General features: G+C 67.0%; 49 protein-coding genes, 1 pseudogene and 1 riboswitch (1 of these 51 only partly in view). Of the genes and pseudogenes, 27 read left to right on the top strand and 23 right to left on the bottom strand.

All coding sequences use genetic code 11. From position 1 onward, the window contains the following. The 4 genes from yidC to QUV35_RS12085 form a co-directional block, all read left to right on the top strand. Positions 1-896 carry the 3' portion of a membrane protein insertase YidC gene (gene yidC, locus QUV35_RS12100; protein ID WP_300874163.1) on the top strand. Its footprint begins 817 nt before the window's first position, so only the last 896 of its 1713 coding nucleotides appear in the window; its start codon lies off the left edge, out of view; it ends in the stop codon at positions 894-896. A 114-nt stretch (positions 897-1010) separates the two neighbouring features. Further along, positions 1011-2405 carry a tRNA uridine-5-carboxymethylaminomethyl(34) synthesis GTPase MnmE gene (gene mnmE, locus QUV35_RS12095; protein WP_300874161.1) on the top strand — a complete coding sequence of 465 codons (1395 nt, stop codon included), beginning with the start codon at positions 1011-1013 and terminating at the stop codon, positions 2403-2405. A 106-nt stretch (positions 2406-2511) separates the two neighbouring features. Continuing rightward, positions 2512-3003: a Crp/Fnr family transcriptional regulator gene (locus QUV35_RS12090; protein ID WP_300874158.1), complete on the top strand. Its 492-nt coding sequence runs from the start codon at positions 2512-2514 to the stop codon at positions 3001-3003. Between the two features lie 98 nt (positions 3004-3101). Next, on the top strand, positions 3102-3761 hold the full coding sequence (locus QUV35_RS12085; protein ID WP_300874156.1) for a hypothetical protein: 660 nt from the start codon (positions 3102-3104) through the stop codon (positions 3759-3761). A gap of 24 nt (positions 3762-3785) precedes the next feature. Here the strand turns inward: QUV35_RS12085 and QUV35_RS12080 are convergent, their stop codons facing one another. The 3 genes from QUV35_RS12080 to QUV35_RS12070 all read right to left on the bottom strand — a co-directional run bounded on the left by QUV35_RS12080 (position 3786) and on the right by QUV35_RS12070 (position 7499). Then, complete coding sequence (locus QUV35_RS12080; protein WP_300874153.1) at positions 3786-4331, bottom strand: adenine phosphoribosyltransferase; 546 nt, start codon at positions 4329-4331, stop codon at positions 3786-3788. Between the two features lie 92 nt (positions 4332-4423). After that, entirely contained in the window at positions 4424-5386 is a 963-nt protein-coding gene (locus QUV35_RS12075) for an MBL fold metallo-hydrolase (RefSeq protein WP_300874150.1), read from the bottom strand. A 127-nt stretch (positions 5387-5513) separates the two neighbouring features. Continuing rightward, complete coding sequence (locus QUV35_RS12070; RefSeq protein ID WP_300874148.1) at positions 5514-7499, bottom strand: monovalent cation:proton antiporter family protein; 1986 nt, start codon at positions 7497-7499, stop codon at positions 5514-5516. 74 nt (positions 7500-7573) lie between these two features. Between QUV35_RS12070 and QUV35_RS12065 the strand changes: the two genes are divergently transcribed. From QUV35_RS12065 to QUV35_RS12050, 4 genes are read left to right on the top strand one after another with little or no spacing between them, the layout of a single operon-like run. Further along, positions 7574-8572 (top strand): KpsF/GutQ family sugar-phosphate isomerase, encoded by a 999-nt coding sequence (locus tag QUV35_RS12065; RefSeq protein ID WP_300874145.1) that lies wholly within the window; start codon positions 7574-7576, stop codon positions 8570-8572. Next, a complete protein-coding gene (locus QUV35_RS12060; protein WP_300874143.1) occupies positions 8573-9136 on the top strand; it encodes an HAD family hydrolase in 564 nt (187 codons plus the stop codon). Further along, complete coding sequence (gene lptC / locus QUV35_RS12055; protein WP_300874140.1) at positions 9133-9804, top strand: LPS export ABC transporter periplasmic protein LptC; 672 nt, start codon at positions 9133-9135, stop codon at positions 9802-9804. The genes QUV35_RS12060 and lptC overlap by 4 nt, the downstream gene beginning before the upstream one ends. Positions 9805-9816: 12 nt before the next feature. Beyond that, a complete protein-coding gene (locus QUV35_RS12050) occupies positions 9817-10629 on the top strand; it encodes an SDR family oxidoreductase (protein WP_300874137.1) in 813 nt (270 codons plus the stop codon). A gap of 109 nt (positions 10630-10738) precedes the next feature. Here the strand turns inward: QUV35_RS12050 and QUV35_RS12045 are convergent, their stop codons facing one another. Beyond that, positions 10739-11176, bottom strand: coding sequence for an RNA-binding protein (locus QUV35_RS12045; protein WP_300874134.1), 438 nt, complete (start codon positions 11174-11176; stop codon positions 10739-10741). Positions 11177-11399: 223 nt separating this feature from the next. Then, positions 11400-12218: a formate/nitrite transporter family protein gene (locus QUV35_RS12040; RefSeq protein WP_300874131.1), complete on the bottom strand. Its 819-nt coding sequence runs from the start codon at positions 12216-12218 to the stop codon at positions 11400-11402. 51 nt (positions 12219-12269) lie between these two features. Further along, a riboswitch (SAM riboswitch) is annotated at positions 12270-12345 on the top strand. Positions 12346-12411: 66 nt separating this feature from the next. Here QUV35_RS12040 and QUV35_RS12035 point away from each other — a divergent pair. Both QUV35_RS12035 and metW read left to right on the top strand, forming a co-directional pair. Then, positions 12412-13815: a homoserine O-acetyltransferase gene (locus QUV35_RS12035; RefSeq protein WP_300874129.1), complete on the top strand. Its 1404-nt coding sequence runs from the start codon at positions 12412-12414 to the stop codon at positions 13813-13815. Further along, positions 13812-14393 carry a methionine biosynthesis protein MetW gene (gene metW, locus QUV35_RS12030; protein ID WP_300874126.1) on the top strand — a complete coding sequence of 194 codons (582 nt, stop codon included), beginning with the start codon at positions 13812-13814 and terminating at the stop codon, positions 14391-14393. Before QUV35_RS12035 ends, metW begins: the two co-directional genes overlap by 4 nt. Positions 14394-14423: 30 nt before the next feature. Here metW and QUV35_RS12025 read toward each other — a convergent pair whose 3' ends face one another. Then, the gene (locus tag QUV35_RS12025) at positions 14424-15110 is read right to left on the bottom strand and encodes a transglutaminase family protein (protein ID WP_300874124.1); all 687 of its coding nucleotides are present in this window, start codon (positions 15108-15110) and stop codon (positions 14424-14426) included. Between the two features lie 252 nt (positions 15111-15362). Here QUV35_RS12025 and QUV35_RS12020 point away from each other — a divergent pair, with 252 nt between their 5' ends. The 7 genes from QUV35_RS12020 to QUV35_RS11990 all read left to right on the top strand — a co-directional run bounded on the left by QUV35_RS12020 (position 15363) and on the right by QUV35_RS11990 (position 25127). After that, on the top strand, positions 15363-16937 hold the full coding sequence (locus QUV35_RS12020; protein WP_300874121.1) for a methyl-accepting chemotaxis protein: 1575 nt from the start codon (positions 15363-15365) through the stop codon (positions 16935-16937). A 134-nt stretch (positions 16938-17071) separates the two neighbouring features. Then, complete coding sequence (locus QUV35_RS12015; RefSeq protein ID WP_300874119.1) at positions 17072-17599, top strand: chemotaxis protein CheW; 528 nt, start codon at positions 17072-17074, stop codon at positions 17597-17599. A gap of 48 nt (positions 17600-17647) precedes the next feature. After that, positions 17648-19432, top strand: a complete 1785-nt coding sequence (locus QUV35_RS12010) for a methyl-accepting chemotaxis protein (RefSeq protein ID WP_300874116.1) — start codon at positions 17648-17650, stop codon at positions 19430-19432. A 69-nt stretch (positions 19433-19501) separates the two neighbouring features. After that, a complete protein-coding gene (locus tag QUV35_RS12005) occupies positions 19502-20941 on the top strand; it encodes a methyl-accepting chemotaxis protein (protein ID WP_300874114.1) in 1440 nt (479 codons plus the stop codon). A gap of 58 nt (positions 20942-20999) precedes the next feature. Next, complete coding sequence (locus tag QUV35_RS12000; protein ID WP_300874111.1) at positions 21000-22571, top strand: methyl-accepting chemotaxis protein; 1572 nt, start codon at positions 21000-21002, stop codon at positions 22569-22571. A gap of 115 nt (positions 22572-22686) precedes the next feature. Further along, entirely contained in the window at positions 22687-24189 is a 1503-nt protein-coding gene (locus QUV35_RS11995) for a M20/M25/M40 family metallo-hydrolase (RefSeq protein ID WP_300874109.1), read from the top strand. Positions 24190-24263: 74 nt separating this feature from the next. Next, positions 24264-25127 carry an alpha/beta hydrolase gene (locus tag QUV35_RS11990; RefSeq protein WP_300874106.1) on the top strand — a complete coding sequence of 288 codons (864 nt, stop codon included), beginning with the start codon at positions 24264-24266 and terminating at the stop codon, positions 25125-25127. 4 nt (positions 25128-25131) lie between these two features. Here QUV35_RS11990 and QUV35_RS11985 read toward each other — a convergent pair whose 3' ends face one another. From QUV35_RS11985 to QUV35_RS11970, 4 genes are read right to left on the bottom strand one after another with little or no spacing between them, the layout of a single operon-like run. After that, entirely contained in the window at positions 25132-25629 is a 498-nt protein-coding gene (locus QUV35_RS11985; RefSeq protein WP_300874105.1) for a YidB family protein, read from the bottom strand. Between the two features lie 24 nt (positions 25630-25653). Then, a complete protein-coding gene (locus QUV35_RS11980) occupies positions 25654-26829 on the bottom strand; it encodes an MFS transporter (RefSeq protein ID WP_300874102.1) in 1176 nt (391 codons plus the stop codon). Beyond that, positions 26826-27569, bottom strand: coding sequence for a 16S rRNA (uracil(1498)-N(3))-methyltransferase (locus QUV35_RS11975; RefSeq protein WP_300874099.1), 744 nt, complete (start codon positions 27567-27569; stop codon positions 26826-26828). The genes QUV35_RS11980 and QUV35_RS11975 overlap by 4 nt, the downstream gene beginning before the upstream one ends. Then, entirely contained in the window at positions 27569-28660 is a 1092-nt protein-coding gene (locus QUV35_RS11970) for a phosphotransferase (RefSeq protein ID WP_300874097.1), read from the bottom strand. Before QUV35_RS11970 ends, QUV35_RS11975 begins: the two co-directional genes overlap by 1 nt. An 86-nt stretch (positions 28661-28746) precedes the next feature. On the opposite strand from QUV35_RS11970, the gene QUV35_RS11965 reads away from it, so the two are divergent. The 3 genes from QUV35_RS11965 to rsmA are packed head-to-tail and all read left to right on the top strand — an operon-like array spanning position 28747 to position 33431. Beyond that, the gene (locus QUV35_RS11965; protein ID WP_300874094.1) at positions 28747-31269 is read left to right on the top strand and encodes an LPS-assembly protein LptD; all 2523 of its coding nucleotides are present in this window, start codon (positions 28747-28749) and stop codon (positions 31267-31269) included. Then, complete coding sequence (locus QUV35_RS11960; protein ID WP_300874092.1) at positions 31262-32638, top strand: peptidylprolyl isomerase; 1377 nt, start codon at positions 31262-31264, stop codon at positions 32636-32638. The genes QUV35_RS11965 and QUV35_RS11960 overlap by 8 nt, the downstream gene beginning before the upstream one ends. Before the next feature lie 28 nt (positions 32639-32666). Next, positions 32667-33431, top strand: coding sequence for a 16S rRNA (adenine(1518)-N(6)/adenine(1519)-N(6))-dimethyltransferase RsmA (gene rsmA, locus QUV35_RS11955; protein WP_300874089.1), 765 nt, complete (start codon positions 32667-32669; stop codon positions 33429-33431). A 210-nt stretch (positions 33432-33641) separates the two neighbouring features. Here rsmA and QUV35_RS11950 read toward each other — a convergent pair. From QUV35_RS11950 to QUV35_RS11920, 7 genes and pseudogenes are all read right to left on the bottom strand, one after another. Continuing rightward, positions 33642-34037: pseudogene (locus tag QUV35_RS11950) on the bottom strand (barstar family protein); the annotation flags it as partial. A gap of 54 nt (positions 34038-34091) precedes the next feature. Then, entirely contained in the window at positions 34092-34466 is a 375-nt protein-coding gene (locus QUV35_RS11945; protein ID WP_300874087.1) for a ribonuclease domain-containing protein, read from the bottom strand. A gap of 281 nt (positions 34467-34747) precedes the next feature. Further along, a complete protein-coding gene (locus QUV35_RS11940) occupies positions 34748-37075 on the bottom strand; it encodes an NADP-dependent malic enzyme (RefSeq protein ID WP_300874085.1) in 2328 nt (775 codons plus the stop codon). Between the two features lie 142 nt (positions 37076-37217). Further along, positions 37218-38168 (bottom strand): 1-phosphofructokinase family hexose kinase, encoded by a 951-nt coding sequence (locus tag QUV35_RS11935; protein ID WP_300874082.1) that lies wholly within the window; start codon positions 38166-38168, stop codon positions 37218-37220. 29 nt (positions 38169-38197) lie between these two features. Then, the gene (locus QUV35_RS11930) at positions 38198-38773 is read right to left on the bottom strand and encodes an MOSC domain-containing protein (RefSeq protein WP_300874079.1); all 576 of its coding nucleotides are present in this window, start codon (positions 38771-38773) and stop codon (positions 38198-38200) included. A 4-nt stretch (positions 38774-38777) separates the two neighbouring features. Further along, positions 38778-40175 carry an aminopeptidase P N-terminal domain-containing protein gene (locus QUV35_RS11925; RefSeq protein WP_300874075.1) on the bottom strand — a complete coding sequence of 466 codons (1398 nt, stop codon included), beginning with the start codon at positions 40173-40175 and terminating at the stop codon, positions 38778-38780. Positions 40176-40221: 46 nt separating this feature from the next. Then, positions 40222-40977 (bottom strand): nucleotidyltransferase family protein, encoded by a 756-nt coding sequence (locus QUV35_RS11920; protein WP_300874073.1) that lies wholly within the window; start codon positions 40975-40977, stop codon positions 40222-40224. Between the two features lie 173 nt (positions 40978-41150). Between QUV35_RS11920 and tkt the strand changes: the two genes are divergently transcribed. From tkt to QUV35_RS11905, 3 genes are all read left to right on the top strand, one after another. Then, on the top strand, positions 41151-43226 hold the full coding sequence (gene tkt, locus QUV35_RS11915) for a transketolase (protein ID WP_300874070.1): 2076 nt from the start codon (positions 41151-41153) through the stop codon (positions 43224-43226). A gap of 96 nt (positions 43227-43322) precedes the next feature. Next, a complete protein-coding gene (gap, locus tag QUV35_RS11910) occupies positions 43323-44321 on the top strand; it encodes a type I glyceraldehyde-3-phosphate dehydrogenase (RefSeq protein ID WP_300874068.1) in 999 nt (332 codons plus the stop codon). A gap of 344 nt (positions 44322-44665) precedes the next feature. Beyond that, positions 44666-46549 carry a S8 family serine peptidase gene (locus QUV35_RS11905; protein WP_300874066.1) on the top strand — a complete coding sequence of 628 codons (1884 nt, stop codon included), beginning with the start codon at positions 44666-44668 and terminating at the stop codon, positions 46547-46549. Positions 46550-46566: 17 nt separating this feature from the next. Here the strand turns inward: QUV35_RS11905 and QUV35_RS11900 are convergent, their stop codons facing one another. Genes QUV35_RS11900 through QUV35_RS11890 form a run of 3 tightly spaced genes read right to left on the bottom strand, consistent with a single transcriptional unit; the run spans position 46567 to position 48639 of the window. Continuing rightward, positions 46567-47346 carry an SPOR domain-containing protein gene (locus QUV35_RS11900; protein ID WP_300874063.1) on the bottom strand — a complete coding sequence of 260 codons (780 nt, stop codon included), beginning with the start codon at positions 47344-47346 and terminating at the stop codon, positions 46567-46569. Further along, positions 47340-48143 carry a biotin--[acetyl-CoA-carboxylase] ligase gene (locus tag QUV35_RS11895; RefSeq protein ID WP_300874060.1) on the bottom strand — a complete coding sequence of 268 codons (804 nt, stop codon included), beginning with the start codon at positions 48141-48143 and terminating at the stop codon, positions 47340-47342. Before QUV35_RS11895 ends, QUV35_RS11900 begins: the two co-directional genes overlap by 7 nt. 7 nt (positions 48144-48150) lie before the next feature. Further along, a complete protein-coding gene (locus QUV35_RS11890) occupies positions 48151-48639 on the bottom strand; it encodes an SET domain-containing protein-lysine N-methyltransferase (RefSeq protein WP_300874058.1) in 489 nt (162 codons plus the stop codon). 148 nt (positions 48640-48787) lie between these two features. Between QUV35_RS11890 and QUV35_RS11885 the strand changes: the two genes are divergently transcribed. Continuing rightward, the gene (locus QUV35_RS11885) at positions 48788-51823 is read left to right on the top strand and encodes a DNA topoisomerase III (protein ID WP_300874055.1); all 3036 of its coding nucleotides are present in this window, start codon (positions 48788-48790) and stop codon (positions 51821-51823) included. 14 nt (positions 51824-51837) lie between these two features. Further along, on the top strand, positions 51838-52485 hold the full coding sequence (locus QUV35_RS11880) for a glutathione S-transferase family protein (RefSeq protein WP_300874053.1): 648 nt from the start codon (positions 51838-51840) through the stop codon (positions 52483-52485). Between the two features lie 21 nt (positions 52486-52506). Here the strand turns inward: QUV35_RS11880 and QUV35_RS11875 are convergent, their stop codons facing one another. From QUV35_RS11875 to QUV35_RS11865, 3 genes are all read right to left on the bottom strand, one after another. Next, positions 52507-53949: a sensor histidine kinase gene (locus QUV35_RS11875; RefSeq protein ID WP_300874200.1), complete on the bottom strand. Its 1443-nt coding sequence runs from the start codon at positions 53947-53949 to the stop codon at positions 52507-52509. 52 nt (positions 53950-54001) lie between these two features. Next, positions 54002-54676: a response regulator transcription factor gene (locus QUV35_RS11870; RefSeq protein ID WP_300874049.1), complete on the bottom strand. Its 675-nt coding sequence runs from the start codon at positions 54674-54676 to the stop codon at positions 54002-54004. A gap of 115 nt (positions 54677-54791) precedes the next feature. Further along, positions 54792-55319: a MarR family transcriptional regulator gene (locus QUV35_RS11865; RefSeq protein ID WP_300874046.1), complete on the bottom strand. Its 528-nt coding sequence runs from the start codon at positions 55317-55319 to the stop codon at positions 54792-54794. Between the two features lie 136 nt (positions 55320-55455). On the opposite strand from QUV35_RS11865, the gene recA reads away from it, so the two are divergent. Beyond that, positions 55456-56568, top strand: coding sequence for a recombinase RecA (recA, locus tag QUV35_RS11860; RefSeq protein ID WP_300874043.1), 1113 nt, complete (start codon positions 55456-55458; stop codon positions 56566-56568). 5 nt (positions 56569-56573) lie between these two features. After that, positions 56574-57032, top strand: a complete 459-nt coding sequence (recX, locus tag QUV35_RS11855) for a recombination regulator RecX (RefSeq protein ID WP_300874041.1) — start codon at positions 56574-56576, stop codon at positions 57030-57032. Positions 57033-57129: the final 97 nt, after the last annotated feature.

The raw sequence follows: 57129 nt of genomic DNA, 5'->3' as shown, positions 1-57129 counted from the left end.
ACGGTTATGTGGCCATGGTGCAGCACTATTTCGCTTCGGCCTGGCTGCTGGGCGAGGGGGTGGCACGCGACAACTTTGCCCGCAAGATCGACAACAACCTGTTTGCGGTGGGCAGCATCACGAACCTGACGGCCATCGAGCCCGGACAGACGCAGAGCGTGCAGGCCCGCCTGTTTGTCGGCCCGCAGGAAGAAAAGGTCCTGGAGACCATCGCTCCGGGCCTCGAACTGGTCAAGGACTACGGCTGGTTGACCATCCTGGCCAAGCCGCTGTACTGGTTGCTCGAGAAGATCCATGGCTTCGTGGCCAACTGGGGCTGGTCCATCGTGCTGCTGGTGGTGCTGATCAAGGCCGCGTTCTACTGGCTCAACGCCAGCGCCTACCGCAGCATGGCCAAGATGAAGAAGATCAACCCGCGCATCATGGAAATGCGCGAGCGCCTCAAGGGCAACCCGCAGCAGATGCAGCAGGAAATGATGAAGATGTACCGGGAAGAAAAGGTCAACCCGCTGGGCGGCTGCTTCCCCATCCTGATCCAGATCCCGGTGTTCATTGCGCTCTACTGGGTGTTGCTCTCCAGCGTGGAAATGCGCAATGCGCCCTGGCTGGCCTGGATCACCGACCTGTCCTCGCCCGATCCTTACTTCATCCTGCCGCTGGTGATGGCCGTGACCACCATGATCCAGACCGCGCTCAACCCGCTGCCGCCGGATCCCCTGCAGGCCAAGCTGATGTGGCTCATGCCGCTGATGTTCTCGGTGATGTTCTTCTTCTTCCCGTCCGGCCTGGTGCTGTACTGGATCACGAACAACGTGCTGACCATCCTCCAGCAGGCGTTCATCAACAAGAAGATGGGTGTGCCGCTGAAGTTCAGCATGCCCGACTTCAAGAAATGACCCCAAGGCAAAGGTGACCCCCCTGCGCCGCTGATGCGGGGCACTTTGTTCCTCGCCGGGCCTGCGTTGCAGGCCCTCGTTGTTTCCGGGCCTGGCCCTTTATGCTCGACCCCCATGCTCGCTGCCTCGCGTGATCCCGTCGTTGCCATTGCCACCGCGCCCGGTCGGGGCGGGGTCGGCATTGTTCGCGTTTCGGGCAGGGGGTTGACGCCATTCGTGCAGGCCTTGCTGGGGCGCCTGTTGACGCCGCGCGAAGCGACCTACCTGCCCTTTGCCGACGCAGCAGGTCAGCCCATCGACCACGGTCTGGCCTTGTGGTTTCCGGGCCCGAATTCGTACACCGGTGAAGACGTGCTGGAGCTGCAGGGTCATGGCGGTCCTGTGGTGTTGCAGTTGCTGGTGGCGCGCTGCCTCGAGGCTGCGCGCGATGTCCTGCCTGCCTTGCGCGTGGCTCGCGCAGGCGAATTCACCGAGCGCGCCTTCCTCAACGACAAGCTCGACCTGGCGCAAGCGGAGGCGGTGGCCGACCTGATCGATGCGAGCACCGAAGCCGCGGCGCGCAGCGCCTCGCGCTCGCTCGCCGGCGTGTTCTCGGGACGCATCCATGCACTGCGCGATGCCCTGGTCAACCTGCGCATGCTGGTTGAAGCGACGCTGGATTTCCCCGAGGAGGACATCGACTTTCTGCAGAAGGCCGACGCTGCGGGGCAGATGCGCCGACTGCGCGAGGCCTTGCTGGCGGTGCTGGCGCAGGCCACCCAGGGCGCGTTGTTGCGCGATGGCCTGCAGGTGGTGATTGCGGGCCAGCCCAACGCGGGCAAGAGCTCACTGCTCAACGCGCTCGCCGGCGCCGAACTGGCCATCGTCACACCGGTGGCTGGCACCACGCGCGACGTGGTGCAGCAGACCATCCAGATCGAGGGCGTGCCGCTGCACGTGGTCGACACGGCCGGCCTGCGCGACAGCCCCGATGTGGACGAGGTGGAGAAGATCGGTATCGAGCGGGCCTGGGGACGCATCCGGCAAGCCGATGTGGTGCTGTTCCTGCACGACCTGACCCGCTGTGACGCCGCCGCCTACCAACAGGCGGACGAGGTGATTGCCACCAGCCTGGCGCTGGCGGTCGGCGCGGGTGTGCCGGTGCTGCATGTGTGGAACAAGCTCGACCAGTGCCCCGCGGCAGGCATCGACCTGCAAGGCGGCCTGGCCATATCGGCCCGACAGGGTGAAGGGCTGGAGGCCTTGCGCCAGCGCTTGCTGGCCATCGCGGGCTGGCAGCAGCCTGGCGATGGCCTCTTCATGGCACGCACCCGACACCTGCAGGCGCTGCACCGCGTCGACGCTCATCTGGCGCAGGCCGATGCCTTGCTGGCCTGTCGCGCCGATCACCTCGACCTGCTGGCCGAGGAGCTGCGGCTGGCTCAGCGCGCGCTGGGCGAGATCACCGGTGAGTTCACGGCCGACGATCTGCTCGGCGAAATCTTTTCGCGTTTCTGCATCGGAAAGTAGGCCGCGCACGCCGCCCGGAACGCAGCGAATGCCGCTCGGCGGTGCAGTTGTAAACACTGGTAAGTACAGCTTGCGCGGGCATGCGGGACGCGGGTATCTTGACGTGATGCATGTCACACCACCGACATCCCTGCGCTTCGACATCAAAGGCCTGGCCGAGTCCATGCGGCACAGCAGCGCGCTCGACGCGGTGCCCCTGAACCTGACCGAAATCCAGTGGCCGATGCTGGCCAACTACCTGCAGCCGGTGGTGCTGCAGCAGGGTCAGGTGCTGATCGAGCAGGGTGTGAAGGACCGCACGGTTTATTTTGTCGAGAGCGGCACGCTCACCGTGCACTACGAAGACGACAAGGAGCGCGTTCGCATCGCAGTGGTGGGCTCGGGTTCGCTGCTCGGCGAAGGCGCGTTTTTCAGCCACCTGCCCCGCAGCGCCACGGTGCACGCCGGCAGCGACTGCCGGCTCTGGTGCATGACCCCGCTGCGTTTTCGCGAGCTCTCCAGCCGACACCCTGAAGTCGCGCTGGAAGTCACGGTGGCCATGTCGGCGGTGCTGGCCCGGCGCATGTACAACAAACCCAAGCGGGTGGCTGTCACTTGATCGCCCCGAGGACGGTGCTGGCCCATGGCTGCGAGCAGCACCGCTTTCACCTCTCTGTTCCGAACACTTCAGCGCAAGGCCTTGTGCACACTTTGACCATGTCCTTCATGAGCTGGCTGCAAGCCAAAAAAACCAACGGGTCGGGAAAAGGGCGTCTGGCCCGCGCGCGCAAGTCCTTCGGGCAGACCACCTTGCCGCTGATCTCGCCGCGCAAGGGTCGGCGCATCCTGCGGCGCGAGCAGTTGTTCGCTGTGGTGCGCGAGTCGCTCATTCGCGGCGGCGTGCTCTCCACCAGCTACGAATTCAAGGTGCTCACCCTCGATGCCAATGGCGATTCGTTTCTGGTCTTGATCGATCTGGCGCTGCCTGCCGAGAGCATGCCCGACGAGTACCTGCTGGAAATCGAAAACTGGATCCAGCAAAGCGCCAAGGCCCGCCACGGCATGCTGGTGCGCTCGGTGTACTGGCGCCGCCGCGCGGTGCACGATCAGGTGGGCGTGGCCCTGCGCTCCTCGGTGTCGGTGCAGACCCGGCGCGACGCCGAGGTGTTCAGTGCCACGGCCATTCCCAAGCCCAACATCCGTTCGTCACACGCGCCCATGCAGGCGCTCGGTGAAGACGAGGTGGCGGCGTTCCGGCAGGCACTGCAAGCCGCAGCCAAGCCGGCCTATCCCTCCCCGGAAGACGCGAAACTTCCGGTGCCCGAATCGCACAGCGACTTCGCTGCCCTCAGCGAGACCCAGCACGGCAAGCTTTGACGCCCCGGGCCTGTTCGCTTGCGTTCAGTGGCCAGAGAAGTCCACCAGCGTGAAGAGCTTGAGGCCGGATTCGCGCAGCTTCTGCGATCCGCCCAGCTCGGGCAGATCGACGATGGCCGCACCCTCCATGACCTCGGCACCCAGTTTCTCCAGCAGTCGCCTCCCGGCCATCATCGTGCCGCCGGTGGCAATCAGGTCGTCGATCAGCACCACCTTGTCGCCGGCCTTGACCGCGTCGGTGTGCAGCTCCACCGTGGCGCTGCCGTATTCCAGCTCGTAGGTTTCTTCCACCGTGGTGAAGGGCAGCTTGCCCTTCTTGCGGATCGGCACGAAGCCCACGCCGAGTTCGTAGGCGAGCACCGAGCCGATGATGAAGCCGCGGGCATCCAGACCGGCCACCACGCCGGGTTTGAGCGCCGGGTCCATGTAGCGGTGCACGAAGGCATCGATCAGCACGCGAAACACATGGGGGTCTTGCAGCAACGGTGTGATGTCGCGGAACTGCACCCCGGGTGCGGGCCAGTCGGGCACCGTGCGGATGTGGGCTTTGAGAAAGGCGGAGGTGTCCATGGTCGTCGGGTCTTGGGAGAGTGCCCCATTATCGACCGGTCAAAAAAAAAGCCCCGGCGCGAAGGCCGGGGCAGGAGACCATGGCGACCCTGTCAGGCCATGGGTTTGAACTGGTAGCCGTTGCCCGAGGCCTCGATGGTGCCCAGCGCGGGGAACGGGAAATGGAAACCGCCCATGGCCATCTTGTCCTTCACCAGCGTGTCGTAGATGCGGCGACGCGTCTGGCGGGCCATCTCGGCGTCCATGTCGAATGCGACGGCCCAGTCGGGGCTGCGCGCAAACAGCGAAGGCACGTTGGTCACGTCGGCCGTGTACATGAATGACTGTCCTTCAGAACGCACCGTGAACACCGACATGCCCGGCGTGTGGCCGAATGCAGCCGACGACTGGATACCGGGCGCGAGCTCTGCGCCTGGCTCGAAACGCACCAGGCGATCGGCCGGGACCGCACCGAACACGCGGCGCGCATTCTGGAATCCGCCCTGGGCTGCGGGTGGCGCGGCTGCCATCTTGGCGTCGTCCATCCAGAAGGCCATTTCGGTGGTCGGCACATGGATCTTTGCCTTGGGGAACATCAGCGAGCCGTCTTTCTTGATCAGGCCGTTGATGTGGTCCCCGTGGAAGTGGCTGATGATGACGTGGTCGATGTCTTCGGGCTTGTGACCTGCGGCGGCCATGTTGGCCACCAGGCGGCCGGTGGTCGGGGGACCGTTGTCGGCGAAGCCGGTGTCGATCAGGAACCGCGTGTTGCCGCTCACGATCAGGTAGGGCGTGAACGGAATGTCCACGTAATCGGTGGGGAGGTTTTGCGAGGCGAGCATGGCCTTGACCTGCTCCAGCGGCGCATTGCGAACGAACTCTTCACCCAGCGGACGGCGCAGGGCACCATCGTTGATCGCGATCACTTCCATCGCGCCCAGTTTCATCTTGCGAAAGCCTGGCGCAGGCAGGACCGGTGCGCCGAAGTTGGGGGTGTTTTGCGAGAACACCGACGATAAGGTCAGCGCAGAAGCACCGGCGACGCCAGCACCAAGAAACAAACGACGGTCCATCATGGGATTGGTCTCCGGGAAGGTTGAAGAGACCGTGAGGATACATACTGATTGGTCACAAACAAAACCCGGAGGTTGGAATGTCCACTGACAATTCGGGAAATTCCCCGGGCCGTCGCTTTGCCCGGCTTCAGCCGGACAGCAGTTTGTCTTCCGCCAGTGCCAGTGCCGGCGCCTTGCCGCTGAGCACCAGCGTGTCGCCACCCTGCAGGACCATGTCGTCGGACAGCGCGGCCGGCATGCCGCTGGCGTGGCGCAGGCTCACCACCCGAACGCCCACCGCATGCAGTGCCAGGCTCTCCAGCGTCCTGCCCACGTTGCGTCCGGCCGCCGGCAGCGTCACGGTGTTCAGGCGCTCGTGCTCGATCTCGTCCGCACTGCTGTCGTCGGCGCCGTGAAAGTAGCCGCGCAGCAGGTTGTAGCGCGCATCGCGCTGTTCCTGCACCACGCGGATCACGCGGCGCATGGGCACGCCCACCAGTGCGAGGGCATGGCTGGCGAGCATCAGGCTGGCCTCGATGGCCTCGGGCACCACTTCGGTGGCGCCCGCCGACCGCAGTTTCTCCAGGTCCACGTCATCCACCGTGCGCACCACCACCGGGACGTTCGCCGCCTGTTCATGGGTGTGGCGCAACACCTTGAGTGCGCTGGGGGTGTCCAGGTAGGTCACCACCACCGCGCTGGCGCGGTGCAGGCCGGCTGCCATGAGCGCCTGCAGGCGGGCGGCATCGCCAAACACCACCGAATGGCCCGCAGCCGCGGCCTGGCGAACCCGGTCGGGGTCCAGGTCGAGCGCCATGTAGGGAATGCCCTCGCCTTCAAGCAGCCTGGCCAGGTTCTGGCCGCATCGACCATAGCCGCAAATGATCACGTGCTTGTCGGCGTTGATGGCCTTGCGTGCGATGCTCGTCATCTGCACCGACTGCATCAGCCAGTCGCTGCCGACCAGGCGCGTGACGATGGTGTTGGCATACATGATCACGAACGGCGTGGCCAGCATCGACAGCACCATCGACGCCAGGATGGGGTTGAACAGCGCTGGCGGAATCAGGTTGTTGTTGCCGGCGAGCGTGAGCAACACCAGACCGAATTCGCCGGCCTGCGCGAGGTAGAGGCCGGTTCGCAGCGCCACGCCCATGGGCGCACCCAGGGCGCGCGTCAGGCCGGTGATGAGCGCCAGCTTGAAGCCGACCGACATCGTGAGGAGCAGCAGCACGAGTTGCCAGCGGTCGAACACCAGACGCCAGTCCAGCATCATGCCGATGGTGATGAAGAACAGACCCAGCAAGACGTCGTGGAACGGACGGATGTCCGTCTCCACCTGGTGCTTGAACTCGGTCTCCGAGATCAACATGCCGGCCACGAAAGCGCCCAGAGCCAGCGACAGGCCGGCGTGTTCGGTCAGCCAGGCCAGCCCCAGCGTGATCAACAGCAGGTTGAGCATGAACAACTCGTCGCTCTTGCGCCTTGCAACCAGGGTCAGCCACCAGCGCATCACCTTTTGCCCGCCGGTGAGCAGCAGGCCGAGCAGCAGCACGGCCTTGAGCGTGGCCCAGCCCAGCGCCGGCAGCAGGTCTTCGGGCGCAGCAGCCAGCGCGGGAATGAGCACCAGCAAGGGCACCACGGCCAGATCCTGGAACAGCAGGATGCCCAGCACGCGCTTGCCGTGCTCGGACTCCAGCTCCAGCCGCTCGGCCACCAGCTTGATCACGATGGCCGTGCTGCTCATGGCCATCACACCGCCCAGCGCCAGCGCGGTCTGCCAGCTGATGTCCCACCAGGTCGGCAGCAACAGCGTGAGCACCATCGACGCTGCGGTGGTGATCACCACCGTGAGCACCACCTGCGACAGGCCCAGGCCGAACACCAGTCGCTTCATCGAGCGCAGCTTGGGCAGGCTGAATTCGAGCCCGATCACGAACATGAGGAACACCACGCCGAACTCCGCCAGGTAGCGGATGCCGCTGGAATCCTGCGCCAGCGCCAGCGCGTGGGGTCCGATCAACACCCCCACCACCAGGTAGCCCAGCATCGGTGGCAGGCGCACCAGGCGGCAGGCCACCACGCCCAGCACGGAGGCCAGAAGGTACAGCAGCGCGATGTCGAGCGAGGTCATGCAGGGATGTTAACGGGCGGTGGTCTCTTCCCCGAAGGCGCTGCGGCCAGCGGGTCGACGGCGATAATCGATGCATGTCGCTGAACCCCCACTTTGATGCCGCCCGCGCCCTGGCGATGGCCCGCGAAACGCTGAGCATCGAGGCGCAGGCCGTCACCGCGATGGCGCTTCGCTTGAACGAGACGTTTGCCGCGGCGGTGACCAGCATGTTGTCGTGCCGCGGTCGCGTCGTCGTCATGGGCATGGGCAAGAGTGGCCACATCGGCCGCAAGATCGCGGCCACGCTGGCTTCCACCGGCACCCCGGCCATGTTCGTGCACCCGGCCGAAGCCAGCCACGGCGACCTGGGGATGATCACGGCAGACGATGTCGTGCTCGGCATCAGCAACAGCGGAGAGAGCGAAGAGCTCACCGCCATTCTTCCGCTGATCAAACGCATGGGCGTGCCCCTGATTGCGCTCACCGGGCGACCCGGCTCCACGCTGGGGCGCCATGCGATGGCGGTGCTGGACAGCTCGGTGGACAAGGAGGCCTGCCCCCACAACCTGGCGCCGACCGCCAGCACCACCGCACAACTGGCCATGGGCGACGCGCTGGCCGTGGCGCTGCTCGATGCGCGTGGCTTCAAGGCCGATGACTTTGCCCGCTCGCACCCCGGTGGCGCGCTCGGACGCAAGCTGCTCACCCACGTGAGCGACGTGATGCGCAGCGGGACAGACGTTCCGCGCGTCGGCCCCCGGTCCAGCCTGATGGAGCTCATGGGCGTGATCAGCGCCAAAGGTCTGGGCATGAGCGCCGTGGTGGATGCCGACGGGCGCGTGCTCGGCATCTTCACCGATGGCGACCTGCGCCGTCTGATCGAGAAGACCGGCAGCAGCGCCGACCTGCGCGCCCTGCAGGCGGCCGACGTGATGCACCCCGACCCCCGCACCGTGCGCGCCGACGCGCTCGCGGTGGAAGCCGCCGGCGTCATGGAGGCCAGCCGCATCACCAGCGTGCTGGTGGTCGACGGGGACGGCCGCCTCATCGGCGCGCTCAACACCAACGACCTGATGCGGTCGAAAGTGATCTGAATGAACGCCCTGCCCGCCCTGCGCCCGGTGCTCGCCTTTCCTCCTGAACTGCTGCTGCGGGCGCAGGGCATCCGCGTGGTGTTCCTCGATGTCGATGGTGTGCTCACCGATGGCGGCCTCTACTTCGGTGAATCGGGTGAAACGCTCAAGCGCTTTCACACGCTGGACGGCCACGGCATCAAGCTGCTGCAACGCGCGGGCATCGGCGTCGCCGTGGTGACGGGCCGCGATTCCGCGGCCTTGCGCGCCCGCCTGGGGGCGCTGGGTGTGGTCCACGCGCGCTTCGGCACCGAAGACAAGCGCCCGGCGGCCGAAGAAATCCTGGCCGAGCTGGGTCTCGATTGGTCGTCGGCCGCCGCCATGGGCGACGACTGGCCCGACTTGCCCATGCTGCGCCGTGCCGCCCTGGCCTGCGCGCCCCCCACCGCCCACGCCGAGGTGCTGGCCGTGGCCCACCATGTCAGCACGCGACTGCCCGGCCAGGGTGCCGTGCGCGACCTGTGCGACCTCCTGCTCGTGGCCAGTGGTGCCTACGCCCGCGAACTGGAAGTGGCGGCGCGATGAGTCCCTCCGACCCGCTGGACTTTCTGGACACGGTCGACCTGACCGAACCCGCGGCGCGTCCACCCAAGCGCAAGCCCCAGCTGCTCGACCGCATCTCCATCTACCTGCCGGTCTTGCTGATGGGCGTGCTGGCCCTGGCCTCGTACTGGTTGCTGCGTGCCACTCCCGGGCCCGAAGCGCCGGAGCCCACGCGCCCTTTGAGCAGCGAACCCGACTATTTCATGCGCGGGTTTTCGGTCAAGGCCTTTGACGCCGACGGTTTGCTCAAATCCGAAGTGGTCGGCGACGAGGCCCGCCACCACCCCGACGACGACCGCATCGAAATCGACAACGCGCGCATCCGCAACATGGGTGATGAAGGCCGGCCCACGGTGGCCAGTGCGCGCCTGGTCACCACCAACGCCGACAACACCCAGTTCATCCTCGAGGGTGACGCCGTCGTGGTGCGCGAAGGAGGTGTCGGCGCCGCGGGCCAGGCGCTGCCCCGGCTGGAATTCCGGGGCGAGTACCTCAAGGTGTTTGTCGACCCCGAGCGGGTGGTTTCCGATCAACCGGTGACCCTGCTGCGGGGTGCCGACCGGCTGGTCGCAGACTCGATCGACTACCGCGGCGACACCGGCGTGGCCGATTTCAAGGGCCGCGTGAAGGTCCAGCTCCTTCCACGCTGACACCTGACGCCAATGAACCCGAATCCCGTCACCAACATGGCGCCACTGGCCTTCATCACGGGCGCCTCCAGCGGCATCGGTCAGGCGCTGGCACTGCGCTTTGCGCGCAGCGGCTACCGCCTGGCACTGGTGGCCCGGCGCACCGCCGAGATGCAGGCCTTCGCAGACGCCCAGGGTTGGGACGCCGGGCGCTGCCGGGTGTACGGCGCAGACGTCTCCGAGATCGACAGCATCGTGGCCACCGGCCGGGCCTGCCTTGAGGCCCAGGGCGTGCCGGACGTGGTGATTGCCAACGCCGGCGTGAGCATCGGCATGGACACCACCGAGCGCGAAGACCTGGATGTGATGGCCCGCACCTTTGCCCTCAACAACACGGGCGTGGCGGCCACCTTTCATCCTTTCGTGGCGGCCATGGCACAGCGCGGCAGCGGCGCACTGGTGGGCATTGCCAGCGTCGCGGCCATCCGGGGCTTGCCCGGCCACGGCGCCTATTGCGCCAGCAAGGCCGCGGTGGTGGCCTACTGCGAAAGCCTGCGGGGAGAACTGCGCGGCAGCGGCGTGTCGGTCGTCACGCTGTTGCCAGGGTATGTGGACACTCCCCTGACCCGCGAAAACCGCTACGCCATGCCGTTCCTGCTCAGTGCCGATGCCTTTGCCGAGCGGGCCTTCCTCGCCATCACCTCCGGCGCCAGCTACCGGGTGATTCCCTGGCAGATGGGCGTGGTTGCCAAGCTGCTGCGGATCTTGCCCAACCCCTGGTTTGACCGGCTCCTCGCGGGCAGGGCGCGCAAGCATCGGCAAAAGCCATCGAACGGTCCAGGCTGACCCGCCGAAGGCCAGCGCCCATGAAAAAAGCCCCGGGGCCAGGCCACAGGGCTTTTGTCTGTCGGGCGGGCCGCAAAGCTCGCCGGATCAAGGGGATCGGTCTGGCCGATCAGTAGCCGCCACGGCCGCCGCCGCCGCCACCACCTTCACGACGGCCACCGCCACCGCCGCCACCACCGTAGGGGCTGCGGAAGCCGCCGTCGCTGCCGCCGCCACCACCGCCACCGCCGTAGCCGCCACCACCGCTGCGACCACCACCGCCGCCGAAGCCGCCACCACCGCTGCGGGGAGGACGGGCTTCCATCGGACGGGCTTCGTTCACCACCAGGCTGCGACCGCCCAGGGACTGGCCGTTCATGCCTTCAACAGCGGCCTGCGCTTCGGCGTCGTTGCCCATTTCGACAAAGCCGAAACCCTTGGAACGACCGGTGTCGCGCTCCATCATGACCTTGGCGCTGTTGACAGAGCCATAGGCGCTGAATGCTTGTTGCAGGTCTTCGTCGCGGACGGTGTATGGCAGATTGCCAACGTACAGTTTGTTGCCCATGGTCGGGACTCCTAATAACACTGAGGAAAATAGCGATGGAGCCCCGTTAGCACACAAAAACCTGTAGCACGCGAAACCGACCGATCACTTGTCAGAACGAGCGCCTTGGGCGCTCGCCACGCGATTATGCTCGCAGCGCCGCGCAAACAGTAACTATTTTTCGGGACACCCCGGCCCGCTTTGACGTCGACGCGGCTTTACAACAGCGCACCTGCGATGGCGTTCAGGGTGGCGAACGCCGCCGGTAGATCACGTGATAGGCCAGGCCCACGAGCACACTGCCGCCCAGCAGGTTGCCGGCGATCACCGGCAGCAGGTTGCCCAGCAAACCCAGCCCGGTCACGGCCGGGGTGCCGGCCGCAGCGCCCGACGCCTGGACCAGCATGGCGAGGGGAAACAGGTACATGTTGGCGATGCTGTGCTCGAACCCTGCGGCCACGAAGGCGGTGACCGGGAAAACCACCGCCACGGCCTTGTCGACCACGCTGCGACCGGCCATCGCCATCCAGACCGCCAGGCACACCAGCACGTTGCACAGCACGCCCCGAAAGAACGCTTCGTGCCATGGCAAGGCCTGCTTGGCCAGGGCGATTCGCACCACCTGCTGCCCGATGGCACCTTCGTTCAGACCGGTATGCCCACTGGCATGCACCAGCAGCGCCAGACCGGCCGCGCCGACGAAATTGGCGGCGCAGACCAGCAGCCAGTTGCGCAGCAGCTCCCGGGTGGTGATCTGCCGGTCGGCCCAGGCCATGGCCAGCAGGTTGTTGCCGGTGAACAGCTCGGCGCCCGCCACCACCACCAGCAAAAGGCCCAGCGAGAACACCAGGCCGCCGAGCACCTGGCCGGCGGCGAAGCCCAGAGTCGGGTCGGACTTGACGATGACGAAAAACAGCGACCCCAGCCCGATGAAGGCCCCCGCCAGCACACCGAGCAGGCACAGCGGCAGCGTGGCCATGCGCGCCTTGGCCACGCCGACGGTCTCCAACCGCTGGGCAATTTCACGCGGTGCGTAGGCGTCAAGTCCGAACAGTTCCGACATGGTTGCTCGAGGTGGTGAGGGGCACGGGATCGTGCGCTTCAATTTATACTGCCAACCCTCAGCGCCGATTTGTTCCGAATTGCGGGCGCTTTAAAAATGCCGCTAAAGAAGAGACGTCTGGTCCAGCATCCCGGTCTCGCTCTTGGCGGTACCGGGATTTTTTTCGGGCGCGCAGCGCCCACAGGACACCAGATTGATCGTCACGCCCCAAACGTACCGATTCGCCGAACCGCTGCCATTGCGAAGCGGCGCCTGCCTGCCTGCCTACGAGCTGGTGGTGGAGACCTATGGCACCTTGAACGCCGATCGCTCCAACGCGGTGCTGATCTGCCATGCGCTCAATGCCTCCCACCATGTGGCCGGCTGGCACGCCGACGAACAGGGCCGGCCTGTGGCACGCAGCGAGGGCTGGTGGAACAACATGATCGGCCCCGGCAAGCCGGTGGACACCGACCGTTTCTTCGTGATCGGCGTGAACAACCTGGGCTCGTGTTTCGGCTCCACCGGCCCGACCCACAGGCATCCGCAGACGGGTGAGCCCTGGGGCGCGGACTTTCCCGTGGTCACGGTCGAGGACTGGGTGAACGCGCAGGCCCGTTTGCTGGACGTCATGGGCATCCAGACGCTGGCGGCCGTGATGGGCGGCAGCCTGGGCGGCATGCAGACCCTGAGCTGGACCCTGCAATACCCGGACCGGGTTCGACACGCGGTGGTGGTGGCCAGCGCACCCAACCTCACGGCCGAGAACATCGCCTTCAACGAAGTGGCGCGCCGCGCCATCGTGACCGATCCCGATTTCCACGGCGGCCACTACCTCAGGCACAACACCCTGCCCCGGCGCGGCCTGCGCATCGCCCGCATGATCGGCCACATCACGTATCTCAGCGACGACGTGATGAACGAAAAATTCGGCCGCAGCCTGAAGCCGGCCGAGCTGGAGCAGGCGGCGCTTGCAGAGGCCAGACCCGCCGCCGGGCCGCCCCAAGGCGGGTCAGCCCCCTCGGGGGGCAGCGGACCACGCGAAGCGGGGGAGCGTGGGGGCAACGGACCCGCCGCCGGGCCGCCCCCAGGCGGGTCAGCCCCCTCGGGGGGCAGCGGACCACGCGAAGCGGGGGAGCGTGGGGGCAACGGACCCGCCGCCGGGCCGCCCCCAGGCGGGTCAGCCCCCTCGGGGGGCAGCGGACCACGCGAAGCGGGGGGGTACAGATACACGACACAGGACGTCGAGTTCCAGATCGAGAGCTACCTGCGTTACCAGGGCGACAAGTTCAGTGAATACTTTGACGCCAACACCTATCTGCTGATCACGCGCGCGCTCGACTACTTCGACCCCGCGCGCGAGCACGGGGGCAGCCTGAGTGCGGCGCTGTCCAGGGCGCAGGCCCGCTTTCTGCTGGTGAGCTTCACCACCGACTGGCGCTTCTCGCCCAGGCGAAGCCGCGAAATCGTCGAGGCCCTGCTGGAAAACCGGCGCGACGTGAGCTACGCCGAGATCGATGCACCCCACGGGCACGACGCCTTCCTGCTCGACGACCCGCGCTACCTGAGCGCAGTGCGCGCCTACTTTGATCACACCATCGCGCGGGGGCTGACATGAGCGAGCAGGCCATCATGGAATCGATCGCACGCCTGGTGCCGCCCGGTTCGCGCGTGCTCGACCTGGGTTGCGGCGACGGTGCGATGCTGGCCCACCTGCAGAGCACGCGTGCCTGCAGCGGCTACGGCGTGGAGATCGACGATGCCAAGGTGCTGGCCTGCCTCAGGCGTGGTGTGAACGTCCTGCAGCTCAACCTCGAAGACGGCCTGAACACCTTTGGCGACAACGCCTTCGACGTGGTGCTGCAGATCGACACGCTGCAACACCTGCGCAATGCCGAGACCATGTTGCGCGAGACCGCGCGCGTGGGTCGCATCGGCGTGGTGGCCTTTCCCAACTTCGCCCACTGGCCCAACCGGCTGGCGGTGGTGCAGGGTCGCATGCCCGTGACCAAGCGGCTGCCCTTCCAGTGGTACGACACGCCCAACATCCGGGTCGGCACGCACGCCGACTTCGAGGTGCTGGCGCGGCGCAACGGTTTGACCATCGAGAAGAGCTTCGGCCTGCACGAAGGTGCAGAAGTGCACCGCTGGCCCAACCTGCTGGCCAGCACCGCCGTGTTCCGCTTCACCAGCTGACGCTTCCCCGCGCTGCGCCTGGCAGACGCTTCAGGGGGCGCCGGCCTCACGCGCCGCGTCGGCCGCAAAGTCGCCGGCGATCGGGTGGCCGGTGCCCATGGCGGGGTACACCTCGGCGAACGCGGCCCGGATCTGCGCCAGCGGCAGGTCGTCGAAGCTGCCGCGTTCGTTCACGTATTCCATGTGCTGGCGCCCGGCCCGGTCGAACGCGTGGTAGAGCGAATCGTGCACGCCGTCGAATGCCAGCGGCAGCAGGCCGAACTTGTCGCACAGCTCGATGTTGAACGCCGGCGTGGCCTTGCGCCAGGCGCCGTCGATCCAGAGTTCGGTGTAGCCGTGCCACACGAACACGTCGGTCTGCATGGTCTGGCGCAGTTTCTCGGTGGAGAGGTGGTTCTTCACATCGGCAAAACCCAGCCGCGCGGGAATCCCGGCAGCCCGCGCCACCGCGGCCAGCAGCACCGCCTTGGGCACGCACCAGCCGAAGCCTTGTGCCAGCACGGTGCTGGCGGTCATGCCGACGTCACCGAGATCGATGCGGTAGGGGTCGTAGCGCACCTGGTCGCGCACCGCCAGGTACAGCGAGACGGCCCGGTCCCGAACGCTGTCGCCTCCTGCATGGGCTTGAGCGAAGGCGACAACGGCGGGATGGGCACAGTCGATGGTGGGCGTGGCCGACAGGCAGGCTGCAGGCACCGGGCTTGGGCGTGGGTTCATGCCGTCAAGTTAACCGATGTGCCCGTTGATCGCTTGAGCCCCTGATGACACTCAAGTCGGGAAGGATTTTGCCGCCTGTGTGCGAATTCGCTCATTTCGGGTCTGCGCGTGAGTGTTTTGGCCTCAAGCCGATGGGGGGTGCACCGATAGGTTTCACACCAGACGGTGGCGCAGGTCCTGACGTGGACCCGCGGCGCTGGCTGCCGGGACAGTCGCACCCCGATGACCTTGCGGCACTCATGACGAACCACCATGTCCTTACAGAAGCCCATCCGGGTACGAACCCAGCTCACAGCCCTGTGCGTCCTCCTGATCACCCTGATGATGGCCATCGGCCTGTGGGGTGCTGCGCTGGCTCGCCAGCAATCCACGCTCATGCTCTCCATGTACCAGGACCGTGTGGTCCCGCTGGCGCAACTCAAGAGCGTGGCCGACCAGTACGCCGTCAACATCGTCGATGCGGCCCACAAGGCGGCTGACCGCTCGTTCTCACCAGAACAGACCCTGCAGGCGGTTGCCCAGGCGCGCGAGACCATCCGCGACGCCTGGTCGGCGTATCTCGCCACCGAGCTGGTGAGCCAGGAGCAGGCCTTGATTGCACGCCTGAAGCCCTTGATGCAGGCCGCCGACGCCTCCGTGGTCACCTTCGAATCCCTGGTGCGCTCCGGCGATGCTGCGCGTCTTCAGGACTACACCGCCCGCGAGATGTATCCGGTCTTCGATCCCATGCAGGAGGTGGTGGGCCAACTGATCCAGCTGCAGGTCGACGTGGCGAAAGAGAGCTATCTGCAGGCGCAGAAGGACATTCGCGAGGCTTTCATCGGCATGGCCGTGCTGGCCGGCCTGGCCATCGTTCTGGGCTCTGGCGTCGCGTTCTGGATCATTCGCCGGCTCGACCGGTCGTTGGGCGCCGAGCCGTACGAGGTGCGTGACGTGGCAGCCGCCATCGCAGAAGGCGACCTGGGCCGAACGCTTCAGGTGCGCCCGGGCGACGCCACCAGTCTCATGGCCGCCATGGACCACATGCGCCAACGCCTGCGGGTGATGGTGACCGAAGTGCGCGAGAACGCCGGCGGCGTGGCATCGGCCAGCGAACAGATCGCACTGGGCAACCAGGACCTGAGTTCCCGCACCGAAGAGCAGGCCAGCGCCCTTCAGCAGACGGCAGCCTCCATGGAGCAGGTGGGCGCGACCGTGACCCACAACGCGGAAAACGCCCGGCAAGCCAGCGAACTGGCCCACGAGGCCTCTGCGGTGGCGACCGCGGGCGGCGCGATGGTCGCGAAGGTGGTTGCCACCATGGACCAGATCAACGGCAGCAGCAAACGGATGAGCGACATCATTGGCGTCATCGACGGCCTCTCCTTCCAGACCAACATCCTGGCGCTCAATGCCGCGGTGGAAGCGGCCCGGGCCGGCGAACAGGGGCGTGGCTTTGCGGTGGTGGCGGCCGAAGTGCGCAACCTCGCGCAACGCAGTGCGGCGGCGGCCAAGGAGATCAAGGTCCTGATCGGTGCCAGCGAGGACCAGGTGGGCCAGGGCGTTGCGCTGGTGGACCAGGCGGGCAGCACGATGCAGAAGGTGGTTGAGTCCATTCACCGGGTTTCGGCCATCGTGCGCGAGATCAGCGACGCCAGTCGCGAACAGAGCTCCGGCGTTTCACAAGTGGGTGACGCGGTCAGCCAGATGGACCAGGTGACCCAGCAGAACGCCGCGCTGGTGGAAGAAAGCGCGGCAGCGGCGGCCTCGCTGACCCACCAGGCGAAGCGCCTGGTGCAGGCCGTCGCCGTGTTCCGCCTGGAGTCCGACCAGCTCCAGCGGGCCTGATGGCTCCTTCAACAGGAGTGCCAAAGCATTCACGGCCCGGTTTTGACCGGGCTTTGTCTTTTTATTTCAGGCTTTAGCCCGGGCCTGACTCGCCGATATTTAGCAGACCAACCCGAAAACCGAGGACCCTTCCCATGGACATGCGCAACGAAGCCCACCACATCGCCCGTCACGACGGTGCTCGCGCGGCGGCCGCACAAAAGGCCAGCGCCGAATTCCTGACCTTCCGCCTGGGCGGCGAGGAATACGGCATCGACATCCTGCGCGTGCAGGAGATCCGCTCGTACGAGGAGCCCACCCGCATCGCCAACGCACCCTCGTTCATCAAGGGCGTGGTCAACCTGCGCGGCGTCATCGTGCCGGTGGTCGATCTGCGCATCAAGCTCGGTTGCGACAAGGTGGAATACAACGGCTTCACGGTGGTGATCGTGCTCAACGTGCACGGCCGCGTGGTGGGCGCGGTGGTCGACTCGGTCTCCGACGTGCTCGAACTCGCCGGCGAGCTCATCAAGCCCGCGCCCGAGATGAACACCAACGTGGACACCAGCTTCATCACCGGCATCGCCAGCGTGGGTGAACGCATGCTGATCCTGATGGACATCGAAGCCCTCATGTCGAGCGCCGACATGGGCTTGATGGACGCCACCCAATCACTGCAATGAGCGAGCGGGCGCTCGCCCACCCGCCCCCCCCTTTTCTGGAGACACAACATGTTCGACAAACTCAAAATCGGCCGGCGCCTGGCACTGGGCTTTGCCAGTGTGCTCACGCTGCTGGTCGCCATCACGGCGGTGGGCTGGAGTGGTCTGGAAGCCGCCAAGCAATCGATGGCACGAGTGGGGGTGATGGAACAGCGCCTGGCGCTCACGGACGAGTGGCTGGCCAGCACGCGGCTCAACATCAACCGTGTCCTTGCCCTGGCGAAGTCGGGCGCCAATCCCGAGGTGGATGCTTACTTCAAGCCCCTGATCGCACAGACCACCCAGCGCATCAACGAGGTGCAGAAAACGCTGGACGCCGAACTCACCAGCGACCGAGGCAAGGCCTTGCTCACGGAGATCGCAGAGCGCAGGACCGAATACATTTCCGTGCGCAAAACCTACTTCGACACGCTCAAGGGCGGCGACTTCGACGTCGCAGCCCAGCAGTTGGACAACGCTCTTCTGCCGGCGGCCAACCGCTACACCGACACCATGGGCAAGCTGCAGGTGTACCAGCGCGAGCTGCTCGATGCCGCTTCGGCGGCCACCAACCAGACGATCTGGAACCAGGAAGTCCTGATCATCTCGCTGGCTGCGCTGGCGATGTTGTTGGCCAGTCTGCTGGCCTGGCGCATCACCGTGTCGGTGACCGCACCGCTGCGCGAAGCGGTCGGCATTGCCACCGCCGTGGCTGCGGGCGACCTGAATGGCGAGGTGCAGACCACCCGTCAGGATGAGCTGGGCGATCTGCTGCGCGGACTGGCTGCGATGAAATCCTCGCTGATCCAGACCGTGGGTCAGGTGCGCAGTGCCACCGACAGCATCAACACCGCGTCGTACGAAATTGCCTCGGGCAACCAGGACCTGAGCGCGCGCACGGAGCAGGCGGCGAGCAATCTGGAGGAGACGGCGGCGAGCATGGAGCAGCTCACCAGCACGGTGCGCCAGAGCGCCGATGCGGCGCGCCAGGCCAACCAGCTGGCGGCCAGCGCGGCCGAGATCGCGGTGCGCGGTGGCCAGGTGGTGGGTCAGGTGGTCACGACCATGGACGAGATCAACCACAGCAGCAAGAAGATCAGCGACATCATCGGCGTGATCGACGGCATCGCCTTCCAGACCAACATCCTGGCGCTGAACGCGGCGGTGGAAGCGGCGCGGGCGGGTGAGCAGGGCCGTGGCTTTGCGGTGGTGGCCGGCGAGGTGCGCAACCTGGCGCAGCGAAGCGCTGAAGCCGCCAAGGAGATCAAGAACCTGATCGGTGCCAGCGTGGACCGGGTGGAGGCGGGATCGCGGCTGGTGGCCGATGCGGGGCAGACCATGAGCGAGATCGTGGGCTCGGTGCAGCGCGTCTCCGACATCATTGGCGAGATCACGGCAGCCGCCGGCGAGCAGAGCGACGGCATCGGGCAGGTCAACGTGGCGGTCACCCAGCTCGACCAGATGACGCAGCAGAACGCCGCGCTGGTCGAGGAGAGTGCGGCGGCTGCCGAAAGCCTCAAGGACCAGGCCAGCCGCCTCACCGAAGTCATCAAGATCTTCCGCATCGACGCCACCCAGGCTTACAGCGCGCCGGCTTCGGTGGCGGTGGCCAAGCCGGCCAGCACCTTCAAGCCGGCTCACAAACCCGCCAGCCTCAAGCCGGCCAGCGACAAGCCCGTTGCATCCAGGCCCGCGACGGCCAGCGAGGCGAACCCCAAGCCGGTGGCACCGGCCCCGGTCGCGCGCCCGGCGCCGGTGGTGTCTTCCCGTCCTGCGGTCGCTGCCGGTGCAGAAGGCGACTGGGAAAGCTTCTGAGTCCTGATGCAGCGGCGAGAGCCGCTCAGCAACGCCTTCCTTCCACATCGAAAACGCACACCGACCGCCATGTCCATTTCGCACGCTTCACAGGCCCCGAAGCCTCATGTTCACAACGCCCAGGCCGTGCTGGGCGACCGGGTGATGCTCGCAGCCATCGTCGTGAGCGCGCTCGCCGCCGTGGTGATCGGCTTTACCTACTACGAACCCATGCTGGGTGTGGTGGGTGCCCTGGTGTTTTCAGGGCTGGGCCTGGCGACCTACCTGATGGGGCGCGGTTCGCTGACCTCGCGCCTGCTGCTCACCGTGGCGCTGTCTTGCCTGGTGGCGTTGCACATTCAACTGGCCCATGGGGAATCCGAGTTCCACTTCGGCATCTTCGTCACCCTGGCGCTGGTCCTGGTCTACCTGGACTGGCGCCCGATCGTGCTGGCTGCAGCCTTCTTCGCCGTGCATCATGTGCTGTTCGACCGGCTGCAGGCCATGGGCCTGGGCTTTTACTGCACCACCGAGGCCAACTTCTGGCGCGTCATGCTGCACGCGGCTTACGTGGTGATCCAGTCGGCGCTGGAAGTGGTGCTGGCTGTGAGCATGGGGCGCACCGCACGTGAGGGTGCCGAGCTGGTGCAACTGGTGCGGGCCATCGACCAGCAGAACAGCATTTCGCTCGATGTCGGCGGCATGGCGGTGAGCACCTCCGGTGCACGAGCCTTGCAGGCCGCCTTGCAGAAAATGCACACCACGGTGGCGTCCGTCCAGTCGTCGGCCGTCTCGATCGAATCGGCCAGCCGTGAAATTGCCTCGGGCAACCAGGACCTGAGCGCGCGCACGGAGCAGGCGGCGAGCAATCTGGAGGAGACGGCGGCGAGCATGGAGCAGCTCACCAGCACGGTGCGCCAGAGCGCCGATGCGGCGCGCCAGGCCAACCAGCTGGCGGCCAGCGCGGCCGAGATCGCGGTGCGCGGTGGCCAGGTGGTGGGTCAGGTGGTCACGACCATGGACGAGATCAACCACAGCAGCAAGAAGATCAGCGACATCATCGGCGTGATCGACGGCATCGCCTTCCAGACCAACATCCTGGCGCTGAACGCGGCGGTGGAAGCGGCGCGGGCGGGTGAGCAGGGCCGTGGCTTTGCGGTGGTGGCCGGCGAGGTGCGCAACCTGGCGCAGCGAAGCGCTGAAGCCGCCAAGGAGATCAAGAACCTGATCGGTGCCAGCGTGGACCGGGTGGAGGCGGGATCGCGGCTGGTGGCCGATGCGGGGCAGACCATGAGCGAGATCGTGGGCTCGGTGCAGCGCGTCTCCGACATCATTGGCGAGATCACGGCAGCCGCCGGCGAGCAGAGCGACGGCATCGGGCAGGTCAACGTGGCGGTCACCCAGCTCGACCAGATGACGCAGCAGAACGCCGCGCTGGTCGAGGAGAGTGCGGCGGCTGCCGAGAGCCTCAAGGACCAGGCCAGCCGCCTCACCGAAGTCATCAAGATCTTCCGCACCGCCAGCGCCTGAACGGGCTGCTGACGATCCGAAGCTCATTTTTCTGTCCACGCCCAAGCGAAGATCGATCATGCAAACCCTGATGCGCCAGTTTTCCATCCGCACCCGAATGGTGGGGGCCATCGGCGTCGTGCTGATCCTGCTGACCATGGTCGGCGGCGCCGGCCTCTGGGGCATGAACCGCCTGCACGATCTCAGCGTCGAATTCGTGGAGCACGCCTTTGAAGAGACGTTGACGCTGTCGCGCCTGCAGGTCGCCCTGGGCGACATGGGCCGATTTGAGAAAGACATGATCATCGGCTACGAAAAACCCGAGGCGGTGCTCAAGGCCAAAGCCCAATGGCAGGGTGCCCGGGACGCGGCCCTGCAGCAGATGGACCACATGCTGGTGGGCGAGGAAGACGATGACAACGTCATCGTTCGGGCCATGAAGGACCAGCTCACCGCCTACACCAACGCGGTGGAGCCGGTGACGCGCCAGCTGGTTGACAACGGCTACGACACCGCCACCGTGGCCAACCGCATGCTGGGCCGCGCCCACGAGCAGTACGCCGGCATGCTGGCCAATCTCCTGCGGGTGGAAGAAGTCCTCAAGGTCGAGGCCGCGAGCCTGCAGCAGGAGGAACGGGACATCAATGCCCAGACCCTGCTGGTGTTTGGCCTCGCGGTGGCGCTGGCGGCGCTGGTCGTGGTTCCCACCACGCTGTCGAACATGCAGAGCATCTGCCAGCCCCTCGACCAGGCGCAGCGCCTGGCCTCGGCCATCACCCGGGGAGACCTGACCCATCCGGTTCAGACCACGGGCAGGGACGAGCTGGCGTCGCTCATGCAGGCCCTGGGCGCCATGCAGGACTCGCTCTCGCGCATCGTCGGCGAGGTGCGCAACAGCACCGACAGCATCGGCACCGCCAGCGAACAGATCGCCAGCGGCAACCAGGACCTGAGCGCGCGCACGGAACAGGCTGCGAGCAATCTGCAGCAGACGGCTGCCAGCGTCGACCAGATCAACAGCACCGTGCGCCAGAGTGCCGAATCGGCGCGTCAGGCCACGCAGATGGCGGTGGCCAATGCCGAGGTTGCGGTGCGCGGCGGCCAGGTGGTGAGCCAGGTCGTCACCACCATGAACGAGATCAACCAGAGCAGCCAGAAGATCGGCGACATCATCGGTGTCATCGACGGCATTGCTTTCCAGACCAACATCCTCGCCCTCAATGCCGCGGTGGAGGCCGCGCGTGCCGGCGAGCAGGGCCGCGGCTTTGCGGTGGTGGCGGCCGAGGTGCGCAACCTGGCGCAGCGCAGCGCGCAAGCTGCCAAGGAAATCAAGGTGTTGATCGAGGCCAGTGTGGGCAAGGTCGAGACCGGTTCGCGTCTGGTGGCCCAGGCCGGCAGCACCATCGGCGAAATCGTCGCCAACGCGGAGAAGGTTTCCGCCTTCATCAGCGACATCACCACCGCCGCCCAGGAGCAGTCGCAGGGCATCGGCCAGGTCAACGCCGCCGTCAGCCAGCTCGACCAGATGACGCAGCAGAACGCCGCGCTGGTCGAGGAGAGTGCGGCAGCCGCCGAGAGCCTGAAGGACCAGGCTGGCCGCCTGGCCGAGGTGGTTCGGGTGTTCCGCCTGTCGGGCGCTGCGCCGGCCTGAGACCCGGCGTTCCCTCGACAAAGCTCACAGACGACGGCACAAAAGCGCCGCTCTGCCTATACTGTTCCGGGAACCGTCCCGGTCTTCGCGGGGCGCCCTGTCGGAGACCGCCTTCATGAACGCCCGTTTGCCCCACGCCGCACCACCGCTGGACCCGCAGGCCCTGCAAAGCCACATCGATGCGGCCTGGTCGCAGACCATCATTCCCGAGCTGGTGCGCTACATCGAGGTGCCAGCCAAATCGCCGGCGTTCGACCCCGACTGGGCCAGTCACGGTCTGCTCGCGCGTGTCCTGCGCGACGCAGCCGACTGGGTGCAGGCGCAACAGGTCGAGGGCCTCACGCTGGAGGTCATCCAGCTCGACGATGGCCGTGGTGTGCCGCGCACGCCGGTGCTGTTCTTTGAAGTGCCGGCCTGCGCCGGGCGCGACGGCACGCCGGCGCCCGCCTCGGGCCAGACCGTGCTGATGTACGGCCACCTCGACAAGCAACCCGAGTTCACCGGCTGGCGCAGCGACCTCGGCCCCTGGACACCCAGGATCGACAACGGCAAGCTCTACGGCCGCGGCGGTGCCGACGATGGTTATGCGGTGTACGCCAGCATCGCTGCGCTGAAGGCGCTCAAGGCCCAGGGCGCGGCGCATCCGCGCATCGTCGGCCTGATCGAGACCTGCGAGGAAAGCGGCTCCGGCGACCTGCTGCCCTACGTGGACACCTTGCGCACGCGGCTGGGCGACGTGGGCCTGGTGATCTGCCTGGACAGCGGCGCCGGCAACTACGACCAGCTCTGGCTCACCACCAGCCTGCGCGGCATGGCCAGCGGTGTGCTCAAGGTGGAGGTCCTCACCGAGGGCATCCATTCCGGCGACGCGTCGGGCCTGGTGCCGTCGAGCTTTCGCATCATGCGACAGGTCCTCGACCGGCTGGAGGACAGTGCCACTGGCCGGTTGCTGCCGGCCAGCTTCCACTGCGAGGTGCCGGCCGAGCGTGTCGAACAGGCGCGCGCCACCGCCGCCATCCTGGGCGACGAAATCCACAAGCGGTTTCCGTGGGCGCACCACGACTGCGGCGGCTCCACCGTGTTCGCGCTGCCCACCACCACCGACCCGGTGGACGCGCTGCTCAACCGCACCTGGCGGCCCACGCTGTCGGTCACCGGGGCCGACGGGTTTCCCGAGTTGCGCAACGCCGGCAACGTGTTGCGGCCCTACACCGCCTTCAAGCTGAGCCTGCGCCTGCCCCCGCTGGTGGACGCCCCCAGGGCGGTGCAGGAACTCAAGGCCCTGCTGGAGGACAACGCGCCCTACCAGGCCCGGGTCACCTTCGAAGGCGAAGGGGCGGCCAGCGGCTGGAACGCGCCGGCCACCACGCCGTGGTTCGAACACGCCCTGCAGGACGCCTCGCAGGCGCATTTCGGCGCTGGCTGCGGCACCATCGGGCAAGGCGGCACCATTCCGCTCATGAACATGCTCAGCAAGGGGTTTCCCACCGCCCAGATGATGGTGTGCGGCGTGCTGGGCCCCAAGAGCAATGCGCACGGCCCCAATGAGTTCCTGCACCTCGATTACGCGCAACGCCTGACCGCCACGGTGGCGCAGGTGATCGCCCGCATGCCTTGAACCCCATGACGCACTCCCACCGCACCTGCATCCCGGGTGGTTTCCTGCGACGCACCGCCGATGGATGGTGAACCATGACCGACACGACCCAGGCGCCCTTCACGCTGCGCGACGGCCTCAACCTGGCCCTGTACGACTGGCCACTGCCGATGCGACGCCGCCCGCGCGGCGTGGTGCTCATCGTGCACGGACTGGGTGAGCACGCCTGGCGCTACGACGCGGTGGCTCGCCGCCTCAACGACTGGGGTTTCGTGGTGCGCGCCTTCGACCAGCGCGGCCATGGCGACTCCGGCGGCGCGCAGGGCACGCTGCCCGACGACGACGCGCTGCTGGAAGACCTGGCCGAGGTGCTGGATGACACGCGCCGCCACATCGCCGAACCCTGGGCCTGTCCACTGATCCTCATGGGTCACAGCATGGGTGGCCTGGTGTCGGCCACCTTCGTTCAGCGTGGCCTCGGCAAGATCGACGGGCTGGTGCTGTCATCACCCGCGCTGCAGGCCGGGCTCGGCCTGGTGCAGCGCAGGCTGATCGACCTGATGTACCGCTACGCGCCGAACAAGACCCTGTCCAACGGGCTGGACGCCAGCAAGATCTCGCACAACCCCGCCACCGTGGCGGCGTACGAAAGAGACCGCCGGGTGCACGACCGCATCTCGGCCCGCCTGGCGCGTTTCATCGACAGCAACGGGCCACGCGTGCTCGCTGCGGCACCCCACTGGAGCGTTCCAACCCTGCTCATGTACGCCGGCGACGACCACCTGGTGAAGCCGGAGGGCAGCCGCGCGTTTGCCGCTGCGGCGCCACGCAACACCGTGCACGTCCAGGCCTTCGAAGGCCTCTATCACGAGATCTTCAACGAGGCCGATCCGTCGGCGGTGTTCGGCACGCTCAAGGCCTGGCTGGATGTGCAGGCCCCACGTCCGCAGGCCGCCTGAGGATTCAGCGACGCGGCTGCATCAAGCCGCCGAGCATGCCCATGAGATCGGCGCCGGCGGGGCTGCCCCGGGTGCCGAGCAGGTCGCCAAGCGCGCCCAGGCCATCGTCGGCCGGTACCCGACCCTGCGGTGTGAGCTGGTCGATCAGACCGGGCAGCAGCTCTGCCAGGGCGGTGGAGGCTTCCTCCTGCCGGCCACCGAGCTGGGCGGCGATCATGCCCATCAGGTCCGGCCCCAGGGCTTGTCCGAGCTGCTCTGGATTCACCGGCTGGTTGGCGCCGGTCCCCACCCACGATTGCGCCGTCTCGCCCAGCCCGGCCGATTGCAGCCTGGCCAGCAAACCCTGCAGGCCACCCCCATGGGTAAACAGCGTGCTCACCAGGGTGATCAGCAACTGGGGATCAAGGCCACCGGCGCCGCCCGGCGGTGCGGCGCCGGGCTCACGCCGGGCGCCCATGGCGGCCTGCGTGGCCGCCCCCATCAGTGAATCCAGCAGTCCCATGGCGCGTCTCCGTTGGCTGTTCGTTCAGGCCGGATTGTGGGCCTGCCGACCGCGCCACGCAAGCCAGATCAGGGCCAGCGCGGTGAGGGCCAGCGGCAGCAGCGAGCCCAGGTTCAGCCACTGCCAGCCTTGCGTGGTCACCAGCGCTCCCGAGGCGAACGAGGTGAGGGCCATGGTGGCGAACACGCAGAAGTTGATGGCTGCCTGGGCCCGGTCCTTTTCCTCGGGCCGGTACGACTGCAACGAGAGCGTGGTGCTGGCGGTGAAGAGGAAATTCCAGCCCACACCGAGCAGGAACAGGGCGATCAGGAACTGGTGCAGCTCCACGCCCGACAGCGCGATCACCACACAGGCCACGTTGAGCGCCACACCCACTCCCATGATGCTGAGCACCCCGAAGCGCTTGATGAGGTGTCCGGTGAAAAAGCCGGGTGCGAACATGCCGATGACGTGCCATTCGAGCACCAGTGCCGCGTCTTCAAACGGATAGCCGCAGACCTGCATGGCCAGCGGCGTGGCCGCCATGAGCAGGTTCATCACGCCGTAACCCAGGGCCGCGCCCGCGGTGGCCACGATGAACACCGGCTGGCGCATGATCACGCCGAGCGGCCGGCCGGCGTCGGCATGGGCGGCCTTCGGGGGCACCGGCGGGAAACGCACAAAAGCCATCACCGCCATGGAGAGCAAGGCCACCAGCGCCAGCGACACGTAGGCGCCCACGAAGGGCACCTCGAACAGGCCGCGGGTGCGGCTGGCCAGATTGGGTCCGAGCACCGCGCCCACCAGTCCCCCGGCCAGCACCAGGGACACGGCCTTTTCGCGGAATGCCGGCGCGCTCAGTTCGGCCGCGGCGAAGCGGTAGAGCTGTCCGTTGGCGCTGTAATAGCCCGCGATCACGGTGGCCGCCACCAGCAGCCAGAAGTGGCTGTTCATGACCGCCCAGGCGCACAGCAGGGCTGAGGCCAGCGCCACCAGCAGGCCGATCTGGAACGAGACCTTTCGCCCGAACGCGCTCTGCGTGCGCGCCACCAAGGGCGTCGACAAGGCCCCGCCCACCACATAGCCCATCACCGGCAGCGTGGCCATCCAGCCCAGGGGCGCCAGTGACAGCCCGACCAGACCGTTGATGGCGATGAACACCACGTTGTTGGTGAGAAACAGGCCTTGTGCGGCGGCCAGCAGCCAGAGGTTTTTGTTCATGGGGAGGTGGTTGTGGTCATGACGAGGGCCGCCAGCGCGGCGGTCTCGGCGCGCAGCACGCGCGGGCCCAGGGTGACGGGCAGAAAACCGGCGGCGCGGGCTTGAGCCTCTTCCTGGGGATTCAGACCTCCCTCGGGTCCGCTGAGAAAACACACGGGCGTGTCGCTCGCCACGGTTTGCACGACCCGGGCCAGCGGCTCGGTGCCTTCGGCCAGCGAGAGCAGGCAGCGCAAGGTGGGCGTTGCAGCGTCGACCCGGGGCAGCGCCTTGAGCCAGGCGGCAAGGTCGGCCACGGGCGCCACGGTGGGCGGGCGGTTGCCGCCGCACTGTTCACAAGCGGCGACCGCCACCGACTGCCAGTGCGCCTGCTTTTTGGCGGCGCGCTCGCCCGACAGGCGCAGCACGCTGTGGGCGGTGTGCAGCGGCTGCAGCGCGGCCACGCCGAGTTCGGCGGCCTTCTCGACCAGCCAGTCCATGCGGTCATTGGCGGGCATGCCCATGGCCAGCGTCACGGCGCGGCCGGGCTCGCGCTCGGTGGCCGTGTGCGCCTCCACGGTCACGTCCACCTCGCTGCGGCCCATGCGGGTGATGGTGGCCTGCCACTCACCGCCTTCGCCGTTGAACAGGGTGATGCCCTGCCCGGGCTGCAGTCGCAGCACCTGCACATGGCGCGCCGCGGAAGCGGGCAGCGCAAGGCTCTGGCCGGCGATCAGCGGCGCGGGGCAGTGAAACCGGGGCATCAGAGGCGCCCGAAGGCGTAGCCCGATGCGGCCTGCAGGCCCTCGACCTCGTCGATCAGTTGCAGGAACGGGCCGAGCGCCCGGTAGCGGTGCGCGGTGTGGCGGATGTAGCCGATGAAGCGCGGCGTGTCGGCCAGATACCTGGGCTTGCCGTCGCGCAACGTGAGCCGCGCGAAGATGCCCGCCACTTTCAGGTGGCGCTGCAGGCCCATCCACTCGACCGAGCGGTAGAACGCGCCGAAGTCGGCATGCCAGTCTTCGAAGTCCATCAGGCCGGCCTTGCGCGCCTTTTCCCAGTAACGCACCGTGACGTCGATGACGAAGTCCTCGTCCCAGCTCAGGAAGGCGTCGCGCATCAGGCTGGCGACGTCGTAGGTGATGGGGCCGTGCACCGCGTCCTGGAAGTCCAGCACACCGAGTTGTTGCGCCGGGGTGTTGCCGGGCTCGCGGGGCAGCATCAGGTTCCTCGGCATGAAGTCGCGGTGCACATAGACGCCGGGCGCATGGAGGTTGTGCGCCACGATCGAGTCGAAGGCCTTCTGCAAGGTGTTCGCCTGCGTGTCGTTGAGCTCAAACCGTTTGTGCTCCCGCAGGTACCAGTCCGGGAACAACTGCAGCTCGCGGCGCAACAGGGCCTCGCTGTACGGGGGCAGCACGCCGGGCTTCGATGACAGCTGCCACGCGAGCAGCGCGTCGAGCGCCTGCATGTAGCGCCCATGGTTCGCCTGGGCATTGTCCGGGTCGATGCGATCGAGCATGGTCTCGTGACCCAGGTCGCTGAGCAGCATGAAGCCCTGCGGCTCGTCCCAGGCGAGCACCTCGGGCACCAGCAGGCCGGCCTCCCGCATGAGCGAGGCCACGTGCACGAAGGGCTGGCAGTTCTCCTGCGCGGGCGGGGCATCCATCACGATCAGGCTGTGCCCGGCCTGCGCGTCGATGCGCAGGTAGCGCCGGAAGCTGGCATCGGCAGACGCCGCGCGCAGCGTGCCCGGGCGCAGGCCCAGGCGCTCGGCGAGCGGCGCCATCCAGGCGGCAAAAGCGTTTTCGCGCCTGGGATCGGCCCACTCGACGGCGGTGTTGGACTGGGTCATGCTGAAAGGAGTTTTTTCGCCGCCTGTCAATGGGCCGGGCGCACGAACGGGCAGTGGATAATGGCCGCTGATTCTACAAACCCCCTGTGCTGACCCGCGCCTTGCGCCTGCTTTCGGTCAGCCCGGTCCATCACACCTTCCCCTTGAATCGCCGCACCCACCCACCCTGCGTTCCAGCCATGCCCGGTGGGCGAACACACGCCCGGCCCCGGGTGGCGCCCGTGGCGCTGGCGGTTCGCGGGCTGATGGCGGTGCTGGCGCTGGGCGCGCACACCCTGGGTCAGGCCCAGTCGGGCGACGGTGATGACGCCGCGCGGCCAGGCGTGCTGCTGCGCTCCAGCGACATGCTGCTGGAGGCGTTGCCCGACGACGCGAAGCGGCTGGCGCCGTCCTTCATTTCGGGTGAGCGCATCGAAGGCCAGACCGACGGCATCACGGCGGTCGAGGGCAAGGCCGAACTGCGCCGCCACGACACCGTGATCCGCGCCGACCGGCTGCAACTCGACCAGCGCAACAACGAAGCCCGCGCCAGGGGCAACGTGCTGATCAACCGCAGTGGGGACCGTTTCGAGGGCCCGGAGCTGCAGCTCGATGTCGAGACCTTCGAAGGCACGTTCACCCAGCCCACCTTCAATCTGCTGAAGAACGAAGGCAAGGGCGACGCCAGCCGGGTGGACTTTCTCGGAGAAGACAAGGCCGTGGCGCACGACGCGCGCTACTCCACCTGCCCGCGCACCCCGGGTGCCGACTGGATGCCGGACTGGCTGGTGCGGGCCACGCGCATCGAATTCGACAACGTCGCCCAGACCGCAGCGGCCACGGGCGGTGTGCTGGAGTTCAAGGGCGTGCCGATCCTCGGCTGGCCCTATTTCACCTTCCCGCTGAGCGATGCGCGCAAGTCGGGGCTGTTGCCGCCCACGCTGAACCTCGACAACATCAGCGGCCTGGAAGTCACGCTGCCGTACTACCTGAACATCGCGCCCAACCTCGATGCCACGCTCTACCCCACGCTGATGAGCAAGCGCGGCGTGGACCTCGGCGGCGAGCTGCGCTACCTGCAGCCCACTTACGCCGGCCAGGTGCGCGGCGCCTTCATGGCGTCCGACCAGTTGCGCGGTGCCAACCGCTGGGGCTACTCGGCCCAGCACAACCAGAACCTCACCGGCAGCAAGCTGGCTTTCGACGGGTCCGCGGGCCTGTACGTCAACCTCAACCGGGTGAGCGACGACGACTACTGGCGCGACTTTCCGCGCGCAACCACCTCGCTGACCACCCGCCTGCTCGCCAGCGACGTGGCCTACAACTGGGCGCAGGGGCCGTGGGCGGTGAGCGCCGGGGCCTACACCTGGCAAACGCTGCAGGACATCGACGCACCCATCACCCCACCGTACGACCGCCTGCCTTCGGTGGCGGTGCGTTACGGCCGCAGCGACGCGCAGGTGGCCAGCCTGAGCGGCGTCGACTGGTCGGTGCTGAGCGAGTACACGCGCTTCCAGTCGGTGCCCGGGCTGACCCGCCAGACCAATGGTTCGCGCGCTTTGACGGTCGCCCAGATCAGCCGGCGCTTCCAGACGCCGGGCCTGTTCATCACCCCGCGCGCGCAGCTGCATGCCACGCAGTACAGCTTCGACACTGCGCTGGCCAACGGCGCGCGCAGCGCCTCGCGCGTGTTGCCCACGTTCAGTCTGGACAGCGGGCTGGTGTTCGAACGCGACGCCGGCTACTTCGGTCGCCGTTTCACCCAGACGCTCGAGCCCCGCGCCTTTTTCACCTGGACGCCCTACCGCGACCAGCGCCTGCTGCCCAACTACGACTCGGCGGCCAACGACTTCAACCTGGCCTCGATCTACACCGAAAACGCGTTCGGTGGCAACGACCGCATCTCGGACACACGCGCACTCACCGTGGGCGTGAGTTCCCGCCTGCTCGACCCCGACAGTGGCGCCGAGGTGGTGCGCCTGGGTGTGGCGCAGCGCTACCTGTTCCGGGATCAGGAAGTGTTCCTGCCCAACGCCAGCGGCCTGCCCGGCGGCGACCCGGTCAACGAACGCCTGAGCGACATCCTGCTGGCCGCGCGCGTGCAGTGGAGTTCCCGATGGCTGACCGACGCCAATGTGCAGTACAGCCCGGGCAACCGCGAATCGGTTCGAACCACGCTCAGCGGGCGCTACACCCCGAGCAACTTCCGCGTGGTCAGCGCGGCGTACCGCCTTCAGCGCGGCAGCAGCGAACAGTTCGATGTGGGCTGGCAGTGGCCGCTCAACGACCTGTTTGGCGAACCTGCACGCACCGAAGTGCGCGGCCGTGCCCTCGGCCCCGGCCAGTGGTACAGCGTGGGCCGCATCAACTACAGCGTGCCCGACCGCAAGATCGTCGACCTCGTGGCCGGCTTCGAATTCGACGCCGGCTGCTGGCTCGGGCGCATCGTGCTGGAGCGCCTGCAGCGCAGCAATGCCTCGGCCAATCAGCGTATCCTGTTCCAGCTGGAGTTCAGCGGCTTCTCCCGCCTGGGCTCCAACCCGCTGAAAACCCTCAAAGACAATGTGCCGCGCTACCAGTACCTGCGCGAAGAAATCAACCCGCCCAGCCGGTTCCAACAATATGACTGACCGCTTTCCACCCATCTCCCGAGCCGCCTCGTGGCTGCTGTGCTGCTCGATGCTGGCCGCCCCGCTGGCGCAGGCCCAGGCACTGCGCCCCTCCAGCGGCCTGCGGGCGCCGGTCACGCAGCCGTCTGCCGGTCCTCGCACCGCCGACTTCATCGTCGCCCTGGTCAATTCGGAGCCGGTGACCAACAGCGAAGTGCGTCAGCGCCTCATGCGGGTGGAGCAACAACTCAGCCAGCAGTCGAGCGCCCTGCCTGCGCGCGAGCAGCTCGCCCGCCAGGTCCTGGAGCAGATCATCAGCGAGCGGGCCCAGTTGCAGCTCGCTGCCGAACTCGGCATCCGGGTGGAAGAAGCAGCGCTGACGCAGGCCGAGCAGTCGATTGCTGCGCAGAACCAGCTCACGCCCGAGGAATTTCGCCGCCGCATCGCGGCCGAGGGCGTCGACATCAACCAGCTGCGAAACGATCTGCGCAACCAGATCCTGCTGCAGCGCTTGCGCGAGCGCGAGGTGGAGTCGAAGGTTCGTGTGAGCGAAGCCGACATCGACGATTTCATTCGCGAGCGCCAGGGTCGCAACGACGTCACCAGCCTGCAGCTCAACCTGGCACAGGTGTTCGTGGCGGTGCCCGAGGACGCGCCGGCCGAACGGGTGCAGACCCTGCAGGTGCGCGCACAAGGCGTGGCCGATCGGGCCCGCGCGGGTGGCGACTTCGCCGAACTGGCCCGCGAGTTCTCCGACGGGGCGGAACGCGCCAACGGCGGGCAGTTCGGTCTGCGCCCCGCCGAGCGCCTGCCCGAACTCTTCGTTGAGGTGACCCGCTCGCTGAGCGCGGGAAGCATTGCCGGCCCTGTGCGCAGCCCGGCCGGTTTCCACGTGCTCAAGGTGATCGAGAAGCGCCAGTCCGGCCTGCCGGATGCCATGGTCAACGAGACCCGGGCGCGCCACATCCTGCTGCGACTGGGCCCACAACTCAGCGAGGCCGATGCCGTGGCACGGCTGGCCGGCTTCCGACAACAAATCGCCAGCGGCCAGGCCACGTTCGAGGCATTGGCCCGCGAACACAGCCAGGACGGTTCGGCACAGGAGGGAGGCAGCCTGGGCTGGGCCCAGGCCGGGCAATTCGTGCCCGAGTTCGAAGCCGCGATGAACCGCCTGCGTCCGGGCGAGATCTCGCCGCCGGTGGTGTCGCGCTTCGGTGTGCACCTCATCCGGGTGGAGGAGCGTCGCCAGAGCACGCTCTCGGCGCGCGATCAGCGTGAGATGGTGCGCTCGCTCGTGCGTCAACAAAAGGCCACGGAAGCCTTGCGCACCTGGGTGCAGGACGTTCGTGGACGCGCCTACGTGGAATTCCGCGACGCGCCCCAGCCGTGATGCGCCGGGCCCGCCCGGCTGCCTTCGCATGAAGCACATCGCACGCAAGCGCTTCGGTCAGCACTTTCTGACCGATGGCGCCATCATCGACGCCATCGTGGATGCGATCTCACCGCAGCCAGGCGACGCGATGGTGGAGATCGGCCCCGGTCTCGCCGCGCTCACGCAACCGCTGGTGGAGCGGTTGGGGCGTCTCACCGTGATCGAGCTGGACCGCGACCTCGCGCTGCGTTTGCGTGCCCACGCGCAACTCTCGGTGGTGGAGTCCGACGTGCTGAAGGTTGATTTCACCGCGCTGGCCAGCCAGCTGGGCGCACCGAAACTGCGTGTGGTGGGCAACCTGCCCTACAACATTTCCACGCCCATCCTGTTTCACCTGCTCGAGCATGTGGCCGTCGTCCAGGATCAGCACTTCATGCTGCAGAAGGAAGTGATCGACCGCATGGTGGCTCGCCCGGCCACCTCCGACTACAGCCGGTTGTCGGTGATGCTGCAGTGGCGCTACGCGATGGACAACGTGCTGTTCGTTCCGCCGCAGAGCTTTGATCCGCCTCCGCGTGTGGACAGTGCCATCGTGCGCATGCTGCCCCTGGCCGAACCGCCGGCCATCGACGTCGCCCGGTTTTCAGCGATGGTGCAGGTGGCCTTCAGCCAGCGCCGCAAGATCCTGCGCAACACCCTCGGCCGGTGGCTCGATGAGCAAGGCTTCAGCGGAGCGTTCGACCTGCAGCGCCGTGCCGAAGAAGTGCCGGTGAGCGAATACATTGCCCTGGCCCAGGCCACGCAGGCATGAAAAAAGCCGCTGCAAAGGCAGCGGCTCTCCGGAACACCGCAGACGCGGCGCGGGGGCGTCCGATCAGGCCGCAGCCAGCCAGTAGCCGGCGTTGAAGGGACTGCTCATGCGCAGCGCCATCGGGCTCACATCCAGGATCTTGTCCGTGGGCATGGGCTCGTCGCTCTGCACTTCGATCTGCTCTTCGCCTTTGGGTGAGCGAGCCACCGAGAACGAGTAGAAGCAGCGGAACGGGATCTTGCGGTCCGACCAGTAGTCAGCGGCGTCGCGGAAGATGTCGAGCAGCTGCTCGCGCGCTTCCTTGTCGAACTTCGCGTGCGCAGGGATGTGCTCCAGCACGACGATGAAACCGGTCTGCGGTCCCGACTTGTGGACCATGTCGGTCATGCAGTCGTAGAGCGCGTCGAAGTTCTTGCCGAAGTGCGAAGGCAGGGTGTATTGCGCCGCGATCAATTCCAGCACGTCCTGCTTGCTCTGGGCCTTGGCCAGGTTGGCATACAGGAAGTGATGGCCCAAGTGCTCGGCCGCAGCCTGCAGGTCTTTCACGCCATGGGCGCGAATCGACTGAACGATATTGGGTCGTACGTTACGAAGTGGCGTGTCCATCTCCGCGTCTCTTTCAAAGGTCAAAGTTAAAAAACCGTTCGCACCACCCAAGAGTCACTGCAGGATCAGCCGAAAGCTGCTGTAGTGGTCTTCGGTGTAATAACAGGCCTCAGGCGTCCTGGGCTGCAAGCCACCACACACGATCCTTCTCGCACCCCGATGACCCAGACTGGGGGTGGGCACCGTGTACTCACGGTAGAACCCTCGCCGCTGGTCGGGCAGCAACCGCTCCCGGTTGCCGAACACCGTGCCGTCCTTCTCGTACCGAAAGGGTCCACCCTGCCGTATCAGCGCCATCACTTGCCGGCCCTGGGGGGGCAAGCCGGATTCGGCGAGGGAAACGGCTGCGGCGCTGGAGAAGGTCGGGTCTGCCGGACCTCGAGCCTGCACCAGAAAGGTGCCCAGCGAAGCCGTCAGAACCAGTGCCAAGGACAGTGTTGCCACGGCCCTCACACTCCCGATCCGCGCCCGGATCCGCTTCAGGTCCATGAAATCCCTTGCTCCTGATGCAATCAACCCGCCACCAACACCGGCCAAACACACCCCATCGGGTGGCATTTGCAGCGGTGTCGCGGGGCGGGTTAACCCTGTATTCCAAGCGCGCTATTGTGCCTGAGGCGCCTTGAAAACGCAAGCACTTGCTGAAAAATCGGGCAAACGAAGCGGCTTGAAATGTGAAAAAAAGTTAGCGCTTGCTATTTGCTCAGGCTTCAACGGGAAACGTTGGCGTCGGCCACGGTGAGTGCTGTCATGTTCACGATGCGGCGCACGGTGGCGCTGGCGGTGAGGATGTGCACCGGCTTGTCTGCGCCCAGCAGCACCGGGCCGATGGCGATGTTGCCGCCGGCTGCCGTCTTGAGCAGGTTGTAGGCGATGTTCGCGGCGTCGATGTTGGGCAGCACCAGCAGGTTGGCCGCGCCCTTGAGGGTCGAGTTGGGCATCATCGTGGCGCGTGCTTCCGGGTCCAATGCCACATCTCCGTGCATTTCCCCGTCCACCTCCAGCCACGGTGCCTGCTCCCGCAGCAGCTCCAGCGTGCGGCGCATCTTGAGCGCGCTGGGCTGGTTGCTCGAACCGAAATTGGAATGGGACAACAGGGCCGCCTTGGGCTGCAGCCCGAAGCGCAGGATTTCCTCGGCCGCCATGACGGTGATCTCGCACAGCTGTTCGGCTGTCGGGTCGTGGTTCACATGGGTGTCGACCAGAAACACCTGGCGACCGGGCAGCATGAGGCCGTTCATGCAGGCGTAGATGCGCACGTCCTGTGCCGTCCTCGGGCTGCCGCCGGCGCGCTTGCCGATCACCTGATCGATGTATTCGAGGTGGTTGTGCGTGTTGCCCCAGGTGCCGCAGATCAGACCGTCGACCTCACCCTTGTGCAGCAGCATGGAGCCGATCAGCGTGAGGCGCCGGCGCATCTCGATCTTGGCCAGCTGGGCGGTCACACCCTTGCGCTCGGTCATTCGGTGGTAGGTCTGCCAGAAGTCCCGGTAACGCGCATCCTGCTCGACGTTGACGATGTCGTAGTCGAGTTCCTCGCGCAGGCGCAGACCGAACTTCTCGATGCGCTGTGCGATGACGGCCGGGCGGCCGATCAGCGTGGGTCGGGCCAGACCTTCGTCCACCACGATCTGGCAGGCGCGCAGCACGCGTTCTTCCTCACCCTCGGCGTAGGCCACCCGTTTGCGCGCGGCGGTTTTGGCCGCGGCGTAGATCGGCTTCATGATCGTGCCCGAGGCGAACACGAAGCTCTGCAGGCGCTCGCGGTAGGCCGCCATGTCGGTGACCGGGCGCAGCGCGACGCCGCTGTCGGCCGCCGCTTGCGCCACGGCCGGCGCGATCTTCATCATCAGGCGCGGGTCGAACGGTTTGGGGATGAGGTAGTCGGGGCCGAACATCAGCTGCTCGCCGGCGTAGGCCGCGGCGATCACGTCGCTCTGCTCGGCCTGGGCGAGTTCTGCGATGGCATGCACCGCGGCAATCTCCATCTCGATCGTGATCGTGGAGGCGCCCGCGTCCAGCGCGCCCCGGAAGATGTAGGGGAAGCACAGGACGTTGTTGACCTGGTTGGGGTAGTCGCTGCGGCCGGTGGCCATGATGGCGTCGCTGCGAACGGCCCTCACCTCTTCAGGCAGGATCTCCGGATTGGGGTTGGCCAGCGCGAAGATCAGCGGATTCGCGGCCATGCTCGCCACCATGTCCTGCTTGAGCACACCACCGGCGGACAGGCCCAGGAAAATGTCGGCGCCGGCGATCACCTCGCGCAGGGTGCGTTGCCCGGTTTTCTGCGCGAAGACGATCTTGTCCTCGTCCATGAGCTCGGTGCGGCCCTCGTACACCACGCCGGCCAGATCGGTCACCCAGATGTTCTCGCGCGGGATGCCCAGCTTGACCAGCAGACCCAGGCAGGCCAGCGCGGCGGCGCCCGCGCCGGAGGTCACGAGCTTGACGCTTTTCGGGTCTTTGCCGGCCACTTTCAGGCCGTTGAAGATGGCCGCACCGACCACGATGGCCGTGCCGTGCTGGTCGTCGTGGAACACCGGGATCTTCATGCGCTCGCGCAACTTGCGCTCGATGTAGAAGCAGTCCGGCGCCTTGATGTCCTCGAGGTTGATGCCGCCGAAAGTGGGTTCGAGCGAGGCAATGATCTCGACAAGTTTGTCGGGGTCCTTCTCGTTGATCTCGATGTCGAACACATCGATGCCCGAGAACTTCTTGAACAGCACCCCCTTGCCTTCCATGACCGGCTTGGCCGCCAGCGGGCCGATGTCGCCCAGGCCGAGCACGGCGGTGCCGTTGGTGATGACGGCCACCAGATTGCCGCGGCTGGTGTACTTGAAGGCATTGACCGGGTCCGCCACGATTTCTTCACAGGGAGCAGCAACGCCGGGGGAGTAGGCCAGGGCCAGATCGCGCTGGTTGGTGAGCTGCTTGGTGGCGGCGATGGACACTTTGCCGGGTGTCGGGAACTCGTGGTATTCGAGGGCGGCGCGGCGCAACTCGGCGCGTTTGTTCTCGGGGCTGTTGTCCATCGTCATGATCTGGTCTCCGGTCGTTCTGAATCTTGCTATGTGAAAGGCAATTGCGCATTCTAGTTCTGTGACCGGGAAAACCCCAGTCGGTAGAACTGCGCAATCGGTTGCGGCGGTGCTGACTTTTTCAGGGGCAATGCACCGCCGTTCAGACCACCTGCACCTGAACCAGCGCTTGCAGCCGGGCCACGTCCTGCGGCAGGCACAAGCCGGTGCCCGGGGTGAGCAGTGCGGCCGAGCCGGCAGCCATGGCCCAGCTGAATGCGGCGGGCAGGGCTTGGCCTTGTTGCAGGGCCCAGACCAGCGCGCCCACGAAGCTGTCGCCCGCGCCCACCGAGCTGGCCACTTCAATCGGCAAGGCCTCGGCCTGCCACGCGCCTTCGCGCGACAGCAGCAGCGCACCGCGCTCGCCCAGCGTGAGCGCCACCACCTCCGCCTGGCCATGGTCGATCAGCGCCTGCGCGGCTGCCCGCCACTCGGTGGCCGTGGTCAGCGGCAGGCCGGTGAGCTCGCGCAGCTCCCTCAGGTTGGGCTTGACGAGGAACACGCAGCCCCGCAGTGCCTCGGCCAGCGCCGCGCCGGAGCTGTCGAGCACCAGGCGGGCGCCGCGTTGCCGGGCCACGCTGGCCAGGCGGGCGTAGAAATCGGCCGGCACGCCCGGCGGCAGGCTGCCGCTGGCCACCACCAGGGCCAACGCATCGGGCCAGCTGCCCACCGCATCGAGGCCGGCCTGCCATTCGTCTGCGCCCAGCGTGGGCCCGGGCAGCACGAAACGGTACTCGGCGCCGCTGTCCAGCGCCTGCACGGTGAAGTTCTCGCGTGTGTCCTGCGCGATCGGCAGGGCGAGCGCGGGCAGGCCGGCTTCGGCAAGGTGTTGCGTGAGCCATTGGCCGGCCGGTCCACCGGCCGGGTACAGCGCTCGGGTGCGGCCCCCCAGCCGGTGCACCACGCTGGCCACGTTGAGGCCGCCGCCCCCGGCATCGCGACCGGCAGGACCACAGCGCAGCTTGTCGGCGGGCACGACCCGCTCGGTGTGGGTGGACACGTCGACCGAAGGGTTCATGGTGAGGCACAGCACGGTGCCCGAAAGAGGAGTCATGCCAGCGTTGTGTTCCATGCGTGCGGCTTTCAGCGCGTGTGCTTGAGGCGTCTGGTGGCAAAGGCCTCGCTCACCCTCAGGCCGCGCGTGCCCGGCTCCAGCGTGAAGGCCTGACCCGCTTCGATGGTGCCGGGCTGCGCCACCGACAAATAGAAGCCGGGGCAGAGATGCTCCATCATGAGGCGGCCGCCATCCGGCAGGTCCATCACGGCGTTGAACTTGTAGCAGGGCTCGCGCGGTGCGCTCACACGCAAGCTGCAGGCGGGCCAGTGCAGCAGGTCGCCGATCCAGACCTCGGTCTCCAGCAGACCTTCAATGGTCAGGTTCTCGCCGAGGAAACCCGGAGGCAGCGGGTCGTCGAACAGCTGCACACCGCTCTGGCGCCGCTGTCTTTCCCAGAACGCGTAGTGCTCCAGCGGGTAGGCATAGACCGCCTTGTCCAGGCCGCCATGCACGCTGGGGTCGGCCTGTTCGTCGCCCAGCAGACCGAGGGGCAGGACCGGCACCGGACCGTGGACCGCGCGCTTGCCGATGGCCGAGACCACGGTGCGCGAACCCACGCGCAGGTCTTGCACAGAGCCGGTGTTGACGCTGACGACGCGCACGTCCTCAGCCGCGCATCAGGGCTTCGATGTCGCCGGCCTCGACCGGCACGTCGCGCGAGATCAGCTCACAGCCCGTCTCGGTGACGATGGCGTCGTCCTCGATGCGGATGCCGATGTTCCAGAACTTTTCAGGCACCCCTTCGGCCGGCCGAACGTAGAGGCCGGGCTCGATGGTGAGCACCATGCCCGGGCGCAGGATGCGGCTCGGGCGGTCCTTGATGGTCTCGCCGCTCAGCGGGTCCTTGCGTTCGTTCACCGTGCCGAGCTCGGAAGGCTCGACATAGCTGCCGCAATCGTGCACATCCATGCCCAGCCAGTGGCCGGTGCGGTGCATGTAGAACTGGAAGTACGAACGGTTGGCGATCACGTCCTGCGCGCTGCCCACCTTGTTGGTGTCGAGCAGGCCCACGTCCAGCAGGCCTTGGGCCAGCACCGCCACGGTGGCCTCGTGCGGATCGACGAAACGCGCGCCGGCCCTGGTGGCATTGACCGCTGCGACCTGACTGGCCAGCACCAGGTCGTACAGCACGCGCTGGGGGCCGGTGAAGACACCGTTGGCCGGGAAGGTGCGGGTGATGTCGCTGGCATAGCCGTCGAGCTCGCAACCGGCGTCGATCAGCACCAGTTCGCCGTCGCGGATCGGCGCGGTGTCGGCGCGGTAGTGCAACACGCAGGCGTTGGCGCCGGCGGCAACGATGCTGCCGTAGGCCGGGTATTGCGAACCGTGTTCGCGGAAGGTGTGCAGGAGCTCGGCGTCCAGGTGGTATTCACGCACGTCGTGCCCGGCACGCAGCATGGACGCGCTGCGTTGCATGGCCCGGATGTGGGCCTTCGCGCTGATCTGCGCGGCGCGGCGCATGGTGTCCTGCTCGAAAGCGTCTTTCACCAGACGCATCTCGTCGAGCACGCCACACAGGTCGCGCTGTGACTCCGGGCACAGTGCGCCGTAGCGCACACGGGCGCGAACCGGCTGCAGCCAGCCGTTGACGCGGCTCTCCAGGCCCGTGTGGGTGGCAAACGGGTACCACACGGTCTGGCGGTTCTCCAGCAGTCTGGGCAGGCGCTGGTCGAGCTCGGCGACCGAGAACGCATCGCTCACGCCCAGGTGCTGCGGCGCGGCTTGCGGCCCCAGGCGAATGCCGTCCCAGATCTCGCGCTCGACATCCTTGGGCTGGCAAAACAGCGTGGTTTCGCCTTCGGCGGTGATCACCAGCCAGGCGCCGGGCTCGGTGAAACCGGTGAGGTAGTAGAAGTAACTGTCGTGCCGGTAAAGGAAGTCGCTGTCGCGGTTGCGCGGGCGCTCCGGCGCGGTGGGCACGATGGCAATGCCGCCGGGGCCGAGCGAGGCGGCCACGCGCGCTCGGCGCTGGGCGTACAGGGAGGTGTGGGTGGTGGAATCCATGTGATTGATTCTCTGACTTTTGGTGCGCGCCCGTGGTCCGAGGGATTCAGCCCTGGGCGTTCAGCTCTTCGAGCCGCTGCGGAGTTCCCACATCGACCCATGTTCCGCGGTGGATCTGTGCACTCACCTGACCGGCGTCCATGGCCCGGCGCAGCAGCGGTGCCAGCGGCTCGGCCGTGCCCTGCGGGTTGCCCGGCAGCACCTCGCACCACGGCGGCTCGAAGAGTTGCCGCCGGTACAGGCCGATGGTGCTGAAGGTCCAGGCCTGCTCGGCCCGGCTGATCGCGATGCCATCCGGGCCCAGGCCGAAATCGCCGTTCGGGTTGTGCGGAGGATTGGGCACCAGCCAGATGTGGGCCAGCAGGCCGCTGGTCTCGAACCGGTCCATGGCTGCTCGGCTGAAGGTGAAGTCCGGCGCGAAGATGTCACCCGCCAGCACCCAGAACACATCGGACAGCAGCGGCAGCGCGCGGGCAATGCCGCCGGCCGTCTCCAGCGCGTAGCCGAAGTCGGCGCCTTCGCGCGACATCACCACCTCGCATCCCGGTCGCTCCTGGCTCCACGTTGCGCAATGGTCGTCGATCTGCTCGCCCAGCCATGCGGTGTTGACCACGAAGCGATGGAAACCCGCTTCGAGCAAGGCCTCCATGGGCCACTGCATCAGGGGCTTGTTGTGCACGAGCAGCAGGGGCTTGGGCGTGACGTCGGTGAGGGGGCGCATGCGCATGCCGCGTCCGGCGGCGAGCACCATGGCCGTGGCACGGGAGGGGGTGGGTGGGGGAGCTGTGGCGAGTCGGTTCATGGGTGGCCAGAGAGTGCGCGGGCCGTGCGCTCAGGGCCGCACACGCCGTTGAATTATGGGCCGGCATACCCGATGCACCCGCCGTCCCCGGCGCCGAGAGCGGGCGGACCGATAAAATCTGTTGTTTTGCGCCATCGCGCGGATTTCGCTTCCTCCCCACCTCCAGCATCCCCATGTCCGACACCGCCAGCATCCCCACCTCCACCGCACCCGCCGTGTCGCCCCAGACCCAGGCCAACGCCATTCGCGCCCTGGCCATGGACGCGGTGCAAGCCGCCAACTCGGGCCACCCGGGCGCGCCCATGGGCATGGCCGACATGGCGGTGGCCTTGTGGGGTCGTCACCTGCGGCACAACCCGGCGAACCCGCAGTGGGCCAACCGCGACCGCTTCGTGCTGTCCAACGGACACGGCTCGATGCTGATCTATGCGCTGCTGCACCTCACCGGCTACAAGCTGCCGATCGGCGAACTGAAGAACTTCCGCCAGTTGCACAGCAAGACCGCCGGCCACCCGGAAGTCGGCCACACGCCCGGGGTGGAAACCACCACCGGCCCACTGGGCCAGGGCATCACCAACGCGGTGGGCATGGCGCTGGCCGAGAAGCTGCTGGCAGCCGAGTTCAACCGTGACGGTCATGCGGTGGTGGACCACCACACCTACACCTTCATGGGCGACGGCTGCCTCATGGAAGGCATCAGCCACGAGGCCTGCGCCCTGGCCGGCGCCTGGAAGCTCAACAAGCTGATCGCCCTGTACGACGACAACGGCATTTCCATCGACGGCCAGGTCACGCCCTGGTTCATCGACAACACCGCGCTGCGATTTGCCGCCTACGGCTGGAACGTCATCGGCCCGGTCGATGGCCACGACGTCGATGCGGTGGACCGTGCCATCAGCGACGCGAAGAACAAGGCCGATGGACCCACGCTGATCATCTGCAAGACCCACATCGGCAAGGGCAGTCCGAACCGCGCCAACACGGCCAAGGCCCACGGCGAGCCGCTGGGTGCTGAAGAAATCAAGCTGACGCGCGAAGCGCTGGGCTGGACGCACGCGCCCTTCGCGATCCCCAAAGACGTGTACGCCGCATGGGACGCCAAAGAGGCCGGCAAGGCGTCCGAGGCCGCGTGGAACACCACGTTTGCCGCCTACAAGGGCGCCTTCCCCGGGTTGGCAAAAGAGTTCGTGCGCCGCATGAAGGGTGAGTTGCCGAAGAACTTCGCCCAGGTGGCGGTGGACGCCGCCGTGGCGGCCCACACCAAGGCCGAGACCGTGGCCAGCCGCAAGGCGAGCCAGCTCGCGCTCGAGACCTTCACCGCCGCGCTGCCCGAGCTGCTGGGCGGCAGTGCCGACCTCACCGGCTCCAACCTCACCAACACCCGGTCCACGCCCAGCCTGCGCTTCAACCTGGCCGGAGACGTGGTGAAGAACGAACAGGGCCAGGGCGGCCGCCACATCAACTACGGCGTGCGCGAATTCGGCATGGCCGCGATCATGAACGGCGTGGCGCTGCACGGTGGCTTCATTCCTTACGGTGGCACCTTCCTCACCTTCAGCGACTACAGCCGCAACGCGATCCGCATGGCCGCGCTGATGAAGCAGCGGGTCATCCACGTCTTCACGCACGACTCCATCGGCCTGGGCGAAGACGGCCCCACCCACCAGTCGGTGGAACACGCCGCCAGCCTGCGCCTGATCCCCAACCTCGATGTGTGGCGCCCCGCCGACACGGCCGAGACCGCCGTGGCCTGGGCCGTGGCGCTCGAAAACGCCACCCGCCCCACCGCACTGCTGCTCAGCCGCCAGAACCTGCCTTACGCGCCCAAAAGCGATCTGGGCGACATCAGCAAAGGCGCCTACGTGCTGGCCGAACCGAGCGAGGTGGGCCTGAAGAAAAAGACCCAGGCGGTGATCATCGCCACCGGCTCCGAAGTTCAGCTCGCGTTGAAGGCGCAGGAGCTGCTGGCCAGGGAACACAAGATCGCCGTGCGCGTGGTCTCCATGCCCAGCACCACCACGTTCGACCGCCAGTGTGCAGCCTTCAAGGCCTCGGTGCTGCCCGCCGGCGTGCCGCGCGTGGCTGTGGAAATGGGCTCCACCGACGGCTGGTGGAAATACGGCGTGGCCGCGGTCGTGGGTCTGGACACCTACGGCGAATCGGCACCGGCCCCGGTGCTGTTCGAGCACTTCGGCTTCACCCCTGCGAATGTGGCCGACACGGTGCGCGCCGTGCTGGCGAAACAATAAGCCCGTTCGGGCTGAGCCTGTCGAAGCCCCCGCCCGGGTGACCTCTTCGACAAGCTCAGGGCGAACGGATCGGTTTTTTCAAACGAAGGAGCATTCATGACCATCAAGATCGGCATCAACGGCTTTGGCCGCATCGGGCGCAATGTGCTGCGCAGCGCACTGCAGAACTTCGCCGACATCGAAGTCGTTGCCATCAACGACCTGCTCGAGCCCGACTACCTGGCCTACATGCTGCAGTACGACAGCGTGCACGGCCGCTTCCAGGGCACGGTGTCGGTCGAGGGCAGCACGCTCATCGTCAACGGCAAGAAGATCCGCCTCACACAGGAGCGCGACCCTGCCAACCTGAAATGGAACGAAGTCGGTGCCGACATCGTCATCGAATCCACCGGCCTGTTTCTCGACAAGGTCACGGCCCAGAAACACCTGGACGCCGGCGCGAAGAAGGTCATCCTGTCGGCCCCCTCCAAGGACGACACCCCGATGTTCGTCTACGGTGTGAACCACGAGACCTACAAGGGCGAGGCCATCATCTCCAACGCCTCGTGCACCACCAACTGCCTGGCGCCGATCGCCAAAGTGCTCAACGACAAGTGGGGCATCAAGCGCGGTCTCATGACCACCGTGCACGCGGCCACCGCCACGCAAAAGACCGTGGACGGCCCGAGCAACAAGGACTGGCGCGGCGGTCGCGGCATCCTGGAAAACATCATTCCCAGCAGCACCGGTGCGGCCAAGGCCGTGGGTGTGGTGATCCCCGAGCTGAACAAGAAGCTCACCGGCATGAGCTTTCGCGTGCCCACGTCCGACGTCTCGGTGGTTGACCTCACGGTCGAGCTCAACAGCCCCGCGACCTACGCCGAAATCTGTGCCGAGATGAAGTCGCAAAGCGAAGGCGCGCTCAAGGGCGTGCTGGGCTACACCACCGACAAGGTGGTTGCCACCGATTTCCGCGGCGACACCCGCACCTCGATCTTCGATGCCGACGCCGGCATTGCGCTCGACAGCACCTTCGTCAAGGTGGTGAGCTGGTACGACAACGAGTGGGGCTACTCCAACAAATGCCTCGAGATGGCTCGTGTGGTCGCCAGGTAAGCGTCCGCTCACCTTCTTCAGAAAGCGCCTTCGGGCGCTTTTTTCTTGCTCCCACGCACGGGCGACCGGCCTCGGGTTGCCGCCATGACCGATGCGGCATCGGTCAGTCGGCGCGGGTCCCATGGGTCTTTTCCAGCCGGCGGCACAACCCTTTTGGAGCCATGCGGTGGCCGGGTTTGAGGCGCAAACACGGCGCCGGCTGGCGAGTGTGTGACGCTGTCCACACAATCCCGTTGGCACCATCAAATGATGTGGCAATGGCGTGGGCGCCCATGCTACAAACCGGGATGCTTTTACATCCTGGATACAAAAAAAAGACTTTCGCGCTGGCGTGTGCAGCCGTGATGGTCTGCACCGCTGCGCTGGCAGACGGTCGCGGCGAACCGGCCCAGGGGCTGATCATCGGCTACCGGGCATCGGTCGTTGCCGCAGATCCGGAGCAGATCGACCGCAGCCCCCGCGCGAGCGTTCGCGAGAAGGCGCTGGCCCGCTGGAAGGCGGCCTCCTCGGAGTCCCGCGAGCGCACCTTGCGCCTGGCCCGCGACGTGGGCGTCGGTGTCCGAGCGGCGGGCGAGGCGGGCAATGCCGCCCTCCTGAAGTTCGAACGGCCCTTGAAGGGCCGCTCTCTTGAGGATGCCATGCGCCGGGTGCGCCTGCATCCCGATGTCGAATGGGTCGAGCCCAACGTGCTCGTCAAGCGGCTGCAGACCGTGCCCAACGACCCCTTTTTTGATCCTTTCCAGTGGCACCTGCAACTGTCCGGCGCTGGCAACCCTGCGTCGATGAACCTGCCCCAGGCCTGGAGCCAGACCACCGGCAACGGTGTGGTGGTCGCGGTGGTGGATGGTGGCGTGCGGTTCGACCACCCCGAGCTTGCCGACCTGGGTACCCGCCTGTTGCCGGGTTACGACCTGGTGAGCGAGCTCGCGGTGTCCAACGACGGGGACGGCCGCGATGCCGACGCCAGCGACCCGGGTGACTGGGTGACCGCCCAGGAGGTGCAAGACCCGCTGTTCGCCGGTTGCGATGAGGCCGACAGTTCCTGGCACGGCACTTTCATCACCGGGCAGATCGCGGCCGCCTCGGACAATGCCCTGGGTGTTGCCGGCATCAACTGGGGCGCGCGCATCCTGCCGGTGCGCGTGGCGGGCAAATGCGGTGCCCTGGTGTCGGACCTGCTGGACGGCGTGCGCTGGGCCGCCGGCCTGCCGGTGGTGGGCGTGCCGACCAACCACAACCCGGCACGCGTGATCAACCTGAGCTTCGGTGGCGACGCGCCTTGCAGCGCAGCCTACCAGGACACCATCAACGCCGCGACGAACGCGGGGGCACTGGTGGTGGTGGCCGCGGGCAATGGCCGTGGCGCGCTCAAGCGGCCCGCCGACTGCCAGCGCGTCATGACGGTGGCGTCGGTGCGCAAGGACGGCGCCAAGGCCGACTACTCCAGCTTCGGGCCGCAGGTGGCCCTCTCGGCGCCGGGCGGATCGGTCGCTCCCGCCAACTCCGTCGAGCCGGACACCGACTGGCTGCTGCTCTCCACGGACAACAACGGCACCCGGGAACCCAACCTCAATGTGCTGGGCTACAAGCAAGGCACCAGCTTTGCCGTGCCCCAGGCCGTGGGCGTGGCCAGCCTGATGCTGGCCGTCAACAGTTCGCTGACGCCGTTCGCGCTGATCGAGCGCATGCAGCTGGGTGCCCGCCCCCATGCAGATGCCGGGCAGGGCACCTGTGCCCTGCCGTCCAGCGGCGTTTGCAACTGCACCACAGACACCTGCGGCGCCGGGCTGCTGGACGCGGCCGCGTCCGTTCAGCTGGCCACCGGTCCTGCGGCCATCATCGCGCCCGTCGGTACCGTGGACCCGGGTACGGCGATCTCGCTCAACGGCTCGGCCAGCGTTGCGCTCACGGGCTCCAGCATCGCAGCCTACCAGTGGACCCAGGTCAGTGGACCGACGGTCGCCATCGGCAACGCACAGGCTGCGGTGGCTGGCGTCGCTCTGACGTCGGCGCCGGCCACCTACGTGTTCCGGCTCACCGTCACGGACGACTTCACGCCCACGGCGCGCAGTGGCAGCGACACCGTGACCGTGGTCACGGCCTATCCCGCCACCAGCGGTGGCGGTGGTGGCTCAAGCAGCCTGGCCTGGGGGCTCGCCTTGTGGGCCTGGGTGCTGGCGGTGTGCTGGCAGCAGCGCCGCTTTCGGCGCCAGCAGACGCTGGCCTGAACAGCGCCCGAGCCGGCTCAGTTGCAGCGCTGCAGGCGCTTGCCCGCCATGGCTTCGCCGAGCCCGTCGATGGCGGCGCGCTGGGTCTCGGTGATCGCCGGCAGGCGCACCGTCGAGCTCACACTTTCCGCGCGTTCCTGGGCCACCTTGCCGGTGCGGATACCCGCTCGTTCGGCGTTCTGCAGCGCTTGCTGCGCGGCGGCTTCGGTGGAATAGGTGCCCAGTGCCAGGCCGGGCGCCAGACCCGGGGCGGTGATCTCGCGAAACGACACGCCCAGGCTGCGCAACTCGTCTTTCTTGCGCTCAACCTGCTGCTGGTTGTCGTAGCGGCCCATGTAGACGATCCAGCGGCCGCCGCTGCGCACCTCGCTGAACGCGAACCCGGAAGGCGGCAGACCCAGCAGCGCGAGCTCGGCGCGCAACAGCTCAGCCTGATCCTCGCTGAAACCACCGGCTTGCCAGCAGGCGCGGGGTCCGTCGCCGGCGGCGATCGCCACGGTCGGCGGGGCAAGGGGCGCAGTCGGCGCCGCAACCACCGGGGCGGGAACAGCGGGCGACGGGACCGGCGGAACCACCGCGGCCGCCGCGGGTGCCTCTGCCGGCGTGGCGGTGGCCAGCTCGGTCTCGGCCTTCGGGCCGTTGAGCAGGCGCAGCAGTTCGGGGCGAACCTGCTGCTCCAGGCGCTGCGGCTCGCGCTGTTGCGCCGGCGCGATTCCCAGGGTCACCAGGTAGCCCTGCGACCAGGCGAAATAGCCGGCGTTGCCCAGCACGAGCAACCAGATGACCCACTTCAGCATGGACGCACGCTCACTTCCGCGCTGGTCACGGTGTGCATCCCGGCATCGGTGAGCACCTGCAGCGCCCCGTCGTGGGTCACGCCGCAGGCCGTGCCCCGCGTGCCGTCTGACAGCTGGACCGCCTGACCCTGCAAGGCATCGAGCCGGGCGAAGCGTTGCGCGAAGGCAGCGAAACCTTGCGAGGCGAACGCCTGGATGTCGCGCACCAGGGCGGGTGCCACGCGTTCGAGCACTTCGCCCGGCGTGATGCCCACCAGCACCTCGGACAAACCCGCCGGCGCCATGGCCGTGACCGCCGCGCCGTCGGGCACCCGTGCGGCCACCGCCGACACCTCGGGCCGTGCCACGTTGAGGCCCACACCAATGACCACCAGGCGCCGGCCCTGCCCGGCCTCACCGGTGCTGGCGGTCTCGACCAGGATGCCGCCGATCTTGCGCTGGTGCAGCCAGAGGTCGTTGGGCCATTTCAGGCGCAACTCGGGGTGCAGGCTGTGCGCCAGGCTCACGCCCACCACCAGCGACAGGCCCGACCAGCTCTGCGGCGCCAGCGGCATGGCGAGGGAAAAGGTGAGGGATTGACCGGGCTTGCTGTGCCAGCCCTTGCCCAGGCGACCGCGTCCTGCGGTCTGGTCCTCGGCGGCCAGCAACACCGGCTCCATCAGGCCGCTGCGCGCGCGGCGCATGAGTTCGCTGTTGGTGGAGTCGATGCTGGGCAGCACCTCGACGGTGAAGCCGGGCAGGCCGGGCTCCACCAACATCCAGACGGCTTCTGCGTGGCGGATCAAGGTGTCGGCCATGGGCCGTTCAGCCGAGTCTGGATGAACGACCCGCACGCTTGGGCGCGAGCAGGGTGCCGCGGCACTTTTTGGCGCCGCACCAGCACGGGTACTCGGCCTTGAGCTTGGGCGTGTAGGGCTCGTCGATCACCAGGCCGTAGTCGTAGAACAGCTCTTCGCCGGCCAGAATGTTGCGACGGGCACGGATGAACACGCGCCCCTCGTCCACCTCGGCCTCGCAGTTCGGCGCACAGCTGTGGTTGATCCAGCGTGCGGAATTGCCACCAAACTTGGCATCGATCACATGCCCTTCGTCGATGTGGAAATAGAAGGTGTGGTTGGGATCGGCGGGGTCGTGCGGGTGGCGACGCAGGGCCTCGTCCCAGGTGATGACCTCACCCACATATTCAATGAGCGTCTCACCTTCGGCCAGGTCAACCACGGCAAAAACACCGCGGCCGTGCACGCCGGACTTGCGCGTCTGGATGCGTCGGCCGGTAGCGTTCGACCTGGCCACTGCCGACGGTTTTTCCGCGGGCGCACTCGACTTTCTGGGGCTTTTCGTCACGGCCGGAATATTTGGTAAGGTTGTTTCATGCAGGTGCGCGCGAGTGTGCGCGTGCCCATGTGCGCGTGTACACGCGCGTGGAAAGTTGATTGTAGAGATGAAAACTGAAGGTTCAGCCAAAACGCTGGTCATTGCCGAGAAGCCGTCTGTGGCCCAGGACATCGTGCGTGCGCTCACCCCCGTGGCGGGCAAGTTCGACAAGCACGACGACCATTTCGAGAACGACCAGTACGTGGTCACGTCCGCCGTCGGCCACCTGGTGGAGATCGCCGCGCCCGAAGAATTCGACGTCAAGCGTGGCAAGTGGAGCTTTGCCCACCTGCCGGTGCTGCCCCCTTACTTTGAACTCAAGCCGATCGACAAGACCAAGTCGCGTCTGTCTGCGGTGGTGAAACTGGCCAAACGCAAGGACGTGGCGCGCCTCATCAACGCCTGCGATGCGGGCCGCGAGGGCGAACTGATTTTCCGGCTGATCGAGCAATACGCCGGTGGTTTGAAGGGCGGCAGCTACCAGTCCCTGGGCAAGCCGGTGCAACGCCTGTGGCTGCAGTCGATGACACCGGCGGCGATCCGCGACGGTTTCGAGCACCTGCGCACCAACGAACAGATGCAGGGCCTGGCCGACGCCGCGCGCAGCCGGTCCGAGGCCGACTGGATGGTCGGCATCAACGGCACCCGCGCCATGACGGCGTTCAACTCCCGCGACGGCGGTTTCTTCCTCACCACCGTCGGCCGTGTGCAGACGCCCACGCTGTCCATCGTGGTCGAGCGCGAAGAGAAGATCCGCGCCCACCGCAGCCGCGATTACTGGGAGATCCACGCGAGCTTCCTGGCCGAGGCCGGCGAATACCCGGGCAAATGGTTCGACCCGGCGTTCAAGAAGCCCACCGGCGATGATGCCGATCCGGAGCAGCGCGCCGACCGCGTCTGGAACCAGCGTGAAGCCCTGGCCATTGCCGACGCGGTGCGCGGCAAGGCCGCCAGCGTCAAGGATGAGAGCAAACCCACCACGCAGGCCAGCGGCTTGCTGTACGACCTCACCAGCCTGCAGCGCGAGGCCAACGGACGCTTCGGCTTCTCGGCCAAGACCACGCTGCAGCTGGCGCAAAGCCTGTACGAGCGCCACAAGGCGCTGACCTACCCGCGAACCGATTCGCGCGCCCTGCCCGAGGACTACCTGCCTACGGTCAAGGAAACCTTCGAGATGCTGGCCAACAGCGGCATGAAGCATCTGGCGCCGCACGCGCTGACCGCACTCAACAACGGCTACATCCGCCCGAGCAAGCGCATCTTCGACAACAGCAAGGTGTCGGATCACTTCGCCATCATTCCCACGCTGCAGGCGCCCAGCGGCCTGAGCGACGCCGAGCAGAAGCTCTACGACCTGGTGGTGCGCCGCTTCCTCGCGGTGTTCTTCCCGTCGGCCGAGTTCATGGTCACGACCCGCATCACCTCGATCTCCGCAGCGCCGGGTCGCCCCAGGCAAGGAGACGCCCCCTCGGGGGGCAGCGAACCACACGCAGTGGGGAGCGTGGGGGCTCGCGTTGTCCACCATTTCAAGACCGAAGGCAAGGTGCTGGTGAAGCCGGGCTGGATGGCCGTGTATGGCAAGGAGGCTGCCGAAGACGTGACCGACGCCAAAGAGGGCGACAAAGGACAGAACCTGGTGCCGGTGCGCGAAGGCGAGACGGTGCGCACCGAGTCGGTGGAACCCAGAGGCCTCAAGACCAAGCCACCCGCGCGTTACTCGGAAGCCACGCTGCTCGGCGCCATGGAAGGCGCGGGCAAGCTGGTCGACGACGACGAACTGCGCGAGGCGATGCAGGAAAAAGGCCTGGGCACGCCCGCCACGCGAGCGGCCACCATCGAAGGCTTGTTGACCGAAAAGTACATGTTCCGTGAAGGCCGCGAGATCATCCCCACGGCCAAGGCTTTCCAGCTCATGACACTGCTGCGCGGCCTGGGCGTGGAAGAACTCTCCAAGGCCGAGCTCACGGGCGAGTGGGAATACAAGCTCGCGCAGATGGAGCACGGCAAGCTCAGCCGGAGCGCCTTCATGGCCGAGATTGCGCAGATGACCGAGCGCATGGTGAAGAAGGCCAAGGAGTACGACCGCGACACCATCCCGGGCAACTACGCCACGCTTGCCACGCCTTGCCCCAACTGCGGCGGCGTGGTGAAGGAGAACTACCGCCGCTACAGCTGCACCGGCAAGGACGGCGCCAGCGAAGGCTGCGGCTTCTCGTTTGGCAAGTCGCCCGCGGGCCGCACTTTCGAGCCGGACGAGTCCGAACAGCTGCTGCGCGACAAGAAGATCGGCCCGCTCGATGGCTTTCGCTCCAAGGCGGGTTGGCCTTTCGTGGCCGAGATCGTGCTCAAGTACAGCGAGGACGACAAGAACTGGAAGCTCGAATTCGACTTTGGTGACGACAGGAAGGGCGAGGAAACCGGCGAGCTGGTGGACTTCAGCGCCAGCGAGCCGCTGGGCGCCTGCCCCAAGTGTGGCGGCGCGGTGCACGAGCACGGCGCCAACTATGTTTGTGTGCGCTCCGTGCCCACCGAGCAGCAGCCCACGCCGAGCTGCGATTTCAAGAGCGGCAAGATCATCCTGCAGCAGCCCGTGGCGCGCGAGCAGATGAGCAAGCTGCTGGAGACCGGCAAGACGGATTTGCTCGACAAGTTCGTCTCCATGCGCACGCGCCGCGCGTTCAAGGCTTTCCTGGCCTGGGACAAGGAAGCCGGCAAGGTGAACTTCGAGTTCGCACCGTCCAAGTTCCCGCCACGCAAGACGGCCGCCGGCGCACCGGCGAAGAAGGTGGCGGCCAAGGCCGCGCCCGCCAAAAAGGCGGCTGCGAAGAAGACGCCCGCCGTGAAAGCACCCAAGGCCCCGCGCAAAACCACCGCCGCCACCGGGAAACAGCCCAGCGCTGAGCTGGCCGCGGTGATCGGCGAGGGTGCCGTCTCGCGTCCCGAGGTGGTGAAAAAGCTGTGGGACTACATCAAGGCCAACGGCCTGCAGGACGCGGGCGACAAGCGCCGCGTCAATGCCGACGCCAAGCTGGCGGCGGTGTTCGGCAAGCCGCAAGTGACCATGTTCGAGATCGCCGGCCTGCTGAGCCCCCACCTGAACTGAAGAAAGACCCGACCATGAGCTTCAAGCTGTACTTCGCCCCCGGCGCCTGTTCTTTCGTCCCGCACGCCATGCTCGAACTCGCCGGCGTTGAGTTCGAGCCTTCGATCGTGAAGCTGCACAAGGGCGAACAGCGTTCGCCGGAGTACCTGGCGCTCAATCCGCGCGGTCAGGTGCCGGTGCTGGTCGATGGCGACGAGGTCGTGACCCAGATCGTGGCCATCCTGCTGTACCTCGACGAGAAGCTGCCGCTGGCCGGCATCCTGCCGCCAGCGGGCCTGGAGCGCGCCCGCGCCCTGCAGGTGCTGACCTGGATGAACAACACGGTGCATCCCACCTTCACCCACGTCTTCATGCCGCAGAAATTCACCGACGACGACGCCGCGCAGAAAGCGATCCGCGAATTCGGTGCAGCTCGCTACCGCGAACTGCTGGGCGAGATCGAGACCCTCGCGGCCCAGGCCGCCCCGTGGATGGTGGGAGCACGTCCCGGGGCGCTCGATGCGTATGCGCTCACCCTGCTGCGCTGGGGCGGCTACGCCGGCATCGATCCGGCGGATTTCCCGGCCACCTGGGCGCTGGTGCAGCGCTTTGCCGAGCTGCCCGGTGTGGCCCGGGCGATCGAGCGCGAGAAGCTGCAGCTCAACGTGTACAAGCCCGCCTGATCGGGCAGCGCGGCGGGCCTGTTATTCCTGCGTGGTCCGCAGCTGGGCGGGCGTGAACCGCACCGACACGCGCAGACCCCGCCGGCTGCGCTCGGGGTGCGCATCTTCCATCGACACCGTGGCGCCGTGCTGCTGGGCGATCTCCAGCACGATCGCCAGGCCCAGGCCCGAGCCATCGACGTTGGTGCCCAGTGCCCGGTAGAACGGCTGCATGACGAACTCGCGCTCGTTCTCCGGGATGCCCGGACCGTCGTCTTCCACCTGCAGGATCTGCACGCCGCTGAAGCGGTCCAGCAGCACGCGCACCGTGACCACGCCGCCCTGTCCGGTGTAGTGGATCGCGTTGTCCACAAGGTTGCGAACCATCTCCTGCAACAGCGTCGGGTTGCCCTCGATCAGGCAATCTTCGGGCGTGTCGTCCGGGCCTTCAAAGCCGAGGTCGATGCCGGCCTCCAGCGCGCGCGGCACCGAGTCCTGCACCACGTCGGGCACCAGCTGGGCCAGATCGAGACGGGCGCTGGGCAGGGTGCGGCCGGTGGTCTCGGCGCGAGCCAGGGCCAGCAACTGGTTCACCGTGTGCGTGGCGCGCGCGCTGGAGCGGGCGATCTGTTGCAGCGAACCGCGGATCTCCACCGGATCGGTCTCTCGCTGCGCCAGCTCGGCCTGCATGCGCAGCCCGGCCAGAGGCGTCTTGAGCTGGTGCGCCGCATCCGCGAGGAAGCGCTTCTGGGTGGTGAGCGAGGCCTTGAGCCGGGTCAGCAGGTCGTTGATCGAGGACACCAGCGGTGCGACCTCCTGCGGAATGAACGACTCTTCGATCGGGCTCAGGTCGTCGGGTTTGCGCGCCCGGATGCGCTGCTCCAGCTCGTTGAGCGGACGGATACCGCGCACCAGCGCCAGCCACACCAGCAGCACCGCCAGCGGCAGGATGATGAACTGCGGCACCATCACGCCCTTGATGATTTCGGTGGCCAGGGTGGAACGCTTGCCCTTGGTTTCGGCCACCTGCATCAGCACCAGGCGCTCGGGATCGTGGCGGGCCAGCCAGGTGTAGGCCACGCGCACGTCGTCGCCCAGCACCACGTCGTCGCGCAGCAGCACGCGCCCGGGTTGCGGGGCTTCGTTGTCACGGGGCGGAGGAAACTCGATCTCGCCACTGATGAGGGCGCCGCGGGGATCGAGCACCTGGTAGTACACGAGATCGCTGTCGTCGGCGCGCAGCAGGTCGCGCGCCTGCGCGTTGAGCTTGAAGGTGATCTGGTCGTTCTCCCGCACCACGAACTGGGTGAGCGCCTGCAGGTTGAATTCGAGCGCGCGGTCAAAGGGTTTGCTGGCGATGCCCTGGGCCACAAACCAGGTGAGCACCAGCGACAGTGGCCACAGCAGCAGCAGCGGCGTGAGCATCCAGTCCAGGATCTCGCCGAACAGGCTGCGTTGCTCGCGCTGGAACAGACCGAACGACATCGGCGCCGACCGGCTCTCCTGGGGAGGCAGCGGCTCGCTGAAGATGCGACCGTCAGCTGGCGATTTTTTCAAGGCAATAGCCCAGACCGCGCACCGTCGCAATGCGGATCGGACCCTTCTCGATCTTCTTGCGCAGGCGGTGGATGTAGACCTCGATGGCGTTGTTGCTCACCTCCTCACCCCACTCGCACAGGCGCTCGACCAGCTGGTCCTTGCTGACCAGGCGCCCGGCGCGCTGCAGCAGCACCTCGAGCAGGCCGAGTTCGCGCGCCGAGAGCTCGACCATCTTGCCGTCGATGGTGGCCACGCGGCCCGCCTGGTCGTATTCCAGCGGGCCGTGACGGATGGTGTTGGTGCTGCCGCCCATGCCGCGTCGGGCCAGTGCGCGCACGCGCGCTTCGAGTTCCTGCAAGGAAAACGGCTTGGCCATGTAGTCGTCGGCGCCGTAGTCCAGGCCCTTCACGCGTTCTTCGATGCTGTCGGCAGCGGTGAGCACCAGCACCGGCAGTGCGGAGCCGCGCGAACGCAAACGCTTGAGCACCTCCAGGCCGTGCAGTTTCGGCAGTCCGAGGTCGAGGATCAGCAGGTCGAACTCGTTGTTCGTCATCAGGGCGGCGTCGGCCTCGCTGCCGCTGGACACATGATCCACGGCGGCACCGGCGGCGCGCAGGCTGCGCAACAGGCCGTCGGCCAGGACCTGGTCGTCTTCTGCAATCAGGATGCGCATGTTGTCTCCTGTGCTGGTCAGGCAGCGTTGTTGTGGGGCCGGCGCGCGCGGCGATCAAACCGCTGCCATTCTAGGTCGCATACCCCACGCCGTAACCTGTCGCAGGGTCAGGGTTTCACCGGGCCGCAACGGCCGCGCGCGCGCCGGGCGCCTCCGATCCGTAGGCTTCCAGGCCCAGCGCCACCACCGTGGCCACCGCGTCACCCACCTGGGACCGGAACTCGGATTCGGCCTGCGCCACCGCCGTGCGGAACGCCTCCAGCCACAGCAATCCGGTGTCGGTGAACACGATGCGTCGCGCCCGCGCATCGCGCGGATCGGTCTCGCGCCGCACCAGGCCCCAGGCCTCGCACTGCACCACCAGGTCGCCCATGGCCTGCTTGCTCATGCCGGCCTGGTGCGCCAGTTCGGTCAGACGCGAGCCGTGCAGGCCGAGGTGGCGCGTGATGTGGATGTGCGCCGCACCGACTTGTGCGCGTGCCGCGAGGTGAGAGAGCGCCAGCGGCACGTTGGCGTCGTGCGCCATCAGGCTGAGCACGCGCTCGTCGAAGCGGCGCAGCGCCAGCCCCATCAGGCGGCCGAGGTGGCCGCCGCGCCAGCGGTCGTCGGGTTCTGCGGGGGTTTCAGGGGTGTCGTCGGCCATCGGCAAATAGTAAGGCAAACTGACCAAATAATGACCGAACTGATTCCAACCCGGCTGTAAACTGCTGTTCAAGCATCCAGCCTGTACACAACCACACAGGTCTTGCCAATTCTTCCAACCCAGCCCAGGAGCCCCCATGGACGCAGCCGTCAAGCCCAACCCCCTCAACAGCGAAAAAGCCAAGGCCTTGCAGGTTGCACTGGCCCAGATCGAAAAACAGTTCGGCAAAGGCACCATCATGCGGCTGGGCGAAGGTGAGGTGATCGAGGACATCCAGGTCGTGTCCACCGGCTCCCTCGGCCTGGACATCGCCCTGGGCGTTGGCGGTCTGCCGCGTGGCCGCGTGGTCGAGATCTACGGCCCGGAATCCTCGGGCAAGACCACGCTCACGCTGCAGGTGATCGCCGAGATGCAGAAGCTGGGCGGCCAGTGCGCGTTTGTCGACGCCGAACACGCGCTGGACATCCAGTACGCGCAAAAACTCGGCGTGAACCTGCAGGATCTGCTGATCTCCCAGCCCGACACCGGCGAGCAGGCGCTCGAGATCGTCGACAGCCTGGTGCGCTCCGGCGCCGTCGACCTGATCGTGGTCGATTCGGTCGCCGCCCTCACGCCCAAGGCCGAACTTGAAGGCGAAATGGGCGACTCGCTGCCCGGCCTGCAGGCCCGCCTGATGAGCCAGGCGCTGCGCAAGCTCACGGCTCACATCAAGAAGACCAACTGCATGGTCATCTTCATCAACCAGATCCGCATGAAGATCGGCGTGATGTTCGGCAGCCCCGAGACCACCACCGGTGGCAATGCGCTCAAGTTCTACGCGTCGGTGCGCCTGGACATCCGCCGCACCGGCACCATCAAGAAGGGCGAAGAGGCGATCGGCAACGAGACCAAGGTGAAGGTGGTCAAGAACAAGGTGGCCCCGCCCTTCAAGACGGCTGAATTCGACATCCTGTTCGGTGAGGGCATCAGCCGCGAAGGCGAAATTCTCGACCTGGGTGTGGTGCACCGCGTGGTCGAGAAGTCGGGTGCCTGGTACGCCTACAGCGGCGAGAAGATCGGCCAGGGTCGCGACAACTCGCGCGAATTCCTGCGTGAGAACCCCGAACTGCGCGTGGAGATCGAAAACAAGGTCCGCACCGAGCTGGGTGTGCCGCTGCTGCCGGTGGACGGTGGCGCAGATGCACCTGCCGCGTCCAAGGGCAAGAAAGCCAAGGCAGGCGCCAGCGCCGAGGCGGCCGACGCCGCCTGATCGCGGTGGGATTCGACAAGCCCTCGCTCAAGGGCCGCGCGTTGCGCCTGCTGGCGCAGCGCGAACACTCACGGGCCGAGCTGCAGCGCAAGCTCGCCGTGCACGAGGAGACGCCGGGCGAACTCGCCAAAGCCCTCGACGACTTGCAGGCCAGGGGCTTCATCGACGAGCAGCGCGTGATCGACTCCCTGGTGCACCGGCGCGCCGCGCGCCTGGGCGCCGCGCGCGTGAAGCAGGAACTGCAGGCCAAGGGACTGCCGCCCGAGGCTGTGGCCCAGGCTGTGGCCACCCTGCGCCACAGCGAGGTGGATCGTGCGCGCGAGGTGTGGCGCAGAAAGTTCGGCGAACCCGCCGAGGACGCCGCCGGGCGCCTGCGCCAGATGCGGTTTCTTCTGATGCGGGGCTTCGACGCGGCGGTGGTGTACTGCGTCGTCAGGATGCCGCAGCCGGACGATCCGGCCTGAGGCCCGGCGGTCGAGGTACAGGAGCGCGTGCAAGGCACGGTGTTATAGATAAGGCCCGTTAAAGTCTGAACTTTGTCTGATTTTCGCGATCAGAGTG

The sequence above is a fragment of the Hydrogenophaga sp. genome (genome assembly GCF_030373225.1).
Taxonomy (GTDB): domain Bacteria; phylum Pseudomonadota; class Gammaproteobacteria; order Burkholderiales; family Burkholderiaceae_C; genus Hydrogenophaga.
The sequence above is the reverse complement of the archived record's forward strand: the minus strand, read 5'-3'. Positions and strand labels throughout refer to the sequence as shown.

Coding starts and splice junctions, on each gene's coding strand:
- QUV35_RS12070 (WP_300874148.1), bottom strand. CDS start 7,499: ATGACCTCGCTCGACATCGCGCTGCTGTACCTTCTGGCCTCCGTGCTG.
- QUV35_RS11970 (WP_300874097.1), bottom strand. CDS start 28,660: ATGACCCAGTCCAACACCGCCGTCGAGTGGGCCGATCCCAGGCGCGAA.
- QUV35_RS11895 (WP_300874060.1), bottom strand. CDS start 48,143: ATGGCCGACACCTTGATCCGCCACGCAGAAGCCGTCTGGATGTTGGTG.
- QUV35_RS11870 (WP_300874049.1), bottom strand. CDS start 54,676: ATGCGCATCCTGATTGCAGAAGACGACCAGGTCCTGGCCGACGGCCTG.
- QUV35_RS12085 (WP_300874156.1), top strand. CDS start 3,102: ATGTCCTTCATGAGCTGGCTGCAAGCCAAAAAAACCAACGGGTCGGGA.
- QUV35_RS11940 (WP_300874085.1), bottom strand. CDS start 37,075: ATGACGATGGACAACAGCCCCGAGAACAAACGCGCCGAGTTGCGCCGC.
- tkt (WP_300874070.1), top strand. CDS start 41,151: ATGTCCGACACCGCCAGCATCCCCACCTCCACCGCACCCGCCGTGTCG.
- QUV35_RS11985 (WP_300874105.1), bottom strand. CDS start 25,629: ATGGGACTGCTGGATTCACTGATGGGGGCGGCCACGCAGGCCGCCATG.
- QUV35_RS11900 (WP_300874063.1), bottom strand. CDS start 47,346: ATGCTGAAGTGGGTCATCTGGTTGCTCGTGCTGGGCAACGCCGGCTAT.
- gap (WP_300874068.1), top strand. CDS start 43,323: ATGACCATCAAGATCGGCATCAACGGCTTTGGCCGCATCGGGCGCAAT.
- QUV35_RS12010 (WP_300874116.1), top strand. CDS start 17,648: ATGTTCGACAAACTCAAAATCGGCCGGCGCCTGGCACTGGGCTTTGCC.
- QUV35_RS11875 (WP_300874200.1), bottom strand. CDS start 53,949: ATGTCGTTCGGTCTGTTCCAGCGCGAGCAACGCAGCCTGTTCGGCGAG.
- QUV35_RS11865 (WP_300874046.1), bottom strand. CDS start 55,319: ATGGCCGACGACACCCCTGAAACCCCCGCAGAACCCGACGACCGCTGG.
- metW (WP_300874126.1), top strand. CDS start 13,812: ATGAGCGAGCAGGCCATCATGGAATCGATCGCACGCCTGGTGCCGCCC.
- lptC (WP_300874140.1), top strand. CDS start 9,133: ATGAGTCCCTCCGACCCGCTGGACTTTCTGGACACGGTCGACCTGACC.
- QUV35_RS11880 (WP_300874053.1), top strand. CDS start 51,838: ATGAGCTTCAAGCTGTACTTCGCCCCCGGCGCCTGTTCTTTCGTCCCG.
- QUV35_RS11920 (WP_300874073.1), bottom strand. CDS start 40,977: ATGAACCGACTCGCCACAGCTCCCCCACCCACCCCCTCCCGTGCCACG.
- QUV35_RS12000 (WP_300874111.1), top strand. CDS start 21,000: ATGCAAACCCTGATGCGCCAGTTTTCCATCCGCACCCGAATGGTGGGG.
- QUV35_RS11905 (WP_300874066.1), top strand. CDS start 44,666: ATGGTCTGCACCGCTGCGCTGGCAGACGGTCGCGGCGAACCGGCCCAG.
- QUV35_RS12045 (WP_300874134.1), bottom strand. CDS start 11,176: ATGGGCAACAAACTGTACGTTGGCAATCTGCCATACACCGTCCGCGAC.
- QUV35_RS11995 (WP_300874109.1), top strand. CDS start 22,687: ATGAACGCCCGTTTGCCCCACGCCGCACCACCGCTGGACCCGCAGGCC.
- QUV35_RS11935 (WP_300874082.1), bottom strand. CDS start 38,168: ATGACTCCTCTTTCGGGCACCGTGCTGTGCCTCACCATGAACCCTTCG.
- QUV35_RS12065 (WP_300874145.1), top strand. CDS start 7,574: ATGTCGCTGAACCCCCACTTTGATGCCGCCCGCGCCCTGGCGATGGCC.
- QUV35_RS12075 (WP_300874150.1), bottom strand. CDS start 5,386: ATGATGGACCGTCGTTTGTTTCTTGGTGCTGGCGTCGCCGGTGCTTCT.
- QUV35_RS12015 (WP_300874119.1), top strand. CDS start 17,072: ATGGACATGCGCAACGAAGCCCACCACATCGCCCGTCACGACGGTGCT.
- QUV35_RS12040 (WP_300874131.1), bottom strand. CDS start 12,218: ATGTCGGAACTGTTCGGACTTGACGCCTACGCACCGCGTGAAATTGCC.
- QUV35_RS11960 (WP_300874092.1), top strand. CDS start 31,262: ATGACTGACCGCTTTCCACCCATCTCCCGAGCCGCCTCGTGGCTGCTG.
- QUV35_RS12090 (WP_300874158.1), top strand. CDS start 2,512: ATGCATGTCACACCACCGACATCCCTGCGCTTCGACATCAAAGGCCTG.
- QUV35_RS11885 (WP_300874055.1), top strand. CDS start 48,788: ATGAAAACTGAAGGTTCAGCCAAAACGCTGGTCATTGCCGAGAAGCCG.
- QUV35_RS12005 (WP_300874114.1), top strand. CDS start 19,502: ATGTCCATTTCGCACGCTTCACAGGCCCCGAAGCCTCATGTTCACAAC.
- QUV35_RS12050 (WP_300874137.1), top strand. CDS start 9,817: ATGAACCCGAATCCCGTCACCAACATGGCGCCACTGGCCTTCATCACG.
- QUV35_RS11925 (WP_300874075.1), bottom strand. CDS start 40,175: ATGGATTCCACCACCCACACCTCCCTGTACGCCCAGCGCCGAGCGCGC.
- recA (WP_300874043.1), top strand. CDS start 55,456: ATGGACGCAGCCGTCAAGCCCAACCCCCTCAACAGCGAAAAAGCCAAG.
- QUV35_RS12025 (WP_300874124.1), bottom strand. CDS start 15,110: ATGAACCCACGCCCAAGCCCGGTGCCTGCAGCCTGCCTGTCGGCCACG.
- QUV35_RS11980 (WP_300874102.1), bottom strand. CDS start 26,829: ATGAACAAAAACCTCTGGCTGCTGGCCGCCGCACAAGGCCTGTTTCTC.
- QUV35_RS11990 (WP_300874106.1), top strand. CDS start 24,264: ATGACCGACACGACCCAGGCGCCCTTCACGCTGCGCGACGGCCTCAAC.
- QUV35_RS12060 (WP_300874143.1), top strand. CDS start 8,573: ATGAACGCCCTGCCCGCCCTGCGCCCGGTGCTCGCCTTTCCTCCTGAA.
- QUV35_RS12020 (WP_300874121.1), top strand. CDS start 15,363: ATGTCCTTACAGAAGCCCATCCGGGTACGAACCCAGCTCACAGCCCTG.
- mnmE (WP_300874161.1), top strand. CDS start 1,011: ATGCTCGCTGCCTCGCGTGATCCCGTCGTTGCCATTGCCACCGCGCCC.
- rsmA (WP_300874089.1), top strand. CDS start 32,667: ATGAAGCACATCGCACGCAAGCGCTTCGGTCAGCACTTTCTGACCGAT.
- QUV35_RS11975 (WP_300874099.1), bottom strand. CDS start 27,569: ATGCCCCGGTTTCACTGCCCCGCGCCGCTGATCGCCGGCCAGAGCCTT.
- QUV35_RS12080 (WP_300874153.1), bottom strand. CDS start 4,331: ATGGACACCTCCGCCTTTCTCAAAGCCCACATCCGCACGGTGCCCGAC.